We start from the raw sequence: 42,571 nt of genomic DNA, 5'->3' as shown, positions 1-42,571 counted from the left end.
GTATAAGTCATCCGAATATACTGCATTCACTTGTGTTGTCGATCAAGTCAATTCCACACGAAACGTCGAGGAGCCTAGAACTATATAAGACAAGAAAAGCCCCTAACTGGTAAGTTAGGGGCTTTTTGTTGTGAATCATATTTAAAATTATTATATACTGTATTCCAATTCTTTAAGTATATAGTCGGTCATTTTTCCGAATTCTGGAATAGCCCTGCTTCGAGGACGCTCTATATCTACTTCAAGATTTTTCCGAATGCGTCCCGGGCGACTTGCCATAATGAGAATTTTATCAGCGAGAAAAATAGCTTCATCAACGCTGTGAGTTACAAGTATAATTGTTTTGCGAGTTAATTCCCAGACTTTTAGAAGCTCCTGCTGGAGCAGAATGCGGGTATGAGCATCAAGCGCTCCGAACGGCTCATCCATGAGTAATACATCCGGATCATTCGCGAGAGCACGCGCAATTGCGACCCTTTGCCTCATTCCTCCAGACAATTCATGTGGATATGCCTCTTTAAAATCGAGCATATTGACCATTCGTAAATAACGGGTGGCTTCTTCATTGCGTTTTTCTTTTTCCACTCCGGAAAAATCAAGCCCCGCAGCAACATTATCCATCACCGTAAGCCATGGGAAAAGTGAATATTCCTGAAACACAAGCCCGATCTCTCCACAAGGCTTAGTTACTGGCGCAGAACGGTAATGAACTGTACCGGAAGTTGCTTTTTCAAGTCCGGCTGCAATGCGTAAAATAGTAGATTTGCCACAACCAGAAGGCCCGACAATACAAGTAAAAGAATTCTCTTGAATTTTCAGGCTTATGTTGTCTATTGCAAGAAAAGGTTCGCCTCTCTCAGCTTTATACTCTTTGGTAAGTTTATCTATCTCAATTATCACGTTCTTTTGTGTCATTAGCCTGCCTGCCTGCGCCATGAAAATTTCTTATGTTCAATGCGCCTGAAAACCATATCCATTAATGTTCCAACAATACCGATTGAAATCATCCCGGCAATAACGATGTCGGTTGAGGCAAGGGTGAAAGCGTGGGTGATCATATAACCTATTCCTGAAAGTGACCCGGGAAGCATTTCCGCAGAAACAAGACACATCCACGCAATGCCGAGGCCAATTCGCATTCCGGTGATGATAGAAGGCATAGAAGCTGGAATCAAAACCTTCATAAAAACTTGATATTCACTTGCTCCGAGCACCCTTGCGGAATCGATCAAGGTCTTGTTTACATTGCGTACGCCATGAATTGTAGAAGTGAGTATCGGGTAGAATGCGCCGATGAAAATTATAAACAGCATGGAAAACTTGATGTTGTTCAGATAAATATACATCTGACCTGTTTCAACACCTGAGATAGTTGCCAAACTTGATACTCCAAACCAAGCCAGAACCAGCGGAACCCACGCCAGAGGAGGAATGGGTCTGAACAAGTTTAAAAAACCGTTGAAAAATTTAAAAACAGATCCGTAATATCCCATGACAATACCCAGAGGAATCGCAACAAAAGCGGCAATGGCATAGCCCATGATTACACGCACGAGGCTTACTAATACATTGCTGAATAGCGATCCCATGCTGATCAAATCTTCTGTCGGATTGCCCAAAAGCTCCGCAACCTGTTCTATTCCGGGAAGAATTACTTGGTTACTTATCTGCCGGGCAAGAATCATCCATGTGACGGCTAAAAGAGCCGGAGCAATAATAGGTAAGGTTAAAGACAGGGCTCGATCTTTCATTTTGTTCCATATTTCGGAGCGGAACTACTATTGTAATTCCGCTCCGATAATTTTTATTAACTTATTTTTTGAGGCTTTTTTCTACAAAGGTGAAATCGTAAAGAAGTGGTGTTGCAGTTTTAATATCTGCATCTTTCAGAACTCCTTTAAACTTGTTCATGCTGTTCAGCATGGAAAGGAAAACAGCTTCGCCGTTCATCCAATTCTGTGTGGGATCAGTTGTATAAATGATAGTTGATTTTTCAACCGCTACAGCAGGAACTCCGATCCATTTAGCTGAAATTTCTGCAGTTTTAATCTTGTTTTTATTGCTCCAGTCAGAAGCCGAAGTCATCAGATCAGCCATTGCCTGCACAACTTCAGGTTGTTCTGTGATCATCTGCTCACTTGCGCCCATTACGCAGCAAGGGAAGTCAATCCATTCGCCTGCTGGAGGAAGGTCGCGGGAATCAAGTCCAATGTGCCCAACGTGTTTATATTCGGCAACAGCAGGATGAGGAGCAGGTCCAACCCAGCAATCCACCTGTTTACCGAGCAATGCAGGAATAAGATTTGAGGTGGATTTGAGATCTACCATTAAAATATCAGCGTCTGCATCGTTAGGATTACCTGTGATTTTGAATCCTGCTTTGTGCAATGCGCCCTCGAAAACAACGCGTGGTGCGCTGGTAGGAGAATGGTAGCCGATCTTAAATGGATTTTTAGAACTCTTAATAGCTGCTGCAACATCGTTGTATCCGGTAACTTTACTGTCAGCAGGGAAAACCATGCTCATACCATCTACATGCAAAGGACAAAGAATTTTAATTTTGGTTCCCTTGTCAATTCCACTCATAAAAGCGGTGCTGGAAGCAAGACCTAAATCAAGCCGATTCATTGCGAAAAGTGTTGAAGTTTCAGATCCGCTTTTAGATACGATGAAGTTAAGCACAGCAAGTGGCTCACCTTCTGCGGACATAAGCTTATATTTCTGCTTAGGAACCATTTCTTCAAGATATGCACCGGATGTTTTAAAATCTTGCCCCTTAATGGCGGCAACCATCAACGGTGTATGGTGAGTTGTAAAAACATAACCTAGATAAAGACTGGGTATTTTACTTTTAGCGGCATGTGCTGAGCTGGTTCCGATACAGAAAACGGCGAGCAATGCTAAAATAATTGTGTAAAGTTTTTTTTGCGAAAATCTACTGATCATAATCTATCTCTCTCTTTATTTTGGGGTTATTCTGAAAGTTCCACAAACGCTTCAATCCGTGTTCGCAGTTGTTCTATGTCTGATTCCGAATAATCTGTTTCAATATGTAAAAAAGGAAGTTCAAGCTCTTCCTCAACATAGCGGCGCAAGGTCGTAGATTCAGCATTATATGTATGACAACCGAGCCAAGTCATATCGACAACGGCATCCACCTTAAAAATATCAACCATTTCTTTGATGGATTCAGGTCTATGTGGATTAGGAGTCATGCAAGAGCATGGAACCTGCAAATAACGACGGGCAAGAGCTTCATATGGATCACCTGTTTCATCTACAGACAAGGTCACACCTTTCAAACCGGAGCAGTTTTCCATGCAAACGACACGGGCGCCCAGCTCCTCCGCAATAACAATTGCCTTGTCTGACCCTTTGCCCATGGGGCAACCCGTCATCAATATGCGAAGCCCCCGATTAATCGGTAAATCCGGCTGTTTCAAATATTCTTCAAGTTCAGTGCGCAATGTGATCAAGCTGGCGAGATATTTTTCAGGATGTACAACAAAACTTTTGCTTTCTTGTACAGTAAGCATTTCCTTTGCGTTCAAGGGCGATCTTTCATCCGCAGCCATAACTGCCAGATTATATAATTCCCGGCGTATTTTATTTTGGATAACGATCTGGTTGTGAAGCTCTTCTTCTGTGACTTTTATACCGGAACGTTCGAACAGAAACTTTTCCAGTTCGCGTAATCCATCCATCCAGTATTTTAAAGGAGCTGTTCCCGTCTGTGTGTGCGGAAGGTGCATCAGATGTAGCGGTTTCAACTTACTCATCAATTCATACATCTTCTTTTTGCCGTCACAGGTCGTTTCCGCAATCAGGATGTCTGAAAAAGTAAAGAAAGGACACGTGTCCGTTATTGCGTATCCGTAGCTAGATTTTATCAACGGACATAGGCTGACAGGAAGCTCTCGCTCGGCCTCCTTAATCGGGGCTTGTTTCTTGCCGCAAAGACTGACAGGCACAACCCCGGCGGCACGAATAAGCTCATTGGGCGCGTAGATACAGTATACTCCGGCAATTTTATTGCCTTCTTCCTGCCATGCATCCAGTTCTGCAATACTAAGTTCTGAAAAAGAAATGAAAGGTTTCAAGTTCATCAGATTCTATCCTGTTATTTTTAACATAATAAAAACAAATACTTTCATAAGTAATCGATTGAGGAATTAGATCTTTGAACACATCGTCAAGGAGCAGTCCAATTGCTAATCCTAATGACTTTAGTAAGTTGTGATTTGATTTTTTAATAAAAGACGAGACGAATCAGTAAGGCGGCGGCGTATAGCCAATAATGATAAGTAGAAAAAAGGGGTAAAAACAAGAAAAGCCCCTAACTGTTAAGTTAGGGGCTTTTTATTGGCGTCTTGTGGGGGAGAAATGAAAAGAGTCAAGAAATTTTTAAGATACTGTTTTGATTATAGATGGGTGGTTGTTTTTTTGTGGTTGCTCATGTTGGTCGAAAAATTAAAAAATTAATACTTTTTAATTAGTGTGTTTCGTTTTTTTACTAACCACAACTTTCAAATATAATAGGGACATGATCGCTCATCTTAGACCATTCTAAAAAGTTTTCTACACCAAACTTAATCTTATTTTCTAGCCAACGTTTACCAACGCAACAATAATCAATATGATATCCTTTGTTGGCTTTTTTCTGCATGAAAAAGGTGTCCTTAGATTCATACCCAAAATCTTCTCCTGAATTGTGATGATAAAGGCTAACCATATTTTTTTTTGATAAAAAATTAACGACATCTTTAAAATTTTCAGTTTTTTTATCTTTGTCAAAAGAGAGGTTCCAATTAAAATCACCAACCAAAATGGTGTCTTTATTGATTAGATTACTATAAAATTCTAAAGCTCTATAAACTTGTCCGATGTAGCGTTGATTACGATCAATTTTGCAAGGCATAGCCCAAACTGCTATAATTATAAATCTAGAATCATTATATGTAACTTCAATAGGAGCAATGTATTTAAACTTATCTGTATAACTATCATGAAGGCGCACGGTATATTTATTAAATGAATATATACCTAATCCTTTGCTTGGATTGTCCCCGATCCATACAGAACTAAAACATTCAAAATTTTCACGCTCAAAATCTACTTTTGTTGGTTGTTCACTTTCAGGTACAATCAAAATATCTGGGTTATTACTTAAGATTGTTGCGAGTTTTTTTCTAAACGCCATCTGACAATTCCAAGAAATTAATCGCACAAGAAACAACCTCTTATTATTTTATCAAAAAAATTATTACGGATACATTCGCGCAGCATGCAAAATTCTTAAAATAATTATCTGATCAGAGCTTTCCGCATAAACCACAATATAATTCGCAGATAGAACCATCTCACGAGTTCCAGCCACTCGCCCGGCCTTGTAAGCCTTGGGGAATTCAAGCAATCCATCGACTCTTGCCTCTAAATCAAGTTTCAACTTGCGAGCGGCCTCTGGATTATCCTCCCCGATAAAACCGAGTATAGACAATAAATCTTTTCTGGCATCTTCTTTCCAGTGGATTTGCAACATCTTTATTTATTGCGCCCCAACGTTGCCAACAACTCCTCAGCCTCAGAATCCTTATACTCAGGATAAGCCATATATTTTTTCACTATTCCACCTGCTTTAATCACAAAACTACATCCTGCACAAAAACAGGTATTTTTAGTGTATGTGAACTGCGATATGCACAAAATATACATTTGATTGTGCACATTAAACAAATACGCACTGTCTTCGTCTTTTATTGTGCATATCAATATTACGAGACTGCACCATGAGAAAAAACAGCATAAAGCTTTGAATTAACGTAGTAATTTTCACGCCCCGATTTCAATTTAATTAAAAGTCCTGCGTCAGCGAGAGTATTTAAATGTGATGCCGCAGTATTTCTATGCACCTGCATTCTACTACTTAAATAGCTGATCTTCGTATAAGGGTGCATAAAGAGTGTTTCGAGTAGTTCCCGACTATAAATATTTGTATTTTTACGAATATCTCTTTTATACTCGTCCATAAGCTCACGAATTTCTTTCACCATACGGATAGTTGTACGAGCTGTTTCTTCCACCCCTTTCAGCATCCACACAATCCATGCTTCGTAACCATTTATGTCACGCACTTCTTGTAATAGCCGATAGTAGTCGCTTTTATTATCAATGATATATCGCGATAGATAGAGAACGGGGGTATCAATCAAACCTTTTAAGACAAGATAGAGAATATTGATAATGCGTCCAGTTCTTCCGTTTCCATCATAAAAGGGATGAATGGACTCAAACTGATAATGAACAAGAGCCATTTTGATAAGTGGGTCGATATCTTCAAGCTTGTCATCATTAATATAAATTTCAAGATTAGCCATCAACTCATCGACTTCTACGCCATTTTGCGGAGGGGTATAGACGATGTTACCAGCGTTATCCTTAAGAGAAGTGCCAGGAACTCTACGAAAACCACCTTTATTGGGCTCCATGTTTTTCTGGATTTCTTTAATCATGTTCAGGCTCAAACCACCACGATCACGAACACAGCTAAAGCCATACCGAAGAGCGGCGGCGTAGCTTTTAACTTCTTTAGCAGCAACATTCTCAAAATTTTCATCTACTGCAGATCTATATAAATCGTCTTGAGTCGTAACTATGTTCTCAATAGCGGAACTTTCTTTTGCTTCTTGCAGGGTAAGAGTATTGATGAGGATTTCCTCATTTGGAATAGTAAGAGCTTCTCCCTTAAGTTCAGCCAATGCACGGCTGGCTTTATTCAAAGCTTTGAGAACAGGCACTGTTTCTAAATCAATACCATAGGGAAGTTTAATCATTATTACTCCTACAAAAAATTACCACTTGATCTTGCCTAATCATCACACATGCAATTCCTGAAAAAACTGCATAATCTCCGCACTGACCCTAACTATGGAGCAGCTACCCTCAGAGATACGCATCTTTATTTATCTCTACCCAGCGTTGCCAACAACTCCTCAGCCTCATCCATTACCTGACTGTGTGCAATGGTCGGACTGGTATCTTCAAGTGCGGCCTGAACTTTTGCCTTAAACCAACGGTCATGTTCTTCCTGATTGCAGGTAAGTCCAGCGGGCAAACCACCCTCTTTTGCGATTCTGGTTAAAAGAATTCTTACCGCATCAGAGAGACTAAGTCCCACTCCTGACAACGCTTCTGCGGCCTCGGCCTTTACAACCGGATCAACACGGACATGAATCATAGATGATTTAGCTGGCATAATTTTATCCTCCGCATAAAGTGTATCTCATTTGATACACAAAGACAAACGTCATAAAAATAGCAATACTACTCCAAAACACCCCGCCAATCCTGACTATGCCGCAGCACTCTCAAAATCTCGACATCTTCATTACAGCAGTAAGCCACAAGATACGCCCCTTTAAGCACAATCAACTCACGAGTTCCCGGTACTCTGCCTGCTCGACCTATTTGGGGATGCTGCTCCAACCTCTTCACATTACTCAAAATAGCCGAAGCAACTTTCTTCGCTGACTTCGGATCATCTTGGCTTATATATTCGTAAATTGAATCCAAATCCTGAACGGCCCGTTCAAACCTTTTAATCCTCGAAATACTTTGCCTCTACGTCTTCATGTAAGGTCCACTTGCCCTCTGGGCTTCTGGCCTCGTCTAGCCCTTCCTGAATAGCCTTTACCTGCCATTCATTCACATCAAGAGATCTGGATATAGCTTCACCAAACAGAAATGCCTTTGATCGTTTAGTTGCCTGAGCCTGTTTTTCGATTCGCTCTTTCATTTCCGAAGTCATACGAAGTTTTACTACTTCACTATTAGGTTCATCGCTTATCATTTTGATGCCCTCAACTTATATTACAAAAGATTACACCATATAATATAAAACCAGAAAAGCCCCTAACAGCTAAGTTAGGGGCTTTTTATTGCCAAATGGCGGAGAGGGAGGGATTCGAACCCCCGGAAGGCGATCCACTCCCAGTGCTACACCGTAAATCCAGCCATTTAGGGTATCATGTTAACTCTTTTTATCAAACAGTTCCCACTCTGTTTTACGCACGATTTTACGCTTGTGCCATGTAGATCTGGTTTGTTTCAAATCATCGTCGCGACTGCCTCAGCAGTCGCCTCCTTAGATCTTACAGTCGGGGCCGCTCTTCGCCTCCCCCCGCCCCCCTTCGGAAAATACAATCCAAATGTCCATAGGCCCAAATTTGGCTTAACACGGCTCTTAATTATTTGGGTCCCTCTGTGGCTTTTGCGCTATTGCGGGCGCTATCGAGCGCGATACTTTCGTGCGCAAAATTTTCTATTTCGGCTGGAAAAATGGAAATTCATTTTCACCTACACACATCATGATACGAAATCTTGCTTCGGTGTTACTGCTTTAATTCCGAGAACTTACTTGCTTGGAGGTTGCAATGAGTAAAGTTCTAGAACTCGTAAAACAGCGCGTGGAAGATGAAGGCTCTGACGGCGGCAATGGTGACGGCGGCGGACCTGATCCGCAGTTTGTCCAAGATTGCCTTGATGCTGTTGGTTACGGAGATGGAGTTTTATTCGCAGAAGTTTTTCGCGGAAAACGGCTCTACAATCATTCGACTCAAGAATGGTATCATTGGACCGGGCATTCATGGGCTTTAGATGTTGGCGAAAAGCACACGAAAACTAGCTGCGAAGATATCGCGGTTTTATATCTCGAAGAAAAAGCCTCTATTGATAACGAAATAAGCAAGCTTGAAGATTCTCCTAAAAAGAAAAAGTCACTTGAGGCTCGATCAAAATTCATAGCCGGTCGCGCAAAACGATTGCGATCTCTCGCTGGTCGTAAAGAATGTATGGAAATGGCGACTACGAATAAAAATCCGATTGATGTGTTCGGACACCAGATGGACAACCGCCCTACTTTGGTTGCTGTAAAAAATGGAGTTGTGGATCTGGAAACAGGTGCTCTTCGAGATGGTAAACCGGAAGATTTTTTACTGCGCTCATCTCCTGTCAAATACGATCCGAATGCCTCTTATGAATTTTGGGATAATATGCTTTTCGAAATTTATGAAGACGATGACAAAATTGCTTTTCTCCAACGGCTGTTCGGAGCAGCTCTCTTCGGCTGGAGCCGTGAACATATCATCACTGTATTTTTTGGTCAGGGCCGAAACGGTAAAGATACAATCTTTGAAGCTATCAGTCATGTTCTTGGAAACCTTGCTGGAGTTATTCAACCAGAAATGCTGCTTGACCAAGGCCGCGTAAAAAATTCCTCCGGACCTTCTCCAGATATCATGGCTCTAAAAGGACTCCGTCTGGCGGTTGGATCTGAAACCAACGAAGGCGCTCGGCTCGATGTTGGTAGAGTAAAACTTCTTACTGGTGGCGGTCGATTAGTCGGGCGCTGGCCACACGATAAACACGCGACAGAATTCGACCCGACTCACACACTATTTCTGCTCACGAATAATAAGCCGAGTGCAGGTAATGACTATGCGTTCTGGAAACGAGCATATCTGATCTCGCATCCCTTTTCTTTTGTATCTGACCCTAAAGGTCCGGACGAAAAGCTCGCTGATAAACACTTGAAAGATAAACTGAGAGCGGGATCTTCCGGCATTCTTTTATGGATGGTGGAGGGTGCGATCTCATATCTGGAAGGGGGGTTGCGGCCTCCGGCCTGTGTGCTCGAAGACACGGCAGAATACCAGAGGAATGAGGATATGATCGGCGACTTTGTCGAAGCTCGTTGTGTTATCAGTCGTGATTTAGAACCTAAATTCCCCGGCATTCCTAAAGATTTAGTTCTCAATTTTTCTATTGAAGAAATGAAAACATCTTTCAAAGATATTCGAGAAGTTTTTGAAGCTTGGTACTGCGAAGTTCTAGGAAATAAAGTTCCAAGTCCTAAATGGATAGGTAAACAATTGAAAACTCGTTTCCCCGACAAAAAGAGCGGAAACATTTATTATATGGGCATAGGCATCAATCCGTCTCCCAAAAAAGATGAAAGTAAACAGCCTCCTTATACATTGGAAGAAGATACTCTTTAATATTAGACAGTTAAACAAATCTAGGGACGATAGGACAATTATCGAGCGAACTTTGCTCTTGTATAAAACAAGTGCGTCCAGTGAAAGGAGTTTGGATTATAAACCTCTTATACTCCCTAGATACTTTTTATAAGTTAAAAAGAATAAAGAATATAAGGATATAGGACTTTTATCGTCCGTCCCAAACTGGGAGGTTATAAATGAATCTGCTTGATTGCCTAAAAGATCGGGGACTTAATCCTACTCTGGCGGGTCCGAAACATGGCGGAGAGTATCATTCTCCTTGTCCAAATTGCTACGGCACTGACCGTTTCCGCTGCTGGCCTGACCAGCCGAACGAAAAACACGGTATCCCCGGCTCATACAACTGCCGCCAATGCGGAATATCTGGCGATATAGTGCAATGGTTTGTCGATGTTGAGGGGATGGACTACCCGGCGGCCTTTGCTTCTGCGGGGGTAGAGGGGAACGGTTCAGCGTTACCGCGCAAGTATCGCTCCCCTGCTCCGAGGAAAAAATATCAACAGGCACAACCTGAAGGTAAGACTTGGGATATCCCTCCCGTATTGTGGATGGAGAAAGCACAAAAACTTGTCGAATATGCACACGTTCAACTCTTAGCGAATCAAGAGCAGCTCAAATATCTAGCCGGACGCGGGATAAAAAAAGAGACCATTATATCTCATAAACTCGGATGGCTTCCCGGTGAGAATGGCAAGAATGCAATGTATCGCGCCCGTGTCGGCTGGGGATTGCCAGAAGCAAGATGGCCCGATGGTCGAATTAAGGCTCTCTGGCTACCGCGCGGAATAGTCATCCCTCTTCTTTCAAAAGACGGGGAAGTTTTACGGATAAGGATTCGCCGCCCTCACTATGATTTGAAGACTGAAAAAGATCTCAAATATGTTGTTGTTCCTGGATCGTGTATGGCGACGATGGTTCTTTCTCCATCGGCTGAAGCGTTTGCAATTATCGAAGCGGAGCTTGATGCCATGCTGGTGGATCAGGAATGCAAGGGTTTAATGGGCGCGGTCAGCGTTATGAACGATGCGGGCAAGCCGGATTCGACGGCGCTCCCTATTTTGCAGGCGGCAAAATCTCTCTTGGTGGCTTTGGATTTTGATAAAGCTAAAGCTGACGGAACTCGTCCGGGAACTAAAGCTTCGAAATGGTGGACAACAAATTTTGATAGGGCTGTTCGTTGGCCCGTTCCGGCAGGTAAAGATCCCGGTGACGCATTTCAAAAAGGGGTTGAGCTCAAAGAATGGGCGCTTGCTGGACTCCCGCCAGTTTTCAAAGTGCGGGAAAGAGAGAAACTTAAGAGACAAAATCCGCGTCCAGTTACCAATGCGAACGAAACCTCTCCCGCAAAAAAAGCACCCGTAGTAGCCCCAGAAGCACAACCTAAAAAAGAAGCAACTCCGCTCGGATCACTATTCGCGTTTCTTGATGGGAATCCGACAATGTACTTGAAATTTTATTCAACGAAAAAAGGTGACGCGGCTTATGCTCCGGCTCCGGCAGATAATCAGCTAGTAACCTGTTTGACTTCTCTCATGATTGAGGCAGTAGATGAAATAGAAAAAAATCCTATGGAAGTGGCTTATCGATATGGAAAGCCTCGAACGGGATAAAAACTAGGTGAGGGTTGCCGAATAGATCTTGTACATCCACACGGCGACCGAATGACGCAACATTCGATCAGGAACTCCCAACCCTCTCACTAAGCTTCGAGGGGAATAGCACGGGAACCTTCGAATGACAAAACTCTGTTTAGAGCACTGGCCCCTTGAACGGTTCCGGTCATATGACCGGAACCTCAAAAAACACAAAACGAGCGTGAATAAGATGATTGAATCAATTCGGGAATTCGGGTTCCGCATCCCCGTTCTTGCTCAAAGTGATGGAACTATTGTTGACGGAGAACTCCGGCTGCTTGCCGCGCTTCAGCTTGAAATAATAGAAATTCCAGTTGTCCTTGCGGACGGCATGACTCCGCAACAGATCAAAGCTTTCCGGCTCATGGCTAACAGTTCGTCTGCCTGGTCTAAATGGGATGATGAATCTCTTGCCCTAGAACTCTCGGAATTGCGCACTTACGATTTTGATTTGCAATTAACAGGATTTGCTCTTTCCGATGTTGAAGATTTACTCGAGCAATTCGGCCCTGAATTTTCCGGCAACGAAGATCCGGACTCAGTGCCGGATATTGAATCAGAATATGTAAGCAAACACGGCGACCTTTGGATTCTCGGAGAACATCGTCTGCTCTGCGGAGATTCCACCAGCGGCGCGGATATTTCAAGGCTCATGAACAATAACTCCGCTGATATGGTTTTCACCGATCCACCGTACAACGTGAATTATGAGGGCAAGGCCGGAAAAATCAAAAACGACAACATGTCGAACGGTCAATTCTACCAATTTCTTTATGACGCATTCACGGCCATGTTTCTGGCTCTCAAAAAAGGCGGCCCTATCTACGTTGCCCACGGTGAAAGTGAATCGATAAATTTCCGCTCTGCTTTTCAAGACGCAGGATTCAAGACAGCAAGTTGCGTCATCTGGGCAAAGAACGCCTTTGTTCTGGGTCGCAGTGATTTTCAACCGCAACATGAGCCGATCCTATATGGCTGGAAACCGGGCGCAAGGCATTGCTGGTATGGAGGGAGAAAAAAGACTTCCGTTCAGCAATTTCAAAATGATGAGCATATGCAAATCGAAGGAGATTCCGTGCAACTGACGATGCAAAACAGGTTGCTCCTTATTTCCGGCAAAGACCTGCAAGTGGAAGAACTGATTCCCTCGGTTGTTCATGAAAAGAAACCACAGCGCAGTGACGCTCACCCCACGATGAAACCTGTAGCTCTGGTTGAAAGATTTCTAAAAAACAGCTCACTAAAAAACGACATCGTTCTGGATTCTTTCGGAGGCTCCGGTTCAACGCTCATCGCTTGTGAGCGGACGAAACGTAAATGCCACACAATGGAACTTGATCCGCGCTTTGCTGATGTAATTGTACGCCGCTGGCAGGAATTCACAGGTCAGACGGCAATCCTTGAATTTGACGGTAGAACTTTTGAGCAGGTCCAATATGCAGGAAAAATTCAATAAACTTATCGAAGTAGTTTCTCAGAACGACAAAACTGAACTTGTCGTTCTGAATAACGCTGTAGTCGATAATTTAAAATCTTATAGCGTGGCATCAACAGTAAAAAACAAAAAGAATTGGGATGCGGCAAAGCGCGGTTTTGAGCAAGCCATTGAACAAATGTGGCTCAAGTATTTTCCAGAGGAAGGCAAAGAGACTCCTACAGGATTTAAAAACCTTTCAGAAGTTCATAAACATCTTAAAGAACAAGGCTACAAAATTTCCCAATCTCAAGTTTATGCAGATAAATCCATGCTTCCGAAAGGAGAAAACGGGCTGATCTCCGATAGCATCGTCCGAAAATATGTACTGGCAAAAGGACTGTCGAACAAAACGCCTTCGGCTCGTGAGCAAGCGGCTTCGGCTAAAACGCTTGAATCCAAAGCCATTGATGCCAGTGAATCTGCCCGTAAAACTAGGCTACAAAATGAAATTCTTGAAAGGAAATTAGGCAAAGAAATTAAAGCCCTTTTCCCAGCTGATGCTGTAAATTTCGAATTTTCTAAACGGGCGCAAATTTTTCGATATGCTCTTGAGAATTGGGCTGAAAAAATGGCTGATCCTATTGCTGGAATTTTCGGAGCCGACGAAGAAGTTGCTGCTAAAATGCTTGATGATCTTGGTATTGATAAATCTAAAGCACCTGAATTAGCGGTTAAAATAATGGAACGGCAGTCAGGATTTATCGAGTTGTTCACTGCGGATATAAACGCCCTTTTACACCCTTTTTCGGACGGGACTTGGCAGACTGAAGAAATGTCTAACTTGATGCGCGAATGGATAGAAGAAAGAAAAGAGAAGGAAATTGAAGTCACAATGGAACTGATTTCTCTCATTGATTCAGGAGCAAGTCTGATGGAAATTCATGCATCGTTTGATTTAACTCGCAAATGGAGCATGTGCTAGTCATGACCACAGCCCCCATCATAAATTTTTTCCCTGGTGAAAAAGCTGTATTTGCAATGCGGCCCCAGACACCGACTTATGAATGGGCTTGCAAAAATTTCAAACTTGCAGCCGGTCCACAAAAAGGTAGCCTCTGGGACCCGAAAGAAGTTCCGCATGCAAAGTTTATGATGGACATGTGGGATCGTCCTGAAGTTCGTAAAGTATTTTTTGTCGGGCCATCGCAGGGAAGCAAGAAAACAACCATCGCATACGCGTGTGCTCTTGCCCGTATTTCTCGGCGGCCCGGACCGCTCGGAATTGCGATGCCGGATGAAGGCGCTATTGAGCGAGTTTTTACTGAAAGGTTAACTTATCATCTGAACGGCAGTCCCTTTCTACGTTCTCTTATTTCTCCAAGTCGATACGCTGAACAGAAATCTCAAATCCAATTAAAAGACGGTTCCATGATTCTCGGCATTTGGTGTGGATCTGAAATGCGTATGTCTTCCTTCTCAGCCGAAACGATGCTGATTGACGAAGAAGATGCCAACGCCAACAAAAATTCGGTTGCTACGGCAGAAGAAAGAACATGGGGCTACAAGCGCACACACAAAATTTTTCGCTTTACCAAGCCGCGTAAAACCGAAGAAGATTCGACAATATGGAAGGACATGCAGGCCGAGTCACAAGCCATATATGAATATCACGCAGTCTGCCCTTCTGTTGTCTGTAGAACTCCGCAAGTTATGGAATTCGAGAACATCAAGGTCCCAGATGAAGTTCGCGATCCGGCTCTAATCGAAGAAAAGAAACTAGCTAGATATGTCTGTCCTCACTGTGGGTATGAATGGTCGGATTACACCCGCGACAAGGCTCTTGATGCGGGGTTCTGGGCAACTGATTCTAAAGTGAAGAATCCAACCATTGTTGGTTTCCATTTGCCGTCTTGGATGTGCAAATCCATGTCACTTTCAAAAGTAATGGCTGATTATTTTAAAAAGCGACGTGAAGGACAGGAAGGTATGCTGTGGTTCGATAATTCGCACCGAGCAATCCCGTATGAATCGACCGTAATTCTAGCAGATGAAGATATGCTTAAAAAGTTCATCAGGCTTGATTTGCAATCACAAACAGTGCCCAAAGAAGCGGCGGCTATAACTCTCGCAATTGATACCCAGAAAGACCATTTCTGGTATTCGGCTTGCGCTCATGCGGTAGAGCCACGCCAAGAGTGGATATTTGATTACGGCAAAATAGGTTCTTTTGAGGAAGTCGAGCAGCTCCTTTACAAGACCTCATATCGCAAAGAAGGATCACAAGACCGGCTATCTTTTTGGCGCGCTGCTATCGATACAGGTGGCACACGCAATAGTCCTCTTGAGGAATCCAGAACAATGCAGGTTTACAGATGGTTACTCAAACAAAAGCCCGGACTGATCTTCGGAACCAAGGGCATGAGTCATCATACACCAGGGGTCAATGTTAAATGGTCACTGCTTGAACAATTGCCGGGAGGTAAGAAATTGAAAAACGGATTGCGACTTTACTTGCTCAATGCCGATGCATTCAAGTCCGAAGTATTTTGGAGATTAACCGAAGGTTGTGAAGAAGAACCAATATGGTTTCATGCCGATACTGATGAATTATATATCAGACAGATTCTATCAGAACGGTTGCAGTGGGATTCTAAAAAGAAAAAGGAGGTATGGAAGGCCATTCGCAAGGACAACCACTATCTCGATACACTTTGTACACATATAGCTATGACTCATTTTCAGTGGAAACCAACACTGGAAAGTCTTGCTGAACATCTTAGTAAACCGAAGAAAGCTAACAGCGGACCGCCTCCGATTAATTCATCAGGGACTCCGAGGGGTGGGGCTTTTGGTGGGCGTGGTCGAGGGGGGTGGTAATGAGTATTGAGCGCAATTTCAACAGGTTGGATGTTCAAAAAATCCTAATATGTGGCAAAAGTAAATTCTGGGACTTAGTATCAAAGGGTGAGTTTCCAAATGCTTTTAAAGTCGGGCCATCTATTCGGATTCCTGCTTCTGATATTGAAGCATATAAAGAGAAATATAGAGTTGATTTAAATGGTAAATAACACTAAACAATTCAGTAAATAATCTTACCAACAAAAGAAAATATTTATGATTAAAATTAGATTTAAAGAGATAATAACGCTAGCCCTAATTACAATATCAATCTTAGCTGGTACTGTGACAATCTATATGACATTAAAGGAGTCTTATAATAATATCCATTTCGCTGATGATTTAAACTCAAGAATACAACAATTGCCATCAGCAAATTCTGCATTTCCAAATTTAAGAGAAACCTTAACTTATTTTAACAGTACCGAAAAAGACAAGTTCTTTTGGGCTAATAAAATTGCAAACCTTGAAAACAGAATAAACCAAACTAGTAATCAAACCCTTGCTTTGCGAGAATGCATTTCTCCCTTAAATCCAGATCAAATTATATCAATCGCAAGACTGACAGATTTAACAATCCAGAATCAAAAAGAAATCAAAGAACTCAAAGAAAATTTAAACCAAACTTTTTTTAAATACTCAGCGAGTATAAATTCAGAGTTGAATTTCAATAAAAATTTAACCTCGGGTATTTTGGTTACACTGGTAAGTTTCTTATTCACAGTAATGTGGTATATTTTTACGAATAAAAAAAATTAACATGCCTTTTGTAGTTCACTTCAAAATATATCCGAGCTTTCATTTAATCCTTTACCTTCGAGAGCTCTCAAAAACTCTTTCTTAAACCGTTTTTCAACTCCATTGAATGAGTCAACAACAATTTTTTCCTGCCCATATATTTCAATATACTTATTCTTAGTCTTGTAATGCCAGTGACAAAGCCAGCCACCGGAATTAAAACCAGCAACATAGTATTTTTTCCGGTCGAGTGGGACTAGCTTTGATCCTTCTTTTAGCATGGGATCTATTACGGATTTCAGTTCTTTGAAGCTATCCAGAGCCTCTGGAGTAACTGGTTTAGATCGCATTGCACGTTTGCGCTCTCTCTGGCGTGTCTTTAGGTCTTCCTCTGAAAGTATTGGTTTTCGTTCCATGGCTGGCTTCTTTGGAGCATGTTCTGCAGGGTAAACAATCTCTCTAGCTTTTACCTTTTCTGCTATAACCCAATTAGTAATGGCTTTTTCTAAGTGCAAGAAATTATGAACTCTGGAAGATTGTAATGAATAATTTTGGGAGGTATGTAGAGATTCAGTCTTGGTGTAGCAAAACATTTGTTTTCTATTAAATTTGATCTGATGCCACAGTGAACTTTTGTTATAATTAATTATCGCTACAATCTTTTCACCTTCTACTTTCCCGCAGACTTCAATCTCACTAGTATTTAAAAATTTTTGTTCTACAGTCTGGACGGCACCAGTTGGCAAGTCTTCAGGTAGGCTGAAAATCTCTCTGATTATTTTTAACTCATTTTTGGGGACATTGCCGCCCTTCCAAGAGTTATGGGTTAAACAATATGTATATGAACCCTGACGAGTTTCAACGTTTAATTCTTTGAATCTGCTGTTTTTAGTGTACCACGCCCCCTTATCAAGCATATACATTTTTCTGTTTCCGTGGTGGGGTGATTGCTCTTCCATTTTAGCAGCCCGTGGCTTTGAATATCTATTAGGGGCTGAATGTTTAGGAAGCCCGGTGCAAAAGGATAAATGCTTGCACACTCTCAATGGGTCATTAATTGAGTATCCACTTCTTCGAGTAACCCAATCTATACAATCACAACTCATATTTTCTAAATCTACATTGTAATGCACTCCCGGAGTCGTAAAACTTTCAACTTTATGCATTTTGGAACTAAAAGAAACGCCAGAGCTCTCCCTATCTTTGCCGACAGAACTAGAAAATAATTCCTTCAACTTATTTTTTATATTTTTCCACATTGACCGTATCCTTATATTTATGCATTCAAAAGTAGCCGGGAGGTGTGAAATGTCCAAGGCTTCGGCCCAAAATAGCTAGACCCCTAACTGACGGGAAGGGGTGTTTCACTCCCGGCTTTTTTTTATTTTTCTACTTGACAACAAGTCTAATTTTCTCCAACCTAACGCCAGAGCTTCAAACACTCTACAACACAAGGCGGATATCCGCTCCCGTCAGCAGTGGCTTTTTTATGCCCAATTTTTGTCGCATCCTTTTTCGGGCATAGTAATTCTGCTCTTATATTTTGTCGGGAGTCTGTAAATTATACAATACCCTTCGGGGGAAAATTTACAGGGCGCACCTTGTGGCGTTGTTTGAAGCTCCCGGCAATTACCCAAAAGTATTCAAACACTTTACACAAGGAGCTACTCGCATGAGTACCAACCCAATTTCCCTTCCCGTTACCCTTCTTGATGAAACTATCCAGAATCACGCTCTTATTAAGCTGTCAGAGATTACTGAATATCTGGACTGCCTCCCGGATTTACCCGACTACACTCCCGTTTACGAACTTTCCGAAATGCTCTGCGACTCAGCGGACACTTTACACAACAGTTTTATATGCGAGGTAGAAAGCTTTTCTGAAAACGGTATTACCGTGGTTTCAAAAGCTGACATACTCAAACAGATTGCTAGGCTTACCCGCCCCTTTGAATTGCTTGCAAAAATCACCGGGGATAAAGATATCACCGAACGAGTCAACTCCATTGTGAATGGCCTTGATTCCAAGGTTATGGAACTCCTGCGCGGAGGTTCTGACCATGAGTAATGTTATACCATTCCCTTCAAAATCCCCAAAAGCGACTTGCCAACTGGCTAAAGGTTTTTCAGGCAGAACAATGCCAGCCAGTCACGCATGGGGTGAAATGACTAAATTTATCAGTTATCTTACCGACACGCACAATAACCCTTCTGTGATGGTGATTCGTGGCAACGGTGAAATACGAATCAAGTTTCTCGGAGGTGGTCAGTCATGAGTTATGAAACCATCACTCTCCGCAAGTCTGATCTGGACTCCGCATTGAACCAGCTTAAAGATCTGGCTTCCATGTCCAATCGATTCGACAGCACCAAGACAGAAAAGAACGATGTTCTTCTTGGCCTTATATACGAAAAAGCAACAGAACTTAATCTTAATTTTTCCTGTTTGATCTCAGATAAAAACCGCCCGAAAAATCCAGATAAAGAAGAATTGCTTCACACAGTAGAAAGAAACTTGTTTTTATGCTCTTCGCTTTTCAGCTCTCTGGCTGATGTTGCAGATAGAGAAGAACACGCTTCAATGGCTATCCTCATGGATGAACTTTGCAAGACTATGGACAGGAAAATATCAAACACGGTTGCCTTGCTTAGAAAAGAGTTGTGCCATGCAGAATAATATTATTCCCTTCGATTTTGGCGATAATCTTGTGCGGGTAATTATGCGTGATACTCAACCTTGGTTTTTGGCTAAAGATGTTTGCGATGTTTTGGAACATTCAAACCACCGAATGGCTATCCAAGGACTTGACGAAGATGAAAAGGGGGTAAGCAATGCTTACACCCTTGGAGGCGAACAAAATATTACTGTTGTTTCCGAATCCGGCCTATATTCGTTAATCTTCCGCTCCCGCAAACCCGAAGCAAAGAAATTCCGCAAGTGGGTAACGTCCGAAGTGTTACCCACTTTGCGTAAAACAGGAACATACGAATGCAAGCCTCTTTTCGCTGAACCTAATTTAAATTTGCCAGATGCGGCCCTGTTCTTAAAACCGGCCCTACGCACCACGGCAATGAATGCCGCCATGCAGATGGTGAAACACGCAGGTGGGAATCTTGACGATTTTGATGCTCTGTACGTCAAATATTGTTCCATGCTTGCCGCTAAGCCGTCCGTAGCGCACGAGCTGGAAGGCTTGCCGCCTGTACGCTATTGTCCTAACTCGGACGGGCTTATCCTTGACGAGCATATGTTCCAGCAATGGGCAGTCAAACGGCTTGCACCAGCCCTGCAAAAAGGCGAGCGGGCAACTAAGCTGTATCACGACTTCAAGCTTTTTTGTAAAAAGAATAAAGTAGCCCCGCCTAGTATCAAAAAATGGGGAGAACTGATGACCGAGCGGTTTGATAAATTTAAAAGTGGGTGCATCAAATACCGTGTCGGACTAACCGAACCATTCGGAAGACAGACTCGCAGGACAAGAAACTAAAACAAAACATCAACTATTACAGACTCTTAATAAAACTTATTAATCAATCTTTATTTTTTATTTTTTTAAGTAAATAATATCAGTATGTTAAAAAATTAGTGTCCGTGCGTGTCTGAATCAGTCCGCACCTGTCCGTGCGTTAAATCCCCCCATGATTTAACGTGCATTCATGTCTGGCAACTACTTAGAACCCTTCTCTGATGCTGAACTTGAAGACCTTTCCTCTGAATGCAAGAAAGGTCTTCTCGCTTGCGCTATGAACAAAAGCTACACCGTTGCTGGTCAGTCTTTTGAACGCGCTGAAATTCCCAAATTAAAAGAAATGCTCGGCGATATCGCGGCAGAACAACGCCGCCGCGCAGGTACTTCCAAGCCTCGCATCTTCACTGCCAGAATCGGGCGGGTATTCTAATGAATGCCCTTCGCAAGATAAAACGCCTTAAGGCTGGCGCTCGTGCTAATGCCATTCGTCCTGTTCGTCGTGTCGGGGCAAGTCATGGCGGCACGATGGCGAATTGGAATCCTCAACGCGCTCACCGCGGCAGTGAACGGCTCGACCGTGAGCGCATGCAGACTCGCACGGAAGACATTGTCTCCAATGACGGACACGCCGCGTCCATCCGCTCGACTCTCACAACAAACGTAGCTGGACCGGGCATCCGTCCACAATCGTCTCTTGCTGCGAAAAAATTAAACCTTACAGCGGATCAAATTCTCGAAATAGAATCCGCGCAAGAAGAAGCTTTCGAACTCTGGACAAGTGAAGCTCATATCGGAGGCCTACTCCATTTTGCAGACATTCAGGCTTTATCAGTTTCTACTTTGATTCCGTTCGGGGAATTCTGCTACTTGTGCAGATTTCTCGACGAACCGGCTAGGACTCGTAAACAGCGCAATTTTTCTTTTACTCTGCAAGATATCCATCCGCTGAGATTAAAAACACCACCGAACGAATTGATGTCTCCTTATCTACGGGACGGCATCAATTTTGACGAAGACGGTGAGGTTGATGGCTACTACATTCACACTCCGGCAGAAATAAACGACCCCGAATCATATACATATTACAAAGCCAAAGCCGGACACCGCCGCCGCTTTTTTCATTGCTTCCGCTCTGTCGATCCTGAACAGGTGCGCGGAGTTTCTATTCTTGCTCCGGTCATTAAACTTTTCCGCGATAAATACGATTTTCTCGATTACGAGCTGATTGCTCAAATCGTCACGGCCTCTTTCCCTATTGCTATTGAACGAGCCATCCCTCCCGAAGGTTTTGATGATCCAATGTCGAAAGATTGGGATCCGCGTTGGTATCAGAATGTTGATGCCGGACAGATCCTTTACACCAACCCCGGCGAAACAGTTAATCCGATTTCCTCGGACCGTCCGGGCAATAATTTTGACCCCTTTTTCAAGACCGTAATCAGAACCTTAGCCGCCGCTGCAGGGCTTCCTTATCATCAGGTTATCAAAGATTTTTCGGAAACAAATTATTCATCTGCAAGAGCCGCACTGCTTGAAAGCTGGCGTGAATTTGAAGTGTATCGCGGTTGGCTGGTTCGGCATTTTTTGCAACCTATCCGCATCATGGTTCTGGAAGAAGCCTACTTGCGCGGTTACTGGAAAATTCCTGCCGGAGCACCCGGCTTTTACGAAGCAATGAGACTCTGGACAGCATGCCGTTGGACACCGCCACCGCGCGGACACATCGATCCAGACAAAGAAGCAAAAGCAAATGAACGTGCAATCGCAACTGGCCAGAAAACATACAAAGAAGTTTTAGGCGAACAGGGCAAAGACTGGCGCGAAGAGTTTGAGCAAGAAGCAGTAGAACAAAATTATCGGAAAAAACTCAACTTGCCTGTACTCGACCCTGCCAATGTGCAGACCTACCCGGATGAGCCGGAAGAACAAGAAGAAGAAATCCCAAAAACGGGAGCCGCATAATGAAAACACTACTTCGTGAAAATTTTTGGTTGATGGAAGAAACATCACTGATACCATTTTTAAACAGTGATCTAACTCTCGATGCCGAAGCGAACGCATTCTCCGGCAAGAAACGCCCTTTCAAGCTCGAAGGAAATGTCGCAATAATCAAGGTTGCTGGTTCACTGAACATGAACTTCCACTGGCCTCCTTACTGCTCTTCTTACACTGTGATCAAAGAGCAGATTAAAGCCGCTATTGCTGATTATTCAGTTCGCTCAATTCTTCTTGAGATCGATTCACCCGGCGGCACTGTCTCCGGCTGTGACGACTTAGCTACTGCGGTTGCTGACGCTGATAAAAAAAAGCCCGTCTATGCTTACTCATCCAGCCAAGCAACTTCTGCGGCATATTGGGTAGGCTCCGGCGCAAGGTATTTCGCAGCTGGCAAAACTGCGGATCTCGGTTCCATCGGCGTGATCATGGTTCATATGGATTACACGGGCTTGTATAATGATGCTGGAATCAAGCCGACAATCTTCCGCGCTGGTGAATTTAAAGCTTTAGGAATTCATCTCGAATCTCTCAGCGATAAAGCAAAAACATCGTTGCAATCTCATCTCGACCAGACCTGCGAAATTTTCATTAATTCAATCGCCTGCAATCGAAAAAAACTTAAAATTTCAAACAAAAATGAATGGGCCGAAGGTCGCGTCTTCCTTGGTGAAGAAGCAAAAACCATCGGCCTCATCGACTGCGTATGCACTCGAGATCAATTAACTTCGCATATCCTCAAGGAGGCTAGCATGGATGCGAATGAACTGCGGGCAACTTATCCCGATGTTGTCAAAGCAATTGAAGACAACGCAACGGCTGAGGCTACCTCCCAATTAGCGGGAGCCAAAACAGAAACAATTAAACTTGCATCGGACGCGGCTATCGCAATGTTCGGAGACACCGCTGGCGGCAAACTTAAAGCAGCCCTTGAAGCTGGACTGAACACAGAACAGATCACAACTCTCGGCCTTGCTTATGATGTAAACGTACAGCCGGAAGCAAAGGTTGATGATTCCAAACAGGCTGAGATGTTAGCGGCATTGCTTAAGACAGATCAGCCGGGAATAGTTCCGGGGTCAAAAAAGAGCAATCCTTCCGCACAGTCCTTTTCCGCAAGAATGAAAGCTAAACATCAGGGCGGTCTAGCTAATGTATAAACAAAAAAAAGCAATCCACGACATCGTTATCCGTGAAAACGACCGGGACTTTGGTCGCGAAAATGTAACCATTGGTCAGAGCAAGAAACATCCTGTCGGTACTGTGATGGGCCGTAAACTTTTTTCCGTACCTGAAGCAGCTACACCCGGAGCCGGAAATGTCGGATTAGGCAACATGTCAGATATCTCAATTAATATGCTGGCAATGTACGGCCCCTACACAATGACTTGTGTTGAAGCTGAAGCGGCAGGTGGTAGATTTATCGTTACCACTCCAGAAGGAGTTCGCTTGCCGGATGCACTTGTCGGAACTCCTTTTGTATCTCCACATATCAACTTCACCATAAGTGACAGTGATCCTGATTTTGTCGTCGGAGATTCCTTCACTGTTGAAATTGGTCCCGGTGACGGAAAAGCTTTTCAGCTTGATCCTGCGGCAACTGACGGGACTCAAATCCCCTACGGATTCACCGCCGACGAATACGACGCAACCAACAATGATTTCCCCGGTGTCGTTATAAAAGAAAGAGCTTTAATCCGCGCTTCGAACCTTGTCTGGCCTGAAGGCTTCACACCGGACCAGATAGAAAATGCTCTGACAATCTTCGCATCTAGATCAATACTCAATAAGGAAGGTGTCTAATGGGTGTTTTAATTTCAACCCCCTATGATGACGAGAATGCTTTCGGAGCAATGGAACTTACAGCAGGGATCAACTTTATCCAGCCAACTTATGGGTTGTTGCTTCCGTCCGGCCTATTTAATCCTGTTGGAGTTTCAACAAAAACTATTTCTATTGAAATGGTGAATAACCAGCTTCAGTTGCTCGAAACTAAGCCCGAAGATGGAGATGCTAACCTTTCTACTCAAGAAGAACGTAGCATGGTTACTTTCAAAATTCCGCACATCCCGCTCAGAGATACTATCCGTCCGAGTGAATTTTCCGGGATTAGAGCCTTTGGCGGAACAGAACTTGATCACGCCCACAATGTAATGGAAAAGAAATCCCTAAAAAACCGCCGCCGTTTTGAACTCACTTGGGAACATCTCATGTGGGGAGCTTTAAAAGGTGAAATCATTGACGGCGATGGTTCACGAGTTCTTTTCAATCTCTATGACAAATTCGAAGTTACTAAAAAGGTAATCGATTTTGAACTTCACAACCCAAAAACTGACGTTGATGGAAAGTGTGAAGAAATAGTTGCCCATGTTGAAAGGTACCTTCAGGGCGACACTATGACTGAGGTTGTTTGTCGCGTGTCACCTGAATTTTTCCGCTTACTGATCACTCATCCAAATGTTGAAAAGTTCTATTTGGCGCAAAGTGGTGCAGCAAAACTGGTTGGAGCATCATTCAAAGCCTTTGTTTTCGGCAACGTCCGATTTGAAGTTTACCGCGGGCAAGCTCCAACCTCAAAAGGAGTGCAACGTCGTTTCATTAATCCCGGTGAAGGCATTGCTTATCCAGAAGGAACTTATGAAACGTTTGGTGGAGCTTGGGGACCAGGCGAGTTTATGGACACAGTAAACACCGAAGGAATTCCCATCTACGCCCGTAGAAAGGTTTTGGATTTTGATAAAGGCCTCGACCTCTACTACGAGTCCAACCCAATATTCCTATGTATGCGCCCGCAAGTACTTGTCACTGTCACTGCTGGCGAAGAGTTTGAGATTCCATAGCAGCTAACAGACTATTGAATAAGCCTTAACTCTCCATCGCAAACAGCCCGGACCGCACTTACCCGTTTTCAGCGGTCCGGGCACAAACAAAAGCCGGATGCAATGATGAATCAGCTTTTCGACCACATAACCATGAAGGCTTGCTTAGCGGGCTGTTGTTCAGCCGCCACATGGCTTTTTGGTGGTTTCGATGCAGCATTGCTTGCTTTGGTTGTTCTGTATTTGTCCGACTTCGCTTTAGGAGTAGGCCGCTCTCTACAGAATGGTTCATTCCGTATAACCAAATTCCGTCACGGTATTGGTAAATTTGTTGTCTATTCAATCGCAATCATCATGGCGAACATGCTCGATGTAACTCTAGATGAATCTCTGCCCTCTGTTTGTGCCTATGTTCGCGAATTCTTGGTTATGTATCTGGCCTCAAATGAATTTTTAAGCGTGGCTGTTCATCTGGCTGAAATGGATGTGCATGTAATTCCGCGCCAACTCACAGACAGGATCAAGTCCTTCAGAGACGAATTTGATCCAATTCAAGACAGGAGTCGTTATGGCACGTCAAATAGACATAATAATAGTTCACTGCTCGGATTCAACTTGGGGCAACGCGGAAGTAATCAATCAATGGCATCTTCAGAACGGTTGGAGCGGGATCGGATACCACGGGGTAATCCTGAACGGCCACCCCACAAGCCACGGCGACTATGATCCGACTCTTGACGGATTCATTGAATCTGGTCGTTCACTCGAAGTGGTTGGCGCACATTGCAAAGGCTACAACAGCCGTTCCGTAGGACTCTGCCTAATTGGTAAAGACTTTTTCACAGATATGCAGATGGAAGTTCTTTATCAGAAACTGGCTGAATTGCTCAAGCTGTACGGACTAGATCCAGACGCAATTTACGGACACTACGAAATGGATGACCACAAAACCTGTCCTAATCTGGACATGGACGAAGTCAGAGCGCGGCTCTGGGAAATGTGGTCATGATCCCCATAGCAACAATTCTCGGATTCTTCACAGGCAGCGGCAAAGGCAAAATCATCGCCATAGTTGTCGGTGTGCTGATTCTTACAATTGTAATCGGCGGCTTATGTTTCAAAATATCATGGCTGAAAACTGACATTGCAATCCTTGAAAAAGATAAGGCGGAGCTGAACGAGGACATCGCCGGATTCAAGCTGGAAATAAGAACAGGCGAAACCGCAATTACCTTGCTTAAAGAAAGTGGCAACCAGACCACACGAGTCATCGCCAGCCTTCAGGGGCAACTCAGTACGGTCCAGAAGTCCGCTAAAAAATATCGCATCCAACACGCGAAGGCCGTGCGGCTTTTTAACTCGGCCCGGAATCATCCCATAACCAATTCAACCGGAGTCATCAGCTATGAAGACAGTCGTAATGCTGCTGAGTTTATTAACCATACTCTCGGCATGCAACCAGAAGCGAGTCAGTAAAATTGATGAAGTCCGGCGGGTCGAAGTTGTTGCAAAATATGTTGAATGTGTTTCTCCAGAAAAGCCAAACTTTCAACCATTACTTGAAGATCAACACATAGGCTCAAAGGAAAACGTAAGCCGCACAATGCACAACGCTGTCGAAAGTCAGGCTTATACCGAAGGTCTTGAAGCCGAAAACAACTGCTACCGCTCACAAGCTGGAAAATAAAATGGACTTCAAGACGCAAATGACACTCGACGCACAGAACGTCTTTATGAATCAGAATGAATTTGCTGAATCCATTAACTGGAATGGCAAATTTATCAGTGCCGTTGTTACGGACGAAGGCGAAGGACAAAGCGACGGTGAAACCTTCGATTCAACCAGAGCCGGTGTGAGCGTAGAAATTAAAAGCGTCCTTATTGTTTCAGACGATATTGAAAGGCCCCGGCTCCATAAAGAGTACAAGTTTAATAATGAGAAGTGGATCGTTTCCAGAGTTAAAGGCGAAGGCGTTATGCTTAACATTCAGATTTACAGAGAAAAATCATGAGCGTTCTTGAAATAGATACATCTGATGCAATGAAGCAGCTTGCAAATATGCGGGACACTCTCGCACTCGTTCCCGGCGGCATGCATTTGGCGTGTCAGCGGGCCGCTAATAAGTCCATCAAGAGTTTAAAAGTCGCGGTTAAGAAATCAGTTTTATCAGAATATTCTATTCTATCCCGTGATTTGGAAAAGAGCTTTTCAGTTGTTCAAGCTTCTAAGTGGAATCCCAATGCAGAGCTTCATGCCAGCGGAAACAGTTCCATATCTCTTTCGCATTTCAACCCACGGGCACGGGCTATTACAGCAGAAACTAAAACCAGATCCGGCGGTACGGCACGAGTTAAGCGCACGGGCGTAACAGTCAAAGTTAAAAAGACTGGAGGTCGTAAGCTGGTCAAAGGCGGTTTTCAGCTTAAGGCTGGTGCAATCATGAAACGAGTCGGTGACAGCCGATTACCTATTGCCAAACTCTACGGCCCTTCCCCCTTGCGTCTGCTCGAAGATTCAAGCGTCCAGCATGAGCTTCAATTTAAAGTGCAAGAGTTAATGGAAAAAAATCTCGAACATGAAGCAACTCACATTCTTAGACAAGCGGGGCTGAGATAATGACTGAACTCGTAATGATGTCCCTTAAAAGATTATTAGAAGTGAATCTTGCGGATTTGAAGCTTGAGAAAGCTGGCAAGGCTGAACTTGTACCCTTCAAAATATATCAGAATGCCATTCCCGCAAAAGACACGGATGATGAAATATATCCTTGTCTAGTTATCCGATGGGTGAGTTCAGAGGATGACGAAGATGGCGCAATCGAAACACTGGATATTCTGATTTGCGTTTACTCAGGTGAAGGCCGCACGGTTTGCGAAAGCTGGTCGAACATTGTTTCCGGCAGAATTCGCAGATTACTGCGAGATAACGAATTTCTTGAAGATAAATACAAGCGAACAGGTTCGGTCATTGCCCGAAATCCTCTGCTTGATCCAGATGCAAGGCATCACACTCACCACGTTTCCACGGTCAGGTGTAGCTGGTTCTACCCCTTTCCAAGCAAACCAATTTTACAGGAGGATTAAATGACATACGGACACGGTATCTATCCATTTGAAGTGCCGACATCTCTAGTCCCGCCTCGGCGTGTAGACTCGGCAATACCTGTTGTATTCGGAACGGCTCCCGGACCTACGGAAGGAACTCTTCCGGTCAATGAACCTGTTCTCTGTTTTAGCATGACGGAATATGTCGCAGCGTTCGGCTACGATGAGGACTGGGAAAAATACACACTCTGCGAATTCGCAACAGCATATTTTGTTGATTACGGAATGTGTCCGGCAGTCTTCGTAAATGTTTACGACCCTGCCGTTCATAAAACTGGTGAAATCTCCGACCCCACAGTTGTTACTGGTGACGATATTATCGGCGGAGTTGATGCTGATACGCTCGAAAAAACCGGACTCGAACTTATAAATGAGGTCTTTCCGAAGTATCGCATTATACCGGGTTCGATTGTAGCGCCGGGCTTTTCCGATGAACCTGCGGTTGCAATTTCCATGAGTAGCAAAGCAAGCCTCATCAACGGCATTTTTAAAGCAATGGCCATAATTGATATCCCCGAATCAGTCACAAAATACACTGATACTCCGAGCTATAAAGAGACAAGCAATCTCACAGACGAACATATGATTGTTTGTTTTCCAAAGGTCAAAAAAGGCGACAAGATTTATCATTTGAGCAGTCACGTTGCCGCGCTTCTTGCCCGTGTGGATCATGATGCGGAAGGTATTCCTTTCCGCTCACCTTCCAACCAGCGCATGGAAATCACAGGCAATGATCTTGCTGGAAACGAACTCCGCCTCGGACTTGATGAAGCCAACTATCTTAACAGTCAAGGCATCATAACCGCGATGAACTGGGATGGCGGCTGGAAATGTTGGGGCAACCGCACAGCTTGCTATCCTTCAAACACCGATCCCAAAGATTCATTTATTCCTGTACGCCGCTTTTTCAACTGGCATTCCAACACTTTTATTCTGACCTACTTTTCAAAAGTAGATTGGCCCCTAACCCGCCGTTTGCTGACCACTATTATGGACAGTGAAAATATCCGGCTAAATTCTTTTGCTTCCCGCGAAATAATTCTCGGCGGTCGTATTGAGATTCTGGAATCAGAAAATCCGACAACTGATCTCATGGACGGAATAGTCAGGTTCCACACGTACATGACCCCGCCCTCTCCGGCTCGGGAAATCATCAACATTCTGGAATATGATCCTAAATATATTTCAACCCTGTTCAAATAAGGAAAATTATTATGAACGAAAGCAATAAAGCAATCGGATTGACTGGGCGATTTAGTGTCTACCTTGGAACCGGAACATCTCTTGGCACGGCAACAGTTGAACTGCCAGACTTTGAAGCCATAACCGAAACCCTGACAGGGGCAGGTCTTGGCGGTGAGTTGGAAATGCCTGTTGTCGGACTTTTTAAACCCATGACAGTAAAACTGTCATTTAACAAAAAGACTTCCAACTACATCAAACTTCTGGCCCCTGAAGGTCACCATCTGGATCTACGCATTTCTACGCAAGGCTACAAAGGCAGTGAAGGCAAATTCACGCATACACCGGAACGAATTGTTCTGCGCACCCTGCCTAAAAAATCTACTCTCGGTAAACTGGAAGTTGGCAAACCGCAGGGTAACGAAATTGAGCTCGGAGTCATTTACGTAAAGCTCGTTATCGATGGCAAAGACGCGATCGAGTACGACAAGCTCAACTATAAATACGTGGTCGATGGTGTCGATTACATGGCTAAAATCAGAAGTAATATAGGAATGGAGGGTTAAGAAGATGGCAAGACTTGAAACTGTCAAAATTAATTTTGATTACCCGGTAACAGTCGGCGACAACGAAGTTGAATTTGTAACTATGCGCCGCCAGAAAGTGCAGGATTCGATTGACGCTGAGGTCATGGCCTCGACTAAGACCGGGGCTGAAATGGAAGCGTGTCTATTTTCTTTAACCTGCGGAATCCCGGTAGAAGACCTTCTGACATGGGACCATGTGGATTATCTTAAATTACAGGAAAAATACGTTTTTTTAATGACCACCAGCTCCGAGAAGATAGTGCATCCCTCCGAAGAGGAGTCCTCTGTCTCGCCAGCTGGTCAGGATGGAGCCGAAAAGAAATAGGCAACATGACATTAGAAGAGTTCAGAAAAAATCTTGAGGCTTTGCCGAAGGATGAAAAGGGGCGGCTATTCTTCAGGAGTAATTAGCCCCTTCTGAACAGCCTCATAGAGGATCGGAATAGATTCTTAACCTCGTTACCTAGCTCTTGCCAGATAACAAACAAAAGCACCGCACCGACAAGGAACGTACCGAGTGTTTGCCAGTTGGGAACTAAGACAAGATCAACGGCTCCCTTGCTTGATACAAGAAAAACAGATGCACCGAGTAGCAGAATAAACAATAATCCTGCCGCCAAGAATATGAATGAAAATACGATTTTAATTCTATTCATGGCAGAATTATACAGCACTTTAGAGAGCAAATCAAATGAATAGCATTGTAACTAAGTTTGTAATAGGCGGGGCCGTTGGCGGGCTTGTTGCGGCTTTGGGCACTGCTGAATCTAAAGTCGGGAAACTCGGATCGGCGATATCTGATCTAAAAGATAAAAAGCCATTTAAAGCTGGTGAAGCTCTTGCTCAACAACAAAAAAGAGTAGTTCAACTTTACGGAGCTTATCAGGAAAGTGAAACTCGGCTGAAATCTTACACTCAGGCGATGCAAAGGTCTGGCGCAAATAAAAAAGTATATACTCAGCTCATAGAAAAAGAAGAGAAGAAACTAAAGAATCTTAGCAAAAGACACTTATCAGCTCGCCGCGAATATAAATCTCAAGTTGTGGCAATCAAAGCCGTTGGTCAATCTGTCAGAGGGTTGCAAAATGATTACCGCTCCACATCCTCCGAAGTTGAAAAACTGACACGAAAACAAAGCGCCCTTGCTAAGTCAATGAAAGCCCGTTCTGCCCGTGCTGGTCAACGTCAAAACCTCCGCACCGAAGTGGGCGAAACTGCGGCAATGGGGGCAGTAATGCTTGCCCCTGTATTGCTTGCCGCCCAAGCAGAACAATCTGAAATACGCTTATCAACAGCTATTAATACTGATGATGAAGCGAATGCAATGATTGCGGCACGGAGAAGTGCAAAGCAGTTAGCAAAGACGGGCCTTGTTGCTTACAATGAAGCGTTCGATATTCAATACGCTCTGAACTCTGCCGGGATGACTGCAAAGATGGCCCGCGCCGGATCTTCTGTTGTGGCCAAGGTTGCGAAAGTTACAAACGGTCAGGCCGAAGGAGTCGGCGAAGTCCTTGCCACAGCATATAATAACCTCGGCAAAAAGATGATGGGAACTGATGAAGAAAAGCTGAACCGCATCGGTGACTTGTTCACCAAGACTCAGGTTAAGTTTCAGCTGACTAATTTTGATCAGCTCGGTGAATCTATGAAAAAAGCGGCGGCTTCCATGAACACTTACGGCATGGGAATTGAGCAGGGATTAACCATGCTCGGAACGCTGAATAGTGCGGGTGTAGTTGGCGGGGAAGCAGGCACAGCTCTCAATGCGGTTCTCCGCAGTCTTGGCAAAGCACAGGAAGAATTCGGCACTGATATTGTGCGAGATGATAATGGTCAACTGGATCTCATCTCCACACTTGAACAGATTCAAGAAGCAACAGCCGACATGGATACGGACGAAAGATCGCAAATTTTACAAAAAACTTTTGGCGATGAAGGGTTAAAAGGCGTTGCCCCACTCCTCGAAAAGCTCAAAGAATTGCGGACAGTCCAAAAGGATGTATCCGAAGGTTCAAGAGGTATTGTTGATAAACAAGCGCAAAAGTATCTCAAGTCTGGAATGGTAAAAATTGAGAAGATTAAGAACCAATTGGTAATGCTCGGTTCAACTGTCGGAACCGTTTTGCTCCCCGGCGTAATTGCAGTGACTAGTGTTTTTACGGGATTACTTACTCCAGTTGCTTGGATGGCTGAAAACTTCCCAGGAGTAACAGCTGTAGTTGGCGGAGCGGCTTTCGGTTTCCTTGCTTTGAATCTGGCGATCAAGGGCACTAAGTATATTGGATCAATGGCAGCAGACGGCATTTCCATTTTAAAAGATACCGTCACATGGTTATCCGACTCGCAGAAACTTGCCACCGTCCGCACTTACGCTTTTGCCGCCTCTCAGAAAATTGTGGCTGTCGGAACCAAGGTTTGGACAGGAGCGCAATGGCTATTAAATGCGGCAATGACAGCTAATCCTATTGGACTAGTTGTAGCTGGAGTTGCCGCACTTGCTGGAGGAGCTTATCTGCTGATCAATAATTGGAGTGCTGTTAAAGATTTTTTCTCAGGTCTTTGGGATGGAATTGTATCCGGCGCTAAATGGGTCTGGAATGCGATTACAACTCTTTTTGAAAACTCCCCTTTCGGTTTAGTTATCGATGCTTTCAAAAGTGTGTCCAGCTGGTTCGGCTCTGACGAACCAGCCCCGTCCAACAAGACCGTGGTAAAGAGTTCCGCGCCTGTGGCCCGCATGGGTGGTGAAATATTTGTCGATGACACAAAATCAACATCATCGGTTCAATCCTCAGCCACACATGTATCCAGTACGGCGCAAACATCTTCCCCCATAAGCCTCACAATAGAGCAGAACATCACCGTCAGCGGCAGCGACGAATCTACCGTGCGCAAGGCTCTCTCTCAGGCCAATGAAGGACTCGAACCACGGATCCACAAGATAATGGATCAGTGGTTCGAGAAAAAAGAGAGGCTTCGTTTTGCTTAGTTACACCACAATCCAAGGCGATACTTGGGACATTATTGCCCGTAAATTATGGGACCGTGAAACCATGTGTTCTGATTTGATGAATGTAAATCCTGATCATGCTGAAACTATAATATTTTCAAGCGGAATAGTCCTGAACGTGCCAGAAATAGAAACCGCTGTAACCGTGACCACTGCGCCTTGGAGGGCTAAATCATGAACGTGATTAAGCCTCGTAGCGCACAGCTCATTCTATCCTATAACGGCGTGAATATTTCCTCTTCCATTGCTGACTACGTCACTAATTTTTCATTCACGGACAACGCTGGGTCTCAAGCTGATGATTTGTCTGTCACTCTTGAGGATCGCAAATCACTCTGGAAAAATTCTTGGTATCCGTCCAAAGGCGCAAGTCTTGAAGCTTCCATCCGTTGCGAAAACTGGTTTGCACCACAAGCGCCGCCCATAATACTGCCCTGCGGAAAGTTTGAACTTGATGAAATTGAAATGTCTGCAGGAACTGGCGATACTGTCATGCTGAAAGGAGTTTCCGCGCTGGTCATGAACTCCATTCGCAAAGAAAAGAAAACTCGCGCCTGGGAAAACATTTCGCTTTCATCCATAGCCGGTGACATTGCCTCCGAACATAGTTTGACTCTGCAATTTGAAGGTAACGATGCAACATATACCCGCATCGACCAGCGCGAAGAGTCCGACCTGAAATTGCTTAAACGATTGATCGAAGACGAAGGCAACAGCATCAAGCTCGCAGACAAGCGGCTTATAATTTATTCCGGCAATGACTACGAAGCGGCCCCGATTGCCCACACGTTTACGCGCGGAGAATCTGACATCGGTTCAGTACAGCTCCGCTCTAAAATCACCGAAATTTATCGAGCATGCACGGTTAAATATCACGACCCAAAAGATAAGCAGCTCAAGAGCTTTACCTATACCCCACCGAATCCACCGCCAAGCGGAGAAATTTTGCAGATCAACAAAGAAGTTGAATCTATCGCACAAGCCCAGCGGCTTGCTAAATCTCGACTGCGTTCCAAAAATAAGATGGAAACAACCGGCTCCATTTCCATGATGGGCAATCCCCGTCTTGCTGCAACTATGAATATTTATCTCGCAGGATTCGGCAATTTTTCCGGCAAATATTTCATCGACCAGGCAACACATGCTTTCACCCGCTCTGGCGGATACACAACGAATTCAAACGTACACCAAGTGCTGGGATTTTAAATGAGTGGATTATCACAAATACTGGACAGACTTGATTCCCTTGAATCTGCACTGGCTCAAGTGGTGCGTGTAGGCAAAGTCGTTTCGCTGATCCCAGAACGCGGGACCGTGCGAGTTCAATTTCCTGACGCAGACGCTTCCGGTAAACAGCTTGTTTCCTACGAACTACCCGTGCTTGCTCACAAGACTCTGCACGACAAAAGTTACTGGATGCCGGACGTGGACGAACATGTTTTGTGTGTGTTCCTGCCCTTCGCCCAGCGTCAGGGATTCGTTGTCAGCGCATTTTACTCCGACGCGGACACAGTCCCTCTCTCTGATCCAGATGTCCGGCATGTCATTTTCAAAGATGGATCATGGTTTCAGTACGACCGTAAAAAACACTTTCTTTCAGGTCATGTTGTTAACGGTTGCGCTGATCTCGAAATTGATATCGATGCAAAACTCACTGTCGGGCAAGACCTGACCGCGAATATCGGACGAGATACGGCTATCACAATTGGTCGCGATCTATCTGCAAAAGTAGTTCGTGATGTCGGAGCTGAAATTGGACGGAATGCTTCGCTGGATATCACGAATGACCTTTCTGCCACTGTCGGCAATAACGCGACTATTGAGGTCACTGAGACTTTGGAAGCTACGGCTAAAAATATTCAAGCTGAAGCAACGGAAAAGGCCGAAATAAAAGCCGGACAATCCATCGACCTGACTTCCCCGCTCATTAACATTACAGGCGACATAACTTGCGAAGGTAATGAGGGCGCAATCGGGCATGAGGACAAACGGGCGCACACTGAACATGAAGGCAGTTATCATCTTACGGGTGATTCAATCATCGTCGGACATCTACATGTAAAAACTTTAACCGTTGACGATCCTATCAACGGAACTCTGGCGGTGTAATGCAAGTCGGCTCATTCGGAACCATTGTTTTTTCCTGCTCGGATAAAGAGGTCATGACTTTTAAAGATTTATCCCGCACTCGCACTGCCGAATTTGCAGAACACCCAGTACTTGAGAAAAAATCACGGCTTCAATTTACGGGCGTATCACTCGAAGAAATATCTTTCTCGGTGTTGTTAATGGCGGGACTCACTGATCCAGAAGATAGAGCAATCGGCTTCTGGACAGCGCAAGAATCAGGCGAACCGCGCAACCTTATTTTAGGTGGCAGGAACTACGGAAAGTTCGTGGTGACAAATATCACGGAAGGACACAAGCACAACGGCCCCGACGGTAAACCGCTTTGCATCGAACTCGAACTCAGCCTCAAGGAATACAACTAATGGAAACCGTAGTTGATACCCGCACTTCAAACGCCATTGTTATCGGCGCGACAGGCATTGCTGAAATTTTGCAAAACGTGCGCACGATTTTAAGCACGATTAAAGGCGAAGTTCCGCTCGACCGCACTTTCGGTTTGTCCATCACATATCTGGACAGGCCGATTCCCGAAGCAATGGCGGCGTTCTCAGGTGAGATTGTCGAGGAAGTTGAAAGGCAGGAGCCGCGCATATCCGTTACCCGCGTTAAATTTTTGCCAAAAGAAAAAGATGCCATGCAGGGGCGGCTTTATCCCGTTGTAAGAATTAAGATTAAGGACGGTGCGCTATGAATCTAGACAACTTGCCGAATATATCTTTCTGCGAGACTGACGGATCAAATGTCGAGCAAGAAGTCATCACCGGATATGAGAAAATTGCCGGAGTAACTTTGGCTGCTGGCGATCCGGTCCGGCTTTATCTTGAATCTCTTGCCTACATTCTAACCGTGCAACGGCAGGTTATTGATTTGACGGGAAAGAAAAACCTGCTTGCCTACGCTAGAGGGGATCATCTTGACCACCTCGGAGCACTGACCGACACCCCACGCCTACAAGCCTACTTCGCCAGTACAGCTGTTCGTTTCGAGCTTGGCGAAGTGCAAACTTCCGCTGTCGTGATTCCTGCCGGGACGAGGATCACGCCCGACAACCAGCTTATGTTTGCAACGGATGACTTAGCGGAAATACCTGCTGGATCATTATCTATAGATGCTATTGCGACTTGCCAGACTGAAGGAACAATCGGAAACGGATTTATACCGGACCAAATAAATCGACTCGTTGACCCTGTTGCCGGAGTCACAAAGGCACATAATATTTCAACCACATTAGGTGGCGCTGAAATTGAAGCCGACGACCGTTACCGTGAAAGAGTTCAGCTTTCACCGGAAAAGGCATCCGTTGCCGGACCGTCAGGCAAGTATGAATATTGGGCTAAATCCGCACATACGGACATAGCAGATATTGCAGTGCTCTCACCCACTCCCGGCAAGGTTGATATCATCGTTTTGCTTAAGAATGGAGAACTGCCGAATGCCGAAATATTGAATGCGGTCGAGGCCGTTGTTTCGCCAGAAGATGTGCGGCCTCTGACAGACAACACCGAAGTTCTCGCGGCAGAAACAGTAGAATACACTATCGAACTTTCATGGTTTATCGGCAGATCTAATGCGACACTTGCCGCATCTATCCAGGACAAAGTAAATCAGGCCATAACTGATTTCATGCTGTGGCAAAGATCCGCACTAGGTCGCGATATCAATCCGACAGAATTAGCACATCAAATGCGCCAAGCTGGAGCAAAACGAGTTGAAATAACATCACCTGTACATACGCCACTCACAGGCAGACAAGTTGCAATCCTCGCACATGATGGTCTTTTAGTGACATACGGAGGCCTCGAGGATGACTAAGCTTTTAGATTTTAATTTTCAGGATTTGCTTCCGTCATCCATCACAAAAGATGAACGGATCGCAGCTTCAGCAACGGTTCTTGATTCACAATTAAAAGCTGTTACCGCTGCTATTCCGCAAGTGCTGATTTATTCTCGCATTGATGAATTTGAAGAGCCTCTCCTTTCATTACTGGCTTGGCAATTTCACGTTGACCACTGGGAACCACACTGGCCCCTAGAAACAAAGCGTGAAGCGGTTAAAACGTCGATTAAATTGCATAAGAAGAAAGGCACACCTTGGGCAGTACGCAAAGCTATTGAGGTTGCTACTAGAGCACCTGCCAAGGTTATCGAATGGTTTAATTACAACGGCGATCCCTACAAATTCAAGGTTGCAGTGACGAGACCAATTACAGACTTTGAGCCTGTTCTATTAGCTGTAAAATCCGCTAAAAATGTCCGCTCTCACCTTGAAGCTATCGAAGTTCCACACAACGTAGAAGGCAAGGTTTATGTCGCGGGCGTTGGTCGCCTCGGTCTGAATGTAACAGGTTACATTTATTGTAATGTACAGACTTCCCCTACAACTCTTTACGCTGTCGGGTTGGCCCGTTTAGCTGTGCCTGTTTCGGCAACTTTACCCATACCACAGAATATCAACGGTGACGGCCTGATATACGCCGCAGGTCTGGCGCGTATCGGAAATCAAATTATAGGAGTCATAGCATAATGAGCAGTTTTACAAAAATGCGTTTAACCCCTGCTGGGCGCGACTTGTTAGCGCGTACTCATGCGGGGGCTGAACTTGCCTTGCAAAAAATTGTAGTCGGCAACGGGGCATGGACAAACGAGCAGCAAGCTGGCGATCCTCCGGCGAATCTGCTGGGACAGCAACGGGCTTTATCAATAACAAAACTTGATACAAGCGGAGAGGCCGCAGTCGTAACTGGAACTCTCAGCAATAGTGATCTTGATACAGGGTTTGCTATCACTGAAATCGGCGTTACTGCCATGCACCCAACGCTCGGTGAAATTCTGTATATGGCAGATTACACGCCTATCGAAACAGCTTCGTACATCGTTGATAAAGATTCCGCACCCGTTGAAATTCCTATCAGTTTGCATCTGTTGGTTGGATCATCAAGCAATGTGACAATCTCAATTGATGACCGCTTTTTCGGTGCGACCATGCAGGATATCGACAACCACAACGCAGCTGTTGATGCACATGCAGATATCCGCACCCAAATTGCAACAATCACAGCAACTATGGGTGATTTTGCGGATGCAGAACATACTCACTCAATCCCTGATGTTGCTGCTTTACAATCAACTCTTAACGATAAAGCCAACGTCAATCACGGGCATGACGTTAGTGAAATAACGGGCGTTCTCGGTGATGTTCAAAGTATTTTTAATGATAAGGTGCTTAAGGCTATATCAGGCCAGATTAACGGCATTGAGGGGCCGTTTAAAACTGAGGTTATATCTACCATAGAGAACATATCAGATCTATTTATTGACACAGGATACGGGCCTGTGTGCACAGGCCTTGCGGGGAACGGGGACGGTAGCGGAATAACTTATGGGAGTTATTTTGTACTATCTGAACAAATTAAAGGTGTATTATTTGGGGACTCTGGGAGTCCATATGTAGTTACTGGCGCTATCATGTCTACAGATGGGACAGTTAAAGACCTCCGGTTGCACCCTGATCATGGTAACGTTTTAGCAGAATTTACACTTGGCAGTACATATCCTGTTATTATTGCACGGGAATCTTTAGAGCCCGCAGAACAGCAGCCAGGTGTGCGGGATGTTGTTGAGTATTTAATTGGCGGAAAAACTAACACCGCAGAATCAAATACGACCCCAGCTTCGATTTCTGTTCCAGATATTTTGACTGCGGATGGGTGGGTAACACCAACAAGTTCAAATGTACCGGAGCTTGGTAAATGGGCTTTAGATTTTGATGGTAGCGTTGCAGGCGCACCGCATTTTGACGCCACGCCAACACCTGAATTTTATAACAACGCAAGAGTTGTTCTTTTTAGTAATGGTCCAACAAGCAATGTATTTCAGATGTGTTCCACGAAGATTGCACTTCCAGCAAATCCCGGCGGATATTCAACGTTAAGATTTAATTTGAATATTAATGTCACTGCTGCTGAGTTACATGGGCAGATGGCACAATTGCAAATAAGGGATGGGGATAGGAATAATATTTTAGGCCAGCTCGGTTATTTTGATGGGAATAATATAGCAGGACAGCACACAGGAACATTTGAAGTTTCAGCTGACCAAGGTTTTATTTACCTGATTTGGTCTTGCACTTGGTATGATTCTGCGCAGTCTGTTCACCCGTCAATTGGTTTAGACTTGCTTACAATAACAGACGTCGAGTTTGTATCAAATGTTGTGTCTAACTCTATATCTGTAGCAGATTTGGAAGCCATTATTCCAACTGGCAGCAACGGTTCTTTAAACACGGGCTACCGCACAAAAAACAACGAATTGGTTAGCCAATTCGTTGGCGATCTTGCGATTACATCTCCATACATTCAGTTCAGACTTGGCAAAAAAATGTCTCAGATTCCGTCAGTGATAAACGTATTGAAGAAAGATGGCACGTGGCAGCCTTTTTCAAAAGGGGGCGTTCCGGGACAATTTCGATTTGATCTCATTGGTGGTGGGGAAATGCCAAATGTTGGCAATGATATCGCTGTAGATTCTTTAGCTTCGTATGCGGCTCTTGGGTATACGTCAGTTGAAGAAATGACATTGTCGACCGCTTTAAATCCTGTGTACAAAACCAGAGCAAGGGTGTTTAGACCGATCGATAATCCTAGTAATGTCAAAATACTTAGTGATGTCTTTTACTCTAATGATCATTACGCATCGTTTGGTAACGCTTTAGCCGGAGATTTAACAGGTAACATACATACATCAACATCAACTCCTAATTTAGAGTTTACTGCTAAGGTTTTAAGTTACAACTTAACTCCCGGTGGCACACTTGGGCAGTGGAGATATCCCGTAAAACATGAGGTATATCCTTTGGGTAGTGGATCATGCAAAGTAGGGTTTAAGTGCATATTCGGCTTGTTTGAAAAAGCTGGAGCTGATCACCTAGCTTGCTGGTTCAAAGGGCTTGTCTGGGATTCGGATGCCGGCAACTGGGGCGACGATGGTCTTATTAATATTAAAGGGTATAAAACGTATGAGTTAGACTTGAATGGTAACGAGGTTCCAGTCGGCTGTATGGGTGTTGAGATAAAGAAAGTAGGAGACGCATAATGTTTGATAATTATTTAAGTATCATGCTTGCAAGTGAGCCTGAAACTGTTCTTTCACTCAAACGTGTAAGTAAGCCTGAAAAAAATCTTGTACGCAAATTCGATGATGATTTGGAGGATTACTATTCTGATAAGTTGTTAACGGACTGTCCTGATGTCTGGCCTGAGTTTATTACGCAAACCGATTGGTACAGACAAGGCGGCTGGAGCGAAGTCCGCGAAGCAGCTTATGGGCCGTGGCAAAAGCAAATGAATATGCAATCAGACGGAACATGGGAAACGCATGTGGATGCTGTTAAAGCGCGGTTTCCGAAGCCAGCAAATTGCAAATTAAACGAGGGGTAAATTATGAAACTATTAATTTTATTAGGACTGGCTGTCTGTTGGTTTGCCTACGCATACAATCGTGAAAACCAATGGCGCGGCATCAAAGAATTTGAAACTGATGATTGTTCCGGCGGTATGAGCTGGCTCTATAAAAAACTGACAAGAAAGCGCGTCCCGTGGGCTGATGAATGCGTCCGGCACGACATTGCATACCATGCTGGCGGAAGTGCCGCGCAGAGGCTTGCGGCTGACAAAGAGCTTATGCACGGAGTTGCTGAAGCAGGTTATCCCCGCTGGGGGCTTGTAATGTTTGCGGCAGTGCGGATCGGCGGGGTCTGGTGGCTACCGACTTCGTACCGTTGGGGATTTGGAAAACCTTATAAAATGGTGAAGAATGTTTGAACTGTTAACGGATTAACCTCCCGTACCCTTTTAAATCCCCGGTGCTCAGTGTGAGTGCCGGGGATTTATTTTTTACAGCCTTGCTCTATTTTTCATACGCACTGCGACTTCCGTCACTCCTTTCGCCATTAAATTCATCATAAATTTTAGTGATTCTGTTTCCTTTTTATTTTCCCCTCCGATAAAACTTGTCAGTGTTGTCATTCCGTCCCCCAGAGTTGCTAAAATCTCCGCAGGATCACAAGCCTCTTCAATCATCAACTTAATATTCGAACTATTATCCACGTTAATCTCCTGTATTCTTTAACGTTGAACGACCTCCCGCATTATATTAGAATTATTATTCTGATAAAAGTTTGTCAATAATTTAAAACAGTTAACAAAAAGTGAACTAAATCACATTTTGTGAACTAGGATTTACGAATTTGAATAACCAGATTATTGATTTTATGAATATGGTCAGTCAATACGGTTTAATATTAGACTTTAACGGTGTAATATTGCACTGCAACCCGCCGTTGCAGGATGTATTGCAATATCCGGTCAGCCGATTGGATGAAGTTTTCGGGAATGAAGCGGGTTCTGTGCTCGCAAAAATACAAAGCGCAATAACGAGTCGGTCACTGACTGCAATAGATGTTGAGATAGATTTCGGAGACGGGATTCATCCAATTTTTGGACAAATTTATCCGCTTGAAATTGAAGATAAATATCTTGCAATAATGCTTTTTCATCCAGTTGATACTTTGCATCGGCTGGAAAACGCTTTGTTCGACAGAAAAAGCAAATTGCCGACGGATTGCCGTTGGATTATTGATGAAAATTATAAAACGTTAAAGTTCACAGCAGATGAAGATTGTATTTTCAACGGACGCAATCCCGGCTTTTCACTTTTTGAAGCTATTCAGGAAAAGGATCACAACTTGATGTTTGCGGCTTTTGAAAAAGCGATCCTTTCACCCGGCGAAATGATAACTATAACCGTTGATGCACAGCGCAAGCATGGAATATGCCGGGTTGAGGCTGATATTATTTATTTAGCGGACATGTTTTACGGAAATAGATATTTTGTCATGACGCGCCCGGCAATCAGCAGAACTCTACACATACTCACCAGAATGGCGGAAGCCTATCAAGTAGAGAATGATAAAGACTTAGCTGTATGTTTGGGCGTAGTGTCCTCAGCAATATCAAACGTCCGGACAAATAATCGCGAAATGCCTGACACATGGCTTGTGCAATGCTGTCTGGATTGTAAAATCCGGTTCCATTGGCTTTATGGTGGAATTGGGGAGAAGTTTTTTGAGGGGTGAGCTACAATGCTTTTTCAAATTGAAGTTTCTTTTGAACAAGAAATTCGATCTTATCCATGATCGCTTTAACTTCATTTTTAAAATTATTAAGATCAGTTATAGAATCACCTGTGTCAGAGAAATTATCACTTTTTTTAAGGGTTGATAACACCTTTGTAAAAAAACTAATTGCTTCAACAAAAGCTATTTGTATATCGGCCTTCATAAAAATTTTATTTCGATTTATATAATCATTAAATTTATAAATCGAATTATGAAAGTTAACTTTTTTTATTTCTTCTTGCATAGATACATACTTCGCCCCTTTGTTACCACTTTTTAAAATTTCTGCGATAGCACTCTCGCTACATTGCTTATCACGGAGAAACTTCTCAA

The 42,571-nt window shown here is 44.0% G+C and carries 51 protein-coding genes and 1 pseudogene (1 of these 52 only partly in view); 38 read left to right on the top strand and 14 right to left on the bottom strand.

What is annotated here, in order from left to right:
- Positions 1 to 150: 150 nt before the first annotated feature.
- From JEY82_RS13915 to JEY82_RS13870, 10 genes are all read right to left on the bottom strand, one after another.
- Positions 151 to 915, bottom strand: coding sequence for an ABC transporter ATP-binding protein (locus tag JEY82_RS13915; protein ID WP_304086508.1), 765 nt, complete (start codon positions 913 to 915; stop codon positions 151 to 153).
- Positions 915 to 1,751, bottom strand: coding sequence for an ABC transporter permease (locus JEY82_RS13910; protein ID WP_304086505.1), 837 nt, complete (start codon positions 1,749 to 1,751; stop codon positions 915 to 917). Before JEY82_RS13910 ends, JEY82_RS13915 begins: the two co-directional genes overlap by 1 nt.
- Positions 1,752 to 1,812: 61 nt before the next feature.
- On the bottom strand, positions 1,813 to 2,946 hold the full coding sequence (locus tag JEY82_RS13905; protein WP_304086502.1) for a CmpA/NrtA family ABC transporter substrate-binding protein: 1,134 nt from the start codon (positions 2,944 to 2,946) through the stop codon (positions 1,813 to 1,815).
- A 26-nt stretch (positions 2,947 to 2,972) separates the two neighbouring features.
- Positions 2,973 to 4,106: a double-cubane-cluster-containing anaerobic reductase gene (locus JEY82_RS13900; RefSeq protein ID WP_304086500.1), complete on the bottom strand. Its 1,134-nt coding sequence runs from the start codon at positions 4,104 to 4,106 to the stop codon at positions 2,973 to 2,975.
- A gap of 407 nt (positions 4,107 to 4,513) precedes the next feature.
- Entirely contained in the window at positions 4,514 to 5,227 is a 714-nt protein-coding gene (locus JEY82_RS13895; protein ID WP_369681163.1) for an endonuclease/exonuclease/phosphatase family protein, read from the bottom strand.
- Positions 5,228 to 5,263: 36 nt separating this feature from the next.
- On the bottom strand, positions 5,264 to 5,539 hold the full coding sequence (locus JEY82_RS13890; protein ID WP_304086495.1) for a type II toxin-antitoxin system RelE/ParE family toxin: 276 nt from the start codon (positions 5,537 to 5,539) through the stop codon (positions 5,264 to 5,266).
- Positions 5,540 to 5,771: 232 nt separating this feature from the next.
- Positions 5,772 to 6,830, bottom strand: coding sequence for a Fic family protein (locus tag JEY82_RS13885; protein WP_304086492.1), 1,059 nt, complete (start codon positions 6,828 to 6,830; stop codon positions 5,772 to 5,774).
- Positions 6,831 to 6,955: 125 nt separating this feature from the next.
- Positions 6,956 to 7,252, bottom strand: coding sequence for a type II toxin-antitoxin system RelB/DinJ family antitoxin (locus tag JEY82_RS13880; RefSeq protein ID WP_304086489.1), 297 nt, complete (start codon positions 7,250 to 7,252; stop codon positions 6,956 to 6,958).
- Between the two features lie 68 nt (positions 7,253 to 7,320).
- Entirely contained in the window at positions 7,321 to 7,599 is a 279-nt protein-coding gene (locus JEY82_RS13875; RefSeq protein WP_304086511.1) for a type II toxin-antitoxin system RelE/ParE family toxin, read from the bottom strand.
- The gene (locus JEY82_RS13870; RefSeq protein WP_304086487.1) at positions 7,595 to 7,846 is read right to left on the bottom strand and encodes a CopG family ribbon-helix-helix protein; all 252 of its coding nucleotides are present in this window, start codon (positions 7,844 to 7,846) and stop codon (positions 7,595 to 7,597) included. The genes JEY82_RS13875 and JEY82_RS13870 overlap by 5 nt, the downstream gene beginning before the upstream one ends.
- 583 nt (positions 7,847 to 8,429) lie before the next feature.
- On the opposite strand from JEY82_RS13870, the gene JEY82_RS13865 reads away from it, so the two are divergent.
- The 7 genes from JEY82_RS13865 (at position 8,430) to JEY82_RS13835 (ending at position 16,784) form a co-directional block, all read left to right on the top strand.
- Positions 8,430 to 10,052 carry a phage/plasmid primase, P4 family gene (locus tag JEY82_RS13865; RefSeq protein ID WP_304086484.1) on the top strand — a complete coding sequence of 541 codons (1,623 nt, stop codon included), beginning with the start codon at positions 8,430 to 8,432 and terminating at the stop codon, positions 10,050 to 10,052.
- A 200-nt stretch (positions 10,053 to 10,252) separates the two neighbouring features.
- The gene (locus tag JEY82_RS13860; RefSeq protein ID WP_304086482.1) at positions 10,253 to 11,686 is read left to right on the top strand and encodes a primase-helicase zinc-binding domain-containing protein; all 1,434 of its coding nucleotides are present in this window, start codon (positions 10,253 to 10,255) and stop codon (positions 11,684 to 11,686) included.
- Between the two features lie 124 nt (positions 11,687 to 11,810).
- Complete coding sequence (locus tag JEY82_RS13855; RefSeq protein ID WP_304086479.1) at positions 11,811 to 13,166, top strand: DNA modification methylase; 1,356 nt, start codon at positions 11,811 to 11,813, stop codon at positions 13,164 to 13,166.
- Positions 13,147 to 14,109, top strand: coding sequence for a hypothetical protein (locus tag JEY82_RS13850; protein ID WP_304086476.1), 963 nt, complete (start codon positions 13,147 to 13,149; stop codon positions 14,107 to 14,109). Before JEY82_RS13855 ends, JEY82_RS13850 begins: the two co-directional genes overlap by 20 nt.
- Positions 14,110 to 14,111: 2 nt before the next feature.
- The gene (locus JEY82_RS13845) at positions 14,112 to 16,004 is read left to right on the top strand and encodes a terminase gpA endonuclease subunit (protein ID WP_304086473.1); all 1,893 of its coding nucleotides are present in this window, start codon (positions 14,112 to 14,114) and stop codon (positions 16,002 to 16,004) included.
- Positions 16,004 to 16,195 (top strand): AlpA family transcriptional regulator, encoded by a 192-nt coding sequence (locus tag JEY82_RS13840; protein WP_304086471.1) that lies wholly within the window; start codon positions 16,004 to 16,006, stop codon positions 16,193 to 16,195. The genes JEY82_RS13845 and JEY82_RS13840 overlap by 1 nt, the downstream gene beginning before the upstream one ends.
- Before the next feature lie 46 nt (positions 16,196 to 16,241).
- Complete coding sequence (locus tag JEY82_RS13835) at positions 16,242 to 16,784, top strand: hypothetical protein (protein WP_304086468.1); 543 nt, start codon at positions 16,242 to 16,244, stop codon at positions 16,782 to 16,784.
- Positions 16,785 to 16,804: 20 nt separating this feature from the next.
- Here the strand turns inward: JEY82_RS13835 and JEY82_RS13830 are convergent, their stop codons facing one another.
- Positions 16,805 to 18,022 (bottom strand): hypothetical protein, encoded by a 1,218-nt coding sequence (locus JEY82_RS13830; protein WP_304086465.1) that lies wholly within the window; start codon positions 18,020 to 18,022, stop codon positions 16,805 to 16,807.
- 413 nt (positions 18,023 to 18,435) lie between these two features.
- Here JEY82_RS13830 and JEY82_RS13825 point away from each other — a divergent pair, with 413 nt between their 5' ends.
- The 19 genes and pseudogenes from JEY82_RS13825 (at position 18,436) to JEY82_RS13740 (ending at position 30,246) form a co-directional block, all read left to right on the top strand.
- Positions 18,436 to 18,831 (top strand): hypothetical protein, encoded by a 396-nt coding sequence (locus JEY82_RS13825; protein ID WP_304086463.1) that lies wholly within the window; start codon positions 18,436 to 18,438, stop codon positions 18,829 to 18,831.
- Positions 18,824 to 19,039 (top strand): hypothetical protein, encoded by a 216-nt coding sequence (locus JEY82_RS13820; RefSeq protein ID WP_304086460.1) that lies wholly within the window; start codon positions 18,824 to 18,826, stop codon positions 19,037 to 19,039. The genes JEY82_RS13825 and JEY82_RS13820 overlap by 8 nt, the downstream gene beginning before the upstream one ends.
- Entirely contained in the window at positions 19,036 to 19,440 is a 405-nt protein-coding gene (locus JEY82_RS13815; RefSeq protein WP_304086457.1) for a hypothetical protein, read from the top strand. The genes JEY82_RS13820 and JEY82_RS13815 overlap by 4 nt, the downstream gene beginning before the upstream one ends.
- Positions 19,430 to 20,251 carry a Bro-N domain-containing protein gene (locus tag JEY82_RS13810; protein WP_304086454.1) on the top strand — a complete coding sequence of 274 codons (822 nt, stop codon included), beginning with the start codon at positions 19,430 to 19,432 and terminating at the stop codon, positions 20,249 to 20,251. The genes JEY82_RS13815 and JEY82_RS13810 overlap by 11 nt, the downstream gene beginning before the upstream one ends.
- Positions 20,252 to 20,420: 169 nt before the next feature.
- Complete coding sequence (locus JEY82_RS13805) at positions 20,421 to 20,663, top strand: hypothetical protein (protein WP_304086451.1); 243 nt, start codon at positions 20,421 to 20,423, stop codon at positions 20,661 to 20,663.
- A complete protein-coding gene (locus JEY82_RS13800; RefSeq protein ID WP_304086449.1) occupies positions 20,663 to 22,195 on the top strand; it encodes a phage portal protein in 1,533 nt (510 codons plus the stop codon). Before JEY82_RS13805 ends, JEY82_RS13800 begins: the two co-directional genes overlap by 1 nt.
- A complete protein-coding gene (sppA, locus tag JEY82_RS13795; RefSeq protein ID WP_304086446.1) occupies positions 22,195 to 23,388 on the top strand; it encodes a signal peptide peptidase SppA in 1,194 nt (397 codons plus the stop codon). The genes JEY82_RS13800 and sppA overlap by 1 nt, the downstream gene beginning before the upstream one ends.
- Positions 23,381 to 24,031 (top strand): head decoration protein, encoded by a 651-nt coding sequence (locus JEY82_RS13790; RefSeq protein ID WP_304086443.1) that lies wholly within the window; start codon positions 23,381 to 23,383, stop codon positions 24,029 to 24,031. Before sppA ends, JEY82_RS13790 begins: the two co-directional genes overlap by 8 nt.
- Complete coding sequence (locus JEY82_RS13785) at positions 24,031 to 25,068, top strand: major capsid protein (protein ID WP_304086441.1); 1,038 nt, start codon at positions 24,031 to 24,033, stop codon at positions 25,066 to 25,068. The genes JEY82_RS13790 and JEY82_RS13785 overlap by 1 nt, the downstream gene beginning before the upstream one ends.
- A gap of 102 nt (positions 25,069 to 25,170) precedes the next feature.
- Positions 25,171 to 25,581 (top strand): annotated as a pseudogene (locus JEY82_RS19700) (phage holin family protein); the annotation flags it as partial.
- A gap of 34 nt (positions 25,582 to 25,615) precedes the next feature.
- Entirely contained in the window at positions 25,616 to 26,056 is a 441-nt protein-coding gene (locus tag JEY82_RS13780) for an N-acetylmuramoyl-L-alanine amidase (RefSeq protein WP_304086439.1), read from the top strand.
- Positions 26,053 to 26,523, top strand: coding sequence for a hypothetical protein (locus tag JEY82_RS13775; RefSeq protein ID WP_304086437.1), 471 nt, complete (start codon positions 26,053 to 26,055; stop codon positions 26,521 to 26,523). The genes JEY82_RS13780 and JEY82_RS13775 overlap by 4 nt, the downstream gene beginning before the upstream one ends.
- Entirely contained in the window at positions 26,453 to 26,734 is a 282-nt protein-coding gene (locus JEY82_RS13770) for a hypothetical protein (protein WP_304086435.1), read from the top strand. The genes JEY82_RS13775 and JEY82_RS13770 overlap by 71 nt, the downstream gene beginning before the upstream one ends.
- 1 nt (position 26,735) lies before the next feature.
- Positions 26,736 to 27,059, top strand: a complete 324-nt coding sequence (locus tag JEY82_RS13765; protein ID WP_304086432.1) for a hypothetical protein — start codon at positions 26,736 to 26,738, stop codon at positions 27,057 to 27,059.
- Positions 27,056 to 27,664: a phage tail protein gene (locus JEY82_RS13760; protein ID WP_304086429.1), complete on the top strand. Its 609-nt coding sequence runs from the start codon at positions 27,056 to 27,058 to the stop codon at positions 27,662 to 27,664. The genes JEY82_RS13765 and JEY82_RS13760 overlap by 4 nt, the downstream gene beginning before the upstream one ends.
- A complete protein-coding gene (locus tag JEY82_RS13755; protein ID WP_304086426.1) occupies positions 27,664 to 28,131 on the top strand; it encodes a hypothetical protein in 468 nt (155 codons plus the stop codon). The genes JEY82_RS13760 and JEY82_RS13755 overlap by 1 nt, the downstream gene beginning before the upstream one ends.
- Positions 28,132 to 29,355, top strand: coding sequence for a phage tail sheath family protein (locus JEY82_RS13750; protein WP_304086423.1), 1,224 nt, complete (start codon positions 28,132 to 28,134; stop codon positions 29,353 to 29,355).
- 11 nt (positions 29,356 to 29,366) lie between these two features.
- The gene (locus JEY82_RS13745; RefSeq protein WP_304086421.1) at positions 29,367 to 29,900 is read left to right on the top strand and encodes a phage major tail tube protein; all 534 of its coding nucleotides are present in this window, start codon (positions 29,367 to 29,369) and stop codon (positions 29,898 to 29,900) included.
- Positions 29,901 to 29,904: 4 nt separating this feature from the next.
- Complete coding sequence (locus JEY82_RS13740; RefSeq protein WP_304086419.1) at positions 29,905 to 30,246, top strand: phage tail assembly protein; 342 nt, start codon at positions 29,905 to 29,907, stop codon at positions 30,244 to 30,246.
- A gap of 82 nt (positions 30,247 to 30,328) precedes the next feature.
- On the opposite strand, the gene JEY82_RS13735 is transcribed toward JEY82_RS13740, so the two are convergent.
- A complete protein-coding gene (locus JEY82_RS13735; protein WP_304086416.1) occupies positions 30,329 to 30,577 on the bottom strand; it encodes a hypothetical protein in 249 nt (82 codons plus the stop codon).
- 35 nt (positions 30,578 to 30,612) lie between these two features.
- Between JEY82_RS13735 and JEY82_RS13730 the strand changes: the two genes are divergently transcribed.
- Genes JEY82_RS13730 through JEY82_RS13680 form a run of 11 tightly spaced genes read left to right on the top strand, consistent with a single transcriptional unit; the run spans position 30,613 to position 40,883 of the window.
- Positions 30,613 to 32,913: a phage tail tape measure protein gene (locus tag JEY82_RS13730; protein WP_304086414.1), complete on the top strand. Its 2,301-nt coding sequence runs from the start codon at positions 30,613 to 30,615 to the stop codon at positions 32,911 to 32,913.
- Entirely contained in the window at positions 32,906 to 33,112 is a 207-nt protein-coding gene (locus JEY82_RS13725; RefSeq protein ID WP_304086412.1) for a tail protein X, read from the top strand. The genes JEY82_RS13730 and JEY82_RS13725 overlap by 8 nt, the downstream gene beginning before the upstream one ends.
- Positions 33,109 to 34,140 carry a phage late control D family protein gene (locus tag JEY82_RS13720; RefSeq protein ID WP_304086410.1) on the top strand — a complete coding sequence of 344 codons (1,032 nt, stop codon included), beginning with the start codon at positions 33,109 to 33,111 and terminating at the stop codon, positions 34,138 to 34,140. The genes JEY82_RS13725 and JEY82_RS13720 overlap by 4 nt, the downstream gene beginning before the upstream one ends.
- Positions 34,141 to 35,043 (top strand): phage baseplate assembly protein V, encoded by a 903-nt coding sequence (locus JEY82_RS13715; protein ID WP_304086407.1) that lies wholly within the window; start codon positions 34,141 to 34,143, stop codon positions 35,041 to 35,043.
- Positions 35,043 to 35,426: a phage tail protein gene (locus JEY82_RS13710; RefSeq protein ID WP_304086404.1), complete on the top strand. Its 384-nt coding sequence runs from the start codon at positions 35,043 to 35,045 to the stop codon at positions 35,424 to 35,426. The genes JEY82_RS13715 and JEY82_RS13710 overlap by 1 nt, the downstream gene beginning before the upstream one ends.
- Positions 35,426 to 35,755, top strand: a complete 330-nt coding sequence (locus JEY82_RS13705; RefSeq protein ID WP_304086402.1) for a GPW/gp25 family protein — start codon at positions 35,426 to 35,428, stop codon at positions 35,753 to 35,755. The genes JEY82_RS13710 and JEY82_RS13705 overlap by 1 nt, the downstream gene beginning before the upstream one ends.
- Positions 35,752 to 36,876, top strand: coding sequence for a baseplate J/gp47 family protein (locus JEY82_RS13700; RefSeq protein WP_304086400.1), 1,125 nt, complete (start codon positions 35,752 to 35,754; stop codon positions 36,874 to 36,876). The genes JEY82_RS13705 and JEY82_RS13700 overlap by 4 nt, the downstream gene beginning before the upstream one ends.
- Positions 36,869 to 37,588 carry a phage tail protein I gene (locus tag JEY82_RS13695; protein ID WP_304086398.1) on the top strand — a complete coding sequence of 240 codons (720 nt, stop codon included), beginning with the start codon at positions 36,869 to 36,871 and terminating at the stop codon, positions 37,586 to 37,588. The genes JEY82_RS13700 and JEY82_RS13695 overlap by 8 nt, the downstream gene beginning before the upstream one ends.
- On the top strand, positions 37,588 to 40,155 hold the full coding sequence (locus tag JEY82_RS13690; protein ID WP_304086395.1) for a hypothetical protein: 2,568 nt from the start codon (positions 37,588 to 37,590) through the stop codon (positions 40,153 to 40,155). The genes JEY82_RS13695 and JEY82_RS13690 overlap by 1 nt, the downstream gene beginning before the upstream one ends.
- Positions 40,155 to 40,499, top strand: coding sequence for a hypothetical protein (locus JEY82_RS13685; protein ID WP_304086392.1), 345 nt, complete (start codon positions 40,155 to 40,157; stop codon positions 40,497 to 40,499). Before JEY82_RS13690 ends, JEY82_RS13685 begins: the two co-directional genes overlap by 1 nt.
- Positions 40,500 to 40,502: 3 nt before the next feature.
- Complete coding sequence (locus JEY82_RS13680) at positions 40,503 to 40,883, top strand: hypothetical protein (RefSeq protein WP_304086389.1); 381 nt, start codon at positions 40,503 to 40,505, stop codon at positions 40,881 to 40,883.
- Positions 40,884 to 40,955: 72 nt separating this feature from the next.
- Here JEY82_RS13680 and JEY82_RS13675 read toward each other — a convergent pair whose 3' ends face one another.
- The gene (locus tag JEY82_RS13675) at positions 40,956 to 41,168 is read right to left on the bottom strand and encodes a hypothetical protein (protein ID WP_304086386.1); all 213 of its coding nucleotides are present in this window, start codon (positions 41,166 to 41,168) and stop codon (positions 40,956 to 40,958) included.
- A gap of 140 nt (positions 41,169 to 41,308) precedes the next feature.
- Here JEY82_RS13675 and JEY82_RS13670 point away from each other — a divergent pair, with 140 nt between their 5' ends.
- The gene (locus tag JEY82_RS13670; RefSeq protein ID WP_304086383.1) at positions 41,309 to 42,196 is read left to right on the top strand and encodes a helix-turn-helix domain-containing protein; all 888 of its coding nucleotides are present in this window, start codon (positions 41,309 to 41,311) and stop codon (positions 42,194 to 42,196) included.
- A gap of 1 nt (position 42,197) precedes the next feature.
- On the opposite strand, the gene JEY82_RS13665 is transcribed toward JEY82_RS13670, so the two are convergent.
- Positions 42,198 to 42,571 carry the 3' portion of a hypothetical protein gene (locus JEY82_RS13665; protein ID WP_304086381.1) on the bottom strand. Its footprint extends 346 nt past the window's final position, so the window shows 374 of its 720 coding nt (coding positions 347–720); its start codon lies beyond the right edge, outside the window; it ends in the stop codon at positions 42,198 to 42,200.

Source organism: Maridesulfovibrio ferrireducens (genome assembly GCF_016342405.1).
Classification (GTDB): Bacteria; Desulfobacterota; Desulfovibrionia; order Desulfovibrionales; family Desulfovibrionaceae; genus Maridesulfovibrio; species Maridesulfovibrio ferrireducens_A.
This window is presented reverse-complemented; position numbering and strand designations above follow the sequence as displayed.

Coding starts and splice junctions, on each gene's coding strand:
- JEY82_RS13915 (WP_304086508.1), bottom strand. CDS start 915: ATGACACAAAAGAACGTGATAATTGAGATAGATAAACTTACCAAAGAG.
- JEY82_RS13910 (WP_304086505.1), bottom strand. CDS start 1,751: ATGAAAGATCGAGCCCTGTCTTTAACCTTACCTATTATTGCTCCGGCT.
- JEY82_RS13905 (WP_304086502.1), bottom strand. CDS start 2,946: ATGATCAGTAGATTTTCGCAAAAAAAACTTTACACAATTATTTTAGCA.
- JEY82_RS13900 (WP_304086500.1), bottom strand. CDS start 4,106: ATGAACTTGAAACCTTTCATTTCTTTTTCAGAACTTAGTATTGCAGAA.
- JEY82_RS13890 (WP_304086495.1), bottom strand. CDS start 5,539: ATGTTGCAAATCCACTGGAAAGAAGATGCCAGAAAAGATTTATTGTCT.
- JEY82_RS13885 (WP_304086492.1), bottom strand. CDS start 6,830: ATGATTAAACTTCCCTATGGTATTGATTTAGAAACAGTGCCTGTTCTC.
- JEY82_RS13880 (WP_304086489.1), bottom strand. CDS start 7,252: ATGCCAGCTAAATCATCTATGATTCATGTCCGTGTTGATCCGGTTGTA.
- JEY82_RS13870 (WP_304086487.1), bottom strand. CDS start 7,846: ATGATAAGCGATGAACCTAATAGTGAAGTAGTAAAACTTCGTATGACT.
- JEY82_RS13865 (WP_304086484.1), top strand. CDS start 8,430: ATGAGTAAAGTTCTAGAACTCGTAAAACAGCGCGTGGAAGATGAAGGC.
- JEY82_RS13860 (WP_304086482.1), top strand. CDS start 10,253: ATGAATCTGCTTGATTGCCTAAAAGATCGGGGACTTAATCCTACTCTG.
- JEY82_RS13855 (WP_304086479.1), top strand. CDS start 11,811: ATGACAAAACTCTGTTTAGAGCACTGGCCCCTTGAACGGTTCCGGTCA.
- JEY82_RS13850 (WP_304086476.1), top strand. CDS start 13,147: ATGCAGGAAAAATTCAATAAACTTATCGAAGTAGTTTCTCAGAACGAC.
- JEY82_RS13845 (WP_304086473.1), top strand. CDS start 14,112: ATGACCACAGCCCCCATCATAAATTTTTTCCCTGGTGAAAAAGCTGTA.
- JEY82_RS13840 (WP_304086471.1), top strand. CDS start 16,004: ATGAGTATTGAGCGCAATTTCAACAGGTTGGATGTTCAAAAAATCCTA.
- JEY82_RS13835 (WP_304086468.1), top strand. CDS start 16,242: ATGATTAAAATTAGATTTAAAGAGATAATAACGCTAGCCCTAATTACA.
- JEY82_RS13830 (WP_304086465.1), bottom strand. CDS start 18,022: ATGTGGAAAAATATAAAAAATAAGTTGAAGGAATTATTTTCTAGTTCT.
- JEY82_RS13825 (WP_304086463.1), top strand. CDS start 18,436: ATGAGTACCAACCCAATTTCCCTTCCCGTTACCCTTCTTGATGAAACT.
- JEY82_RS13820 (WP_304086460.1), top strand. CDS start 18,824: ATGAGTAATGTTATACCATTCCCTTCAAAATCCCCAAAAGCGACTTGC.
- JEY82_RS13815 (WP_304086457.1), top strand. CDS start 19,036: ATGAGTTATGAAACCATCACTCTCCGCAAGTCTGATCTGGACTCCGCA.
- JEY82_RS13810 (WP_304086454.1), top strand. CDS start 19,430: ATGCAGAATAATATTATTCCCTTCGATTTTGGCGATAATCTTGTGCGG.
- JEY82_RS13805 (WP_304086451.1), top strand. CDS start 20,421: ATGTCTGGCAACTACTTAGAACCCTTCTCTGATGCTGAACTTGAAGAC.
- JEY82_RS13800 (WP_304086449.1), top strand. CDS start 20,663: ATGAATGCCCTTCGCAAGATAAAACGCCTTAAGGCTGGCGCTCGTGCT.
- sppA (WP_304086446.1), top strand. CDS start 22,195: ATGAAAACACTACTTCGTGAAAATTTTTGGTTGATGGAAGAAACATCA.
- JEY82_RS13790 (WP_304086443.1), top strand. CDS start 23,381: ATGTATAAACAAAAAAAAGCAATCCACGACATCGTTATCCGTGAAAAC.
- JEY82_RS13785 (WP_304086441.1), top strand. CDS start 24,031: ATGGGTGTTTTAATTTCAACCCCCTATGATGACGAGAATGCTTTCGGA.
- JEY82_RS13780 (WP_304086439.1), top strand. CDS start 25,616: ATGGCACGTCAAATAGACATAATAATAGTTCACTGCTCGGATTCAACT.
- JEY82_RS13775 (WP_304086437.1), top strand. CDS start 26,053: ATGATCCCCATAGCAACAATTCTCGGATTCTTCACAGGCAGCGGCAAA.
- JEY82_RS13770 (WP_304086435.1), top strand. CDS start 26,453: ATGAAGACAGTCGTAATGCTGCTGAGTTTATTAACCATACTCTCGGCA.
- JEY82_RS13765 (WP_304086432.1), top strand. CDS start 26,736: ATGGACTTCAAGACGCAAATGACACTCGACGCACAGAACGTCTTTATG.
- JEY82_RS13760 (WP_304086429.1), top strand. CDS start 27,056: ATGAGCGTTCTTGAAATAGATACATCTGATGCAATGAAGCAGCTTGCA.
- JEY82_RS13755 (WP_304086426.1), top strand. CDS start 27,664: ATGACTGAACTCGTAATGATGTCCCTTAAAAGATTATTAGAAGTGAAT.
- JEY82_RS13750 (WP_304086423.1), top strand. CDS start 28,132: ATGACATACGGACACGGTATCTATCCATTTGAAGTGCCGACATCTCTA.
- JEY82_RS13745 (WP_304086421.1), top strand. CDS start 29,367: ATGAACGAAAGCAATAAAGCAATCGGATTGACTGGGCGATTTAGTGTC.
- JEY82_RS13740 (WP_304086419.1), top strand. CDS start 29,905: ATGGCAAGACTTGAAACTGTCAAAATTAATTTTGATTACCCGGTAACA.
- JEY82_RS13735 (WP_304086416.1), bottom strand. CDS start 30,577: ATGAATAGAATTAAAATCGTATTTTCATTCATATTCTTGGCGGCAGGA.
- JEY82_RS13730 (WP_304086414.1), top strand. CDS start 30,613: ATGAATAGCATTGTAACTAAGTTTGTAATAGGCGGGGCCGTTGGCGGG.
- JEY82_RS13720 (WP_304086410.1), top strand. CDS start 33,109: ATGAACGTGATTAAGCCTCGTAGCGCACAGCTCATTCTATCCTATAAC.
- JEY82_RS13715 (WP_304086407.1), top strand. CDS start 34,141: ATGAGTGGATTATCACAAATACTGGACAGACTTGATTCCCTTGAATCT.
- JEY82_RS13710 (WP_304086404.1), top strand. CDS start 35,043: ATGCAAGTCGGCTCATTCGGAACCATTGTTTTTTCCTGCTCGGATAAA.
- JEY82_RS13705 (WP_304086402.1), top strand. CDS start 35,426: ATGGAAACCGTAGTTGATACCCGCACTTCAAACGCCATTGTTATCGGC.
- JEY82_RS13700 (WP_304086400.1), top strand. CDS start 35,752: ATGAATCTAGACAACTTGCCGAATATATCTTTCTGCGAGACTGACGGA.
- JEY82_RS13695 (WP_304086398.1), top strand. CDS start 36,869: ATGACTAAGCTTTTAGATTTTAATTTTCAGGATTTGCTTCCGTCATCC.
- JEY82_RS13690 (WP_304086395.1), top strand. CDS start 37,588: ATGAGCAGTTTTACAAAAATGCGTTTAACCCCTGCTGGGCGCGACTTG.
- JEY82_RS13685 (WP_304086392.1), top strand. CDS start 40,155: ATGTTTGATAATTATTTAAGTATCATGCTTGCAAGTGAGCCTGAAACT.
- JEY82_RS13680 (WP_304086389.1), top strand. CDS start 40,503: ATGAAACTATTAATTTTATTAGGACTGGCTGTCTGTTGGTTTGCCTAC.